Source organism: Virgibacillus litoralis (assembly GCF_017873675.1).
GTDB classification, from domain to species: domain Bacteria; phylum Bacillota; class Bacilli; order Bacillales; family Amphibacillaceae; genus Lentibacillus; species Lentibacillus litoralis.
The window spans coordinates 1-44393 of sequence record NZ_JAGGKK010000025.1; the positions used below are offsets into that span (position 1 = coordinate 1).

A 44393-nucleotide genomic window follows, 5' to 3' on the forward strand; every position below is an offset into this window, starting at 1 on the left:
TAATATCGGAAAATTCAATCATCTATCTCAGACATTGAAATTAATTATTTGACTAAGCTATAGTTTTTTTATGCAACGCTAGTGATAATTTCCTATACAATTAAAAAACCTCTTTGCGCAAGGTCGCAAAGAGGTAAACGTGTAGTTACGATTAAACACACGTGTTCTCAGGGCAACCTTTTAAATCTCGCTGGATTTAGTTAAAGGTCTCATTATTCACTTTTCGTAGATACTTACTTCGTCATGGTTATCTGCTTCAAGTAAATTTACTACAATAATCTCTTTTTCTGATGTTGGTATATTCTTACCAACATAATCAGCACGAATAGGTAATTCCCTATGCCCTCGGTCAATTAATACACCTAACTGGATTTGTGAAGGCCTGCCTATATCCATTACGGCATCCATTGCTGCCCTCACTGTTCTGCCTGTAAATAACACATCATCAATTAGTATTACTTTTTTTCCATTAAAGTCTACGTTAATATTGGTTTCCTTCAATTCAGGATCATGGTTCGTTGTTGCTTTTTCTAAATCATCACGATACAACGTTATATCCAACTCGCCAATTGGAACATTAATTCCCTCGATTTGATTTATCTTTTCCTGTAATCGTTTCGCAATGGGAATTCCTCTTGTTTTAATCCCTACTAAAAGTAAATTTTCCCCACCTTTATTTTTTTCAACAATTTCATGGGCGATTCTAGTTAGCGCTCTGTTCATTGCTGACTGATCCAGTACTTCCGTTTTTTTGTTCACTGCTGCACCTCTTTCTGCTTTCGATAACTTGGCCTAACACCAAACCTTAGTTGCACTTATGCGTAAAAAAGGTTTTATATCTTCTTAGCGCTAAAAAATCCCTTTTCTCCATAAGGAAAAAAGGGATTTAGATATACGTATCTCTACATACTTAATACGTTCCGCTTCCTTCTTCGCCTCACTGGACTCTGTTAAAGGATCTTTTATTCATTTGCTTAATTATTACAAACCAGCTTCAATCTGTCAATACATTTTCTCCATTTGTGACAATAATTCCTTGAAATACGCTGGTGCTTCCTCCTCAAAGAATAGCCAATCATTTGTTCTCGGATGCTTAAAACCCAGCGATTTAGCATGCAATACCTGTCCATTTGTCTCCAATGTTTTCCTCCGTCCATATTTAGGATCACCAACGATTGGGAAATCTATATATTTCATGTGTACACGTATTTGATGAGTACGGCCTGTTTCAAGCTGGCATTCTACATGTGTGAAATTTTCAAATCGTCGTATAACCCGAAAATGGGTTACTGCTGGTTTACCAGAATCTACAATACCCATTTTCTGCCGGTCATTTTTGTCTCTGCCAATTGGGGCATCGATTAACCCTGTTTCATGTTCAATAACACCATGAACAACTGCTTCGTACTTTCGTTCAATATCTTTTGAGGCCATCTGTTCTGACAGATTTGTATGAGCGAGATCGCTCTTAGCAACCACTAGAAGTCCACTGGTGTCTTTATCAATCCGGTGGACAATGCCTGGCCGTTCTACACCATTAATCCCAGATAAATCGTCACAGTGATAAAGTAACGCATTTACCAATGTGCCATTTTGGTGGCCAGCGGATGGGTGGACTACCATTCCTTTGGGTTTATTAACAACAAGTAAGTCACTATCCTCATAAACTATCCGTAGTGGTATGTTTTCAGCTTTTATGTTTAATGATTCTGGTTCAGGAATTGTCCAGCTAATCTCATCCGCAGTTTGACATTTATAGTTGGGTTTTATAATTTCTCCATTTACTAATACATGTTCATTTGTAATCCATGATTGGACCTGTGAACGGGACTCGCTAACCAAATTCGATAACAGTTTATCTATTCTTATTTTGTTTTCAGTTTCTAATACGGTATGTTGGTTTAAAGTCATTTTTGATTTATTCCTTTCTTCTTTTCATCGATGAATGTTGCAATAAGCACAAGAATTACACCGACTACTAAGGTCGAATCAGCTATATTAAATATCGGATAATCATATCCAACCAGGTTGAAGTCAAAAAAGTCGACAACTTCCTTTCGAAAAAGGCGGTCGATAAAGTTACCAATTGCTCCACCTAAAATAAAACTTAAGGAAATAGCTAGTAACTTACTATCCTTTGCATATTTTTCCATATAATAAACAACACCGATAATTACAATTACAGTGACGATATAGAAAAAAATCATTTGCCCTTGCAATATTCCCCATGCTGCACCACTATTTCGATGTGATGTTAGATAGAAAAAATTCTCAATCACAGTTATTTGTTCCCCAATTTCCATTTTTTTTGTAATGACCCACTTTGATAGTTGATCAACGGCTATAATAACAAGTGCAATTATGTAATATAAAAACATTTCATTTCCCCCAATTTCATTTAGAAAACTTAGCATATCACCAAGCCTTAATGACGAGCGCCTTAACTACTTATGCAGTAAGAAAGTATTAATACTTTCTTATCTAAAAACAAACTATTCCTTTTGCATTTTACCATAGATAAAGCAAAAGCGCCTCTTCCTTGAAAAAATTCAAAAGGAACAGGCGCTCTTATAATCAATTATGCACTGTAGTGTTCTTCCACAATATCTGCACATCGTGTACATAACTCTGGGTGATCTTTATCTTCACCAACAGTTTCTGAAGCAGTCCAGCAACGTTCGCATTTCTCTCCGGGATGCTTTTCAACTGCAATATCTACATAACGATATTCAGATGCATCAGTTGAATTCTCTGCAACAACAGCTTCGGAAACAATAAACAGTTGATGAATATTAGGTATTTTCTCTAATACTTCTTTGGTTTTAGCATCTTTTGGAACCAAGGTAATTCTAGCTTCCAGTGACTTACCAATAATCTTTTCATTTCGAGCCTCTTCTAATGCTTTGAGGACATCATCACGAACTCTCATGAAGTGATCCCATTTATCCTGGGAATTTTCAAAGTTAGTAATTTTTCTTGGTTCTGGAATATCCGTAAGTTGAACGCTTTCTTCTTCTACTCCAGGAATATACTCCCATACTTCATCTGTTGTATGTGGAATAATTGGCGTCAGTAATTTAACAAGTGTAGTTAAGATTTCATAGTATCCTGTTTGAATACTTCTCCGACGCTTATTATCTTGTGCCTCGATATAGAGGACATCTTTTGCGAAATCCAAATAAAACGAGCTTAAATCAACGGCACAGAAATTATGAATTTGTGAAAAAATTGGTGAATACTCAAATTTTTCATAGTTTGCACGAACATTTGAGACTAAGGTCTGCAAACGATGAACCATATAGCGATCCACTTCTTCCATTTCGCTTTCAGGTACAGCATCCTTTGCTGGATCAAAGTCTGACAGATTCGCCAGTATAAAGCGAATCGTATTTCTGATTTTACGATAAGCTTCAGAGATTTGTTTTAAGATTTCCTGTGAAATTCTAACATCTGCTTGATAATCAACTGATGATACCCATAAACGCAAGATATCAGCACCTAACTGTTTTTGAACCTTAGATGGAACCATAACATTGCCTAATGATTTACTCATCTTACGTCCGTTTCCATCCAGCACAAATCCATGACTGATAATATTTTCATATGGCGCCTTACCTGTTACCGCAACAGAAGTTGATAGTGACGAGTTAAACCAGCCACGATATTGGTCACTGCCCTCCAGATAAACATCTGCTGGACGACGGTGATCCTCCCGCCCTACAAGGACTGCTTCATGAGATGAGCCTGAATCGAACCATACATCCATAATATCAGTTTCCTTGGTAAACTTACCGTTTGGACTATGTTCTGAAGTGTAGCCTTCAGGTAATAGTTCTTTAGCTTCCCACTCAAACCATACATTCGAACCATGTTCAGCAAATACCTGTGAAACATGTTCAATCGTTTCATCGGTAATAATTGGTGTGTTATCCTCCCCATAAAATACGGGAATTGGAACACCCCATGTACGTTGACGTGAAATACACCAATCCTCACGGTCACGAACCATGTTATGAAGACGTGTTTCCCCCCATGACGGATACCAATTAATCCGATTAATCTCATCCAAAATATTTTGGCGGAAATCTTTTATGGATGCAAACCATTGTGAGGTAGCACGGAAGATTGTTGGCTTTTTCGTACGCCAATCATGCGGGTATGAATGCGTGATAAATGTAAGCTTCAATAACGCACCAACCTCTTCAAGCTTTTCTGTAATCGGCTTATTCGCCTGATCATAAAACATTCCCTCAAATCCAGGGGCTTCATCGGTGAACACACCTTTATTATCAACGGGAGACAAAGCATCTAGTCCGTAAGACCTCGAGATATAAAAGTCGTCTTCACCATGGCCTGGAGCTGTGTGAACACAACCGGTACCTGCATCTGTTGTAACATGTTCACCAAGCATGACAAGTGAATCACGTTCATAAAATGGATGCTTTGTTACAACTTTATCTGCTTTCTGGCCTTTAAATGTTTTAACTACCTGTGGGTTTTCCCATTCCAGTTCTTCAGTTACAGTTTCTACTAAATCGGAAGCAACTACGTATTTTTCATTATTAACAGCAACAACGGAATACTCAAGATCTGGATGTAAACTAATTCCAAGATTCGCTGGAATAGTCCAGGGCGTAGTAGTCCAAATGATGAATTTATCTCCAGTATCAAGTACGCCTTTTCCATCTGTTACATCAAATGAGACATAAATGGATGGGGAACGTTTATCATGATATTCTATTTCTGCTTCAGCTAATGCTGATTCAGATGATGGAGACCAATACACGGGTTTAAGTCCTTTATAAATATATCCTTTTTTCGCCATTTCACCAAAAACCCTAATTTGTGCTGCCTCATAATCTTTGGTAAGCGTAATATATGGGTTATCCCAATCACCTCGTACACCTAGTTGTTTAAACTGTGTACGTTGACTATCGAGTTGCCCCATTGCGTATTCGGCACATTTTTGTCTGAAATCGGCAATGCTCATTTCCTTACGCTTAATTTTTTTCTTTTTTGTTAATGCTGTTTCAATTGGGAGTCCATGTGTATCCCAGCCAGGAACGTATGGAGCATGATATCCAGTCATTGATTTATAGCGCGTAATAAAATCCTTTAAAATTTTATTAAGTGCGTGACCGATATGCAAATCACCATTTGCGTATGGAGGACCATCATGCAAAATAAACGACGGACGTCCTTCTGTTCTTTTTTGTACTTTTTCGTATAGTTTTTTATCATCCCACGCTTTTTGGCGCTCTGGTTCTTTATTCGGCAAATTTCCGCGCATTGGGAATTCTGTTTTTGGCATTAGTAATGTATCTTTATACTCCACTTGTTCATCCTCCTATACATTTCAATTAAATTAAAAAAAGCCCTCAAACATCCCCAAAAGGGACGAGAAGACTCGCGGTACCACCCTTATAAATTTAAAATAATTACATATTTTAAATTCACTCGATATTCGTAACGTGAACAGACGCCCATTTCTACTTTAAATGTATTCAAAATGGGTACTCAAGAGTGATTTTCTGAAGTATTACTGTATCAGGCTCCCACCAGTTCCCGACTCGCTAAACAGTAATTACATTCATACTGTCTCTATCATCGTAGTTTTCAATCGCATATAACATTTGTGTATAATGAATTATATGTAAAATTCCATAAAACGTCAAGGCTTATGATTCTTTATCTGCAGCAGCCTCAAGCTCTCCGCCAAACTCTGCATCGAACAATTCTTCCCAGTCATCTGTACCTATCATCTCTAACTGAGCTTCAACAAGCATTTTTAAACGGGTACGGAATACTTTAGCTTGTTTTTTTAACTCTTCAACATCCATTGATATACGGCGGGATTTATTTAGGGCTTCATTAATAATGCGATCAGCGTTTTTCTCAGCTTCTTTAATAATTAATTTGGACTCTTTAGTAGCGTTCCCTTTAACTTCTTCCGCTGTTTCCTGAGCAACCAAAATGGACTTGTTCAAGGTTGTCTCAATATTGGTAAAATGACCAAGTTTTTCATTCAGCTGTTCAACTTTTTCTGTTAAATCTTTTTTCTCACGAATTGCCATTTCATAATCCTTTATTACCTGATCCAGAAATTCGTTGACCTCATCTTCATCATATCCACGAAAACTTCTTGTAAACTCTTTATTGTGAATATCTAATGGTGTTAATGACACGTAGGCCACCTCCTTAAAAATTTTAACCCAATTATATATTAAAATAAATAAATTCCTATATTACGTCTTTATTCGACATAAAATAAAATTATCCTTCAAATAATCGAAATTAATTTAAAATAGCAGTAGTAATTCTGTGTTTATCTTTTTTGGTAAGCCCATTAATGCTAATAAGCTTACTTCTGCCTTTACCTCTTAAAGAAAGCATATCCCCTTCAGCAAGCAAAAACTTTCCATCGTCAACTACTCTAAAATTAACTTTCACATAACGCTTAGCAATGTACTCAGAAGCATCTTTTCTGGAAATATTGTAAATCGCTTTTAGTACTGCATCTAATCTCAATGCTGATACTGTCTGGTCTGATTCTATCCACTCTGTTTCTTTTTTAATAATTGATATCAACGGCTTTTCTTCAAGCTTAATCTTTGTCTTCTTAATCGCTGTAAGATTTGCAAATACATATGCAGCTATTTCTTCTGCCACCACAATTTGTATTGTTCCATTCTCAACGAGTATATCTCCGAGTTTTTTTCGCTTAATGCCTAAAGATAAAAATGCCCCCATGACATCTCCGTGTGTTATAGTGACAAATTTTTCATGATAAGTTGCTTGCATTAGTATGAGCTGAAATGATTCATCGGTCACTTCTTCATAGAATGGCGCAATAATAACACGCTTTCGCTCTGTGAATTCACTGCCACCATTCTGATAAATCTTTAATTCTTCATGGCTCGTCCCAATTAACATAGCTACAATTTGTTGCTCCCTAGGATCAAGAAAATCGGTTACCTTGTACTGAAATGTTTTCTCAACTTGATCTATCCAAGACAATACCTTATCTATAAATGGGTGTTCTTCTTTTCTGAAATGCTGGTAAATATCCACTTTTAACTACCTTAAAACCAACCCATTAGCATATTGAACAATACAGGTAACCCATATGCTCGTGCGAAGAACAATACAAAGATTCCTACGATTGGTGATAAATCAATCATTCCAAGTGGTGGGATAATCTTCCGAAATGGTTCCAGATACGGTTCACAAATCTTTGTCAAAAAACTGCCAAATGCAGATTCCCGAGCTCCTGGAAACCATGACATAAAAATATAAATAATTAACGCATAACTATAAATCTCAAGTGCATAAAATAATACCATATAAATTGATTCCATTAACGCCTACCATCCTTTTTCAAATTCGTCATCCTCAACAAATGATTCTGTAATTGTTCCCGACACATCTACATTCTCAGGAGTACATAGAAATGTTTGTGCACCTAATTTTTGTATATCACCACTAACGGCATACACTGTTCCACTTAAGAAATCAACAATACGTTTTGCCTGCTCATGATCAACACGTTGTAAATTGATAACTACTGCTCGTCTGTTGACAACATTGTCTGCTATTTCCTGTGCTTCATTATAATTTCGTGGCTCAGACAATACTACTTTAGATGACGGTTGTTGCATACTAGCCAGGTTAACTACATTTTGATTTTTTCGTTTTTGATTACCGGCAGCATCTGGAACATTCTCTTCTGATTGTTCCTCAAAGTATTCGTACTCGTCATCCATTGTAAAAAAAGTCTTAATCTTATTCTTCATACTCATCATTTCACCCCGCTATTTGAAAGATCCAACTAATTTTGAACCAATTCGAATATGTGTTGCCCCTTCTTCAATGGCAAGCTGATAATCATTACTCATACCCATTGACAGATAGTTACAAGGGGCATGAGCAAGTTGCTCACTCCTGACTTCATCCCTCAATGAAGCAAGTTTTCTAAAAATGTCACGTAAAAGTTCTTTATTTTCCATATGTGGAGCCATTGTCATTAGACCTACTATCCTAATATTCTCAAAAGCTGCCAACGAAGAAATAAATGAAAGGACATTTTCAGGACCAAGACCGTGTTTTGATTCTTCACCACTAACATTTACTTGAACAAAACAGTCCATTGGGGTTGTCGCGCGTTTGTTAATTTCCTTCGCAAGCGACTTGCGATCCAGTGAATGAATCGCATCCACTTTATCAATTATTTCTTTTACTTTTCTAGATTGTAATGTTCCGATAAAGTGCCAAGAGGCTTGATCTTGTATGTAATTATATTTTTCCAGAAAACCTTCCAGCCGATTTTCGCCAAGATTTTTAATTCCAGCGTTAATCGTTTCTTCTGTTCGCTCTATTGTAACATATTTCGTGACGCCAATAATGGTTATTTCGTTGGGATTTCGATTACTTTTCTCGCATGCTTGTCTAATATTGTTGTTTATTTCATTCAGATTTGCTACTACTTCCATTATTACCATTGCTCCTCCCAAGTATAATCATGTTGCATAGCCAATATACCCTAGCATTCTACCTGTTTTACCATGATCACGTCGATGTGAGAAAAATAATTCATTATCACTGAATGTGCAATATTCTGTGACCTCTATATTATGACGAAGAACCCCTTGTTGTAAAAGGATTTCGACATTTAATTGCTTTAAATCCAATAAATAGCGATTATTTTCTTTTTGAATGACAGTTTTTCCAGTATAATTATCTGGAATTTGTGCGATAACATTTTCATCAACCTCATAAACCTCTTGAGATATACATGGTCCTATTGTAACTAGAAGAGTATCTGTGTTTACTCCAACTGATTTAAACGTATCAACCATTTTTTCACTTATACCATGGACTGTTCCTTTCCATCCTGCATGGGCTATACCTATATAATCTGTTTCTGGATCATAAAAATATAATGGGGCACAATCAGCAAAAAAAGCTGTGCACAGTATATCAGCTCGATTTGTAACAATACCATCAATGTTAGGTAGTGAAGACTGATAAGATATTGCGCCTTTTCCTCTATCCTCTTCCTTAACAATGTGTATATTTGTCTGATGTGTTTGCTCCCCGGATACCCATGATTCTAACGGTATGTTTATATCCTCAGCTAAGATCTGTCTATTCGATAAGACATCTCCTTGGTTATCAGGAACATGCAAACCAAGGTTTAACGTATTAAACGGAGACTGGCTCTTTCCACCCTTTCGAGTTGTAAAGCCAGCTTTTAAATTTTTATTCAATCTTTGCCATTTATCAATTTGCAAATAGACTGCTTCATTATGCTGGAAGGGATCAGCCATATCAATACCTCCTCAGTATAGTATGTTAAAACTATCTTATCATAATTTCTCCATCATTCGATAAGCTTTTGTTCTGGATAGAGGGTTGGAGTATTTACGTCTCTTATTAGGATAACGTCTGAGCCAATAGTTTCAATGTTATACCATGGTATTACCATCTCTCCAGGCTTCCCAAATAAACCTGCTTTTTTATCCTTCACAATAATAATTAATGCTGTGATTTTACCGTTGTCTCCATTTATTTCTAAGTCCGAAATATGCCCAAGCCTTCTGCCATCATTAATGACGATAACCTCTTTTATTTGAAGATCGGTTAACTTTATCATCATGACTCACCTACCTTAATAATGATATATATGCAAAGAATTTGCAAAAAAAACTTTAATATAGTGCAAAATTAAAATTCCTTCTTTTATTATTACAATCGAACCTCATTAAGAGAAAGTGGCAGAACAAAAGCGCAAGCGCCTGTTCAGTGCCGTATGGACTGCGCTCAGCGCTGCGGGTGGGTCGACGTTGCCGCTCAAAGCGGCGGTCTTAGTCGATCTTCCTTTTCCCTGAGATAAAGGATACACGAAGAGCGTAAGCTGCCCCACAGGACGTGGGGTAGTTCGACGTTGCCACAGGATGTGGTGGTTTTAGTCGAACATCTTTTATTTCTTATCGTAGACACGGGGATGGAAGTCCACTAGGCGCTAGGCGCTGGACGTCGCTGATTCGGAAGTCAAGTAATTTTTATAATTTACTGAAGAATCATAAAAACTTAATTTATCGCCAAGCCTTAATATAGATAAGCCAGTTGCACTTATGCAGTAAGAAAGTATTTGCACTTTCTTAACTGCAAAAAAAAGACACCAAACATAGTTGGCGTCCGATTGTATATATAGGAGTAGCTTTAACAAGGCACAGTCCGTGCCACCTACTGGCGTATTTATAACGTGTCTGTATAGACTGAAGAACCATTTCCGCTTTTCATTAGACTAGCTCCGTTGGCTAGCAACCTGTGACCAATACTACTCCGTATTTTGTCATTCAAACATTTGCTTATTCATTTGGGAAATAGCTGCTTTTTCTAGGCGTGATACTTGTGCCTGTGATATTCCGATTTCATCTGCTACTTCCATTTGTGTTTTCCCTTGGAAAAAACGTTTATTTAAGATCATTTTTTCTCGTTCGTTTAAACGATACATTCCTTCTTTTAACGATAGCTTATCTACCCACATTGAGTCCTTATCCGAATCATCGCTGATCTGATCCATTACATATATTGGATCACCACCATCATTGTAAATTGGTTCGAATAAGGAAACAGGATCTTGTATGGCATCCATCGCAAAAACAATATCTGAATGAGGAATACCCATTTCTTCGGCAATTTCCATAGGAGTTGGCTCTTTTGAAGATTTACTAATTAACTTCTCCCTCACCTGTAATGCTTTATAAGCTATATCGCGTAATGATCTAGAAACTCTAATCGGATTATTATCACGCAAATACCGTCTGATTTCACCAATAATCATGGGAACAGCATACGTGGAAAACCTAACATTATGTCCTAAATCAAAATTATCAATTGATTTCATTAGTCCAATACAACCTACTTGGAATAGATCGTCAACGTACTCTCCGCGATTATTAAATCGCTGAATCACACTTAATACGAGCCGTAAATTTCCATTAACAAGTTCCTCTCTCGCTGATATGTCGCCATCTTGCATTTTCGTGAATAACTTGCGCATTTCGTCATTCTTTAGTACAGGTAACTTAGATGTATCAACACCACAAATCTCAACCTTATGTCTAGTCATTCTGTTCTACCCTCCCGGTTTGGAGATGCTGTTTATGGACAGTATCTCCCCGTAGAGGATTTTTTATGCAAAGTTATTCAGTACAAAAATGGTCTAAAACCACCTAATTTCTTGTCGCAGTATGTCATACCATTTTATTGAATTCTTTTTGTAAACGTCTAATAATTTTTTTCTCTAAACGGGATATGTAAGACTGAGAAATACCTAACATATCCGCGACATCTTTTTGTGTTTTTTCTTCTTGGCCTACTAATCCAAAGCGAAGTTCCATAATTTGTTTCTCTCGCGCATTCAATTGAGATAGGGCATTTTTTAATAAAGATTTATCCACATTTGTTTCTATATCCCTCGTAATTATATCTTCATCTGTGCCTAAGATATCTGATAACCTTAATTCATTACCATCCCAGTCTATGTTAAGTGGTTCATCAAACGAAATTTCAGATTTTAATTTATTATTTCTTCGTAAGTACATTAGTATCTCATTTTCTATACACCTTGATGCATATGTTGCTAACTTGATTTTCTTCTCTGGATTAAAAGTATTTACAGCTTTTATTAAGCCAATTGTTCCTATACTAATCAAATCCTCGATATTTATACCGGTATTTTCAAACTTTCGTGCAATATATACAACTAAACGAAGATTTCGTTCGATTAGCACTGCTCTGGCGGATTTATCACCTTTTGGCAGTAATTCAAGTAATTCTCGTTCTTCATCTTTTGATAATGGTGGAGGCAGTGCTTCACTTCCGCCAATATAATAGATTTCGTCTGTTTTATATCCGAGCTTAAATAAAAATTTGTACCACCATAAACGCATTCGCAATTTCCATAATTTCAAATTAAGACGCTCCTTTTTAGCACATATTTCATAATAATTGGCAGGATTATCCACCTTTACAATTTAAGCAGAATTAGCAGTTGCCATCTTTACAATTTGTGGATGTAATAGACAATGGTACGATTGATCCTTTGTCAGATCAGCAAATTGAATTCCTATCAAAATTTTATGAGTAACAATCTTTTGGTCATTATAAAAAATCACTACATTATCCGGCTTAATAGCCATCATAAAGGATCGATTACCTTCAACACCCTGAAAAGGGATAATATTAATACGGTTTTCCCAATCTTTTGGTAGCTTTTCAAAATCTAACTCATCATGAGCGACCTTCAACATTTCCCATTCAACTGAACTAAACCATTGTTTTAAAAAATGCTCATCACATATAATGACAGGTTTCTTTGTAAAAGGGTCTACAAGCTGGTTACCGCTATCAATATATCCTGTAGTTGATTTACTTGTGTTTTCAATTTGAATAGTTATAGGACAAAGTTGATCATATCGAATCTTCTCTACTGCATGCTTGTCCATACGACCTTTGGTGAATATCCAGACTAATGGGAATCCAATAACGATAAATAACCAGCTAATCGGATCACCGTAGCCACTATTAAAAGTCAGAATACCATTTGCAGACAAACCAACTGGATTTTGAAGTAAAAAGTGAATCCCTATTAATCCACCCCCTATGGCAAATGTCGTAAAGTAAAATAGAAGAAGCAACTTTATCATTCGATAGATCGACCGAAATTTAAAAGCACATAATATAATAATTATCGAATAAATCAGCTTTCCTATTACACTAGTAAAAATTGAATTCGGATAAAAAATAGATAACGGAACCAATAACGAAGCAATAAACGCACCAAAAATAATTCGAACCTTTTGCGTGCTGTCTTTTGCCAGGGCTTGAGTAAGCATTAAAAGCATCAAGTCCAAGAAGAAATTTAATAGCCAGACAGCATCAAGATAAATGGTCACTTCCTTCTTCCTTTCACCTTACTCGAATACCTTATTTAGAAGTATAGTTTGTTTAGCTAGCGAAGTCTGTCACTTCTTGTATGCAAAAATGTGCTAATTTTAACTACTTATCGGAGAATTTGTCGTCTTAATGAGAGGCAAAGGCGCAAGCGTCTGTTCAGCGCCATATGGACTATGCTCAGCGTTACGGGTAGGTCGATATTGCAGCTCGAACATAATTCATCTCATATCGTAAGGCGGTTAATTGGTTTCACTAATCGATGACCGTTGAAAACGCTACGTTTTACGCAATTGACAGCGCTGAAATATTATAATTTCCTACACATCAAAAAAAGCAACCAGATAATGTCTGATTGCTTTTTGAAATATGTTTTTATATTTATCGGTTGCGATTACGATTTCTTAAGAATGTAGGAATATCCAATTCGTCATCCTGCGAATTAGAACGACTTTGCTGATTCTGCCCTCTTTCTCTAGGCATTTCATCAGTAGATTTGGATGCAGCATGCTGATTATGATTAATAACCGGGCGATCTTTAGGCTGTTTATTTACTTTTTGGTTCTCATCAAAACCAGTAGCAATTACAGTTACTATAATCTCATCTTTTAAGTTTTCATTAATAACTGACCCGAAGATAACATTCACTTCGTCATCTGCAGCCGAGGTTACTAAATCTGCCGCTTCCTGAACTTCATACAAACTTAAATTTGAACCACCTGTAATATTCATAAGAATACCATGTGCTCCATCAATAGAGGTTTCCAGTAATGGCGAAGAGATAGCTTTTTTAGCTGCTTCAGGTGCACGGTTTTCTCCAGTGGCAACACCAATCCCCATTAACGCAGACCCTTTATCAAACATGATCGTTTTCACGTCAGCAAAGTCAACATTAATCAATCCTGGTTTTGCAATTAAATCAGATATACCTTGTACACCTTGTCGCAATACATTATCAGCTTCACGGAATGCTTCTAGCATTGGTGTATTCTTATCAACAATTTCCAATAATCGATCGTTCGGAATAACAATTAGAGTATCTACACTGCTTTTAAGAGAATCAATTCCAGTTACTGCTTGTGTAGATCTCCTTTTTCCTTCAAATGTAAAAGGACGGGTTACAACACCAACCGTTAATGCACCAAGTTCTTTTGCGATTTGTGCAATTACTGGTGCAGCACCAGTTCCAGTGCCTCCACCCATACCGGCTGTAACAAATATCATATCAGCACCTTGCAATACTTCTTCTAACTGTTCTTTATTTTCTTCAGCGGCTTTTTTACCAACCTCGGGATTTGCACCTGCACCAAGTCCGCGAGTCAGTTTTCCGCCAATTTGTAATTTAGTTTCTGCCATTGATAGATTTAAAGCTTGTGCGTCTGTATTAACGGCAATAAACTCAACACCTTCAACTCCATGTTCAATCATGCGGTTAACAGCGTTGCTTCCACCACCACCGACACCAATAACTTTAATTGTTGCTAGCTGATCCATATTCGTATCAAACTCTAACATATTTCCGTTCCTCCTAATATGCAAAATTACAAGAGTTCTAGAAGCTAATTTATATTCTAGGGATCTAGTATCGAAAAACATAGCTAGAGGCAAGATGGTAACCACCTTTAAAATGCCCCTCCTAGTGTTTAGTCAAAAAAATACTTAAACAAATTAGCCATTCCAGATTCTTTTTTCTTTGTTTTTGTTGTTGTTTCATCCGTTTTTGTTGATTTTTTTGTACGTTTTGGTTTAGGTTCATCCTGATTTACTACTACAGACGGATATAGTTCTTTTCCTTGTATTTTCGCATTACGATAGGCAAATTGCAAGATTCCTACTCCAGCAGTAAACTGTGGCTCTCTTACACCTATGTAATCAGGGATAGCCATACGTACATTTGACTGGAAAATATCTTGTGCAAGTTCTAGAACACCTGGCATCTTCATTGTACCACCTGTCAGCACATAACCTCCAGGTAATTGTTGGTATCCCATACGTCTGATTTCGCGTTCTGCATAAGCATATATCTCTGCCAATCTTGCTTCTATTATATCAGCAATTTGCAACTGGTTATGGGTTTGTGTATTATTACTGCCAATAATAGATGCCTCAAACGTTTCTTCTTCTTTTGCATCATCAAAAAAAGCATGTCCATAATTTAATTTAATATCTTCCGCTTCTTCCGTCGAAGTTCTTAACCCAATGGATAAATCCTTGGTAATGTTGTCACCGCCAAGTGGAACTACACTGGTAGATACCAAGTGTTCATTTTCAAATATCGAAACTGTCGAACAGCCTCCACCAACATCAATAAGTGTAACACCAAGGTTTTTCTCATCTTTTGATAAAGCTACCGTTCCAGCCGATAGTGGTTGTAAACAAATATCTGAAACCTGTAAATTAGCACGTTCCACACATTTTAAAATATTATGTAAAACTGTTTTGGAACAAGTAATAATTGTTCCCTCCATTTCCAGTCTTACGCCAATCATTCCTCTTGGATCTGTTATCTCATCTAAACCATCGACAACGAATTGTTTAGGAATAACATCGATTATCTCGCGTTCTGGTGGAATTGAAATAACTTGAGCACCATCGATTACGCGTGAGATATCCTCATCACCAATCTCCCGGTTTTCACTTTGAACTGCTACAACTCCATGACATGGCTGCAATTGTATGTGATTCCCGTTAATACCTACAACTACACTATCAATTTGCATTCCAACCATTCGTTCCGCTTGTTCAACGGCATTTCGTATGGAATTTACGGTTTGATCAATATCAACTATTGCACCTTTTTTCATGCCATTCGATTTTGCTGTACCAACCCCAATGATATTAAGGGAGTCATTTAATACTTCTCCAATTATTACTTTGATTTTTGATGTACCTATGTCAAGACTCACTAGTACTTCACTGTTGTTCAAAGAAAGGCACCTCCTGATTCAGAAGCATCTGATTCAATCATTTTTTCATCAGATGATTTCTCTTATTCCATTTTCTATTATTTGCAGTTAAGAATTTATAACTACTATTTCTTACTGCATAAATGCAACTATCGCTCTTACCATTAAAGCATACACTCCACAGCATAAGGGGGCTAAGAAAAGCAAAGTACGCTTTCATAAGAAATCCCTTTAACGGTAAGCCAAATTTCTAATTACACTATAATCTACTATTTTAAAGGAATATAACTAAAAAGAAAATATATATTAGTTAATTCAACAAAAAAGCTACTAAATCCTTCTATTTTATCGAGTTTTTATACTATTTTTTTCCAACTACCTTTCAATCAAATAAAAGTTTCAAACAATTGAGGTTCTTTATTGCTAAGCATTTTTGTAGCCACTCCATAGAATTCGTTAAAGATATTGAAAATGTGACTTTCTTGTTAAGAAGTTTTAGTCACTATTTTAATTAATTAACCCTCAGTTTCATTCTGGATTTCCTCATCTTCTGTTTCATCGTTAAACGATTCAAAATATGCACCTACACCGATATGAATAATCCCTTTACTTTCTGGTTTTAGCTGGGAAACGATCGATGGATATACATCCATCTTATCTGCAAAATTCCTAATTGTTCCATCAACCACATAGCCATCATTCATATAAAGCAAGATCTTATTTTGGTTATCGTCACTTGGTTTCCAATGTATTTCTGAGATTAAATTTAATATGCTCTCAGGTAGTTTTTTCAATTCCGCAGTCATACTATCCAAATATGCCTCTTCACTAAAGCCAAGAATTAATGGTGCATCCCCGTTAGCTAATTTCTGCTTCATTTCAGTTAAAACCCTACCATTACCCAATATTGGGTAAAAACTGCCTTCTCTTTTAATATAGCCAACCTGATCGTACTCTTTTAGTTGAATTTCAATTGTCCAAGGTAGCTGTCGATTCACCTCTACGGATTTCACTACCGGGTTTTCACTAATTGCTTGTACTACTTTTGCTTCATTAATCATCCATATATTCGTATCTTTGGAGATATTGCTTTGTTGAATAACTTCCTGATCATCAGCAAATGAATTTCCTGATACTTCAATTGTTTTCACATGACTTAATGGTGATTGAAGGTATACAATTATGGAGATTAAAAAGAAAAAAATAGAAAGATAAAATATGAGACGGCGGTTTGCCTTCTTTTTACGTTCCTGTTTCAACATTGGAATGCGATCCTCAATTGAAACTACATTCTTTTTTTTCCCCATTTCTATTTCTTCCTTTGTCAGAAAATTTTAATTAATTGAAAAGAGCGAAACGGCACTATAAAATGCCGTTTCTCTTTTGTTACATGAATTATATCACATAATAGATTTAAATATGTAGTAAACATTACCTAGATTGAAGTGTTTTCTAACAAAAATTATTATAGTTTGGAATATTTGCTAATATTTAGCAAAATACCAACAGAACAGAGCGTTAACGTTAATGATGAACCCCCATAGCTAAGAAATGGAAGTGTTATTCCTGTAACTGGGATTAATCCAATAACTACACTTATATTTATCATTACCTGTATCGTTAGCATCGAGACAATTCCAAGTGCAAGAAATCGTCCATAAGCATCTGGTGCTTCAAGTGCAACCTTTACCCCTCGCCAAAATAATAACATGAATAGTCCAATTACAAATGTACCACCTAAAAAGCCCAGTTCCTCACCTAATATTGCAAAGATAAAATCGTTTTGGGGTTCTGGTAAATAGAAATATTTTTGCAGACTCTCACCTAATCCAAGTCCCATTAATCCTCCAGGTCCGACAGCATATAGCGACTGGATTATCTGAAATCCATCCCCTAATGGATCTTCCCACGGATTTAGAAAGGCTGTTATCCGATTGATTCGATATGGCGCAGATATAATTAGTAATAAGAATCCAATAATTCCAAGAACACCCAATCCAAAAAAATGGGATAATCTGGCACCAGCACTGTAAATCATCACCATACATGTAAGTACAAGCACAACCCCCGTTCCAAGATCCGGCTGCAGCATGATTAATCCAAACGCTGTAAAAACTAACAGAAGCGATGGAAAGAAGCCCTTTCTAAAAGAAGTAATATACTTTTGCTGAACAGATAAATAAACGGATAAATATATGATTAGGCCCAACTTCATAAACTCGGAAGGTTGGACACTAAATGCCCCAACGCCAATCCAGCTTTGTGCTCCGCCACGTTCCATACCAATTCCCGGAATTAATACAGCCAACAGTAACAAAAAACACGCGAGCAATATGACTTTACTGTACTTCTTCCAAGTGCCGTATGGAACACTCATAATAAAAAACATGGCAATAAGACCTACACTACAGAAGAGAAGTTGACGTTTTACGTAATAAAATGAATCTGCATATTTGTATTCAGCCCACACAAATGAAGAACTATAAACCATAACGATTCCTATTAAAAGCAACGACAATATGACTGCCAGTAGCGTATAATCTGGTGCATACTGGTTCTTAAAAATTCTCCGTAACAAAAAAACACCCCGTTTCCAGTTTAATCGGAAGGGGCGTTTATAATTTAATTGCGTATTGAATAGAAACAAGCCCCTACATTAATGTATGCACAGCTTGTATAAACATGTCTCCTCTTTCTTCAAAAGTGCGATATTGGTCCCAGCTCGCACATGCAGGGGACAACAATATGACATCATCACGCTCAGAAATACTGTAAGCTTGTTTAACAGCCTGATCCATATCATTAGCTGTTAAAACGACTTCTATTCCAGCATCACTGGCGGTTCTTCTGAGTTTTTCTTTTGTTTCACCAAACAGAATGACTCCTTTAACGTTATTCAAATATGGTATTAGATCATCAAATTCATTTCCCCGATCAAGTCCACCGGCTAACAAGATTGTTGGTTGCTTAAATGAGGAAAGGGCCTTCTGTGAAGCAAGTATATTTGTTGCTTTCGAATCATTATAAAATAGCCGACCATCTATGTTTTCGACAAATTGAAGCCGATGTTTAACACTGGAAAAATTAATTAGAACTTCCCGTATTCCTTCATTACTTGCACCACTTAACTTTGCTGCACTTATTGCAGCCAGAATATTTTCAAGGTTGTGCGCACCTACTAATACAATATCACTTTTATCAATAATTCTTTCACTCTTAAAATAGATGCTAGTTTCGTCGACCCAAGCACCCTCATTGAGCTGTTTTTTCAAAGAGAATGGTATCTTTATTGAATTTGCTGAGAGAACTGCTTCTGATACTACTGGATCATCAGCATTATAAATTAAATAGTCATCAGCAGACTGATTGGCAAATACATTACATTTTGCTTCTTTATAATTATCAAAAGTCTTGTGATAATCAAGGTGAGCTTCAAAGATATTTAATAAAACTGCTATCTTTGGTTTGAAAGTTTTTACTCCCATCAATTGAAACGATGACAACTCCAATACCATCTTTTCATCTTTTCCTAGCGATTTTGCAACATCTGTTGCTACATATCCAATGTTTCCTGCGATTTTAGCAGACTGATTGCTTTTTACCAGCATTTCAGTTGTTAAAGTCGTAGTTGTAGTTTTTCCGTTAGATCCGGTTATACCAATAATCGAGCTTTCCACTAAATTACCGGCAATCTCAATTTCAGTGATAATTGGTATGTCTCTCTTTTTTGCCTCAACTAATATCGGGTTTTCATATGGAATCCCCGGATTCTTAACAACAATTTCAATACTATCCAAAACACAAAGAGGATGGGAACCTGTAATCACTTCTGCCCCCATCGACTTCAATTCATGAACAGCATCATCGTTTTCGTTTGCTTTTTTATCATTTACACGAACACTTTTCCCACTTTGTAATAATAGCTTGGCAGCAGCAGTGCCGCTCTTTGCTAAACCTAATACAAGTACCTGAGAATAAGGAAAATTATCTAATGCCTTCAAACTATCCACACCTCAATATATATGCCTAGAGCTGCAAAAATAAGTCCTACTAGCCAGAATGTTGTTACAACGCGCCACTCTGACCAGCCAAGTAATTCATAATGATGATGCAGTGGACTCATTTTAAATACCCTTTTACCTGTTGTCTTAAACGATATAACCTGAATAATTACCGAAAGTGTTTCAATTACGAAAACACCACCAATAATCACTAGAATTATTTCAAGTTTTGTTAAAATAGCTATCGCAGCAATGGAGCCGCCTAATGCCAGAGAACCGGTGTCACCCATAAATACTTTAGCAGGATGAGCATTAAATACTAAAAACCCTAATAAGGCTCCAACTACAGCCAGCGAGAAGATTGTCACCTCAGATTGAGGGAATCCATACCATGCTAAAATGCCAAAGGCACCAAACGCAATTGCGGCTGTTCCTGCTAGCAACCCATCCAGTCCATCAGTTAAGTTAACAGCGTTAGATGCACCTACAAGCATAAATATAATAAGTAACGCATATCCCCAGCCTAGTTCCCATTGAATTGCTGTACCTGGTATATGGATGTAAGTCGCAAAACCGTTATATTGTATAATAAAATAAAATACAAGTGCGATAACAAGTTGTCCAAGCATTTTTTGTTTGGACGTCAATCCTAGATTTCGCTTCATTGCTACTTTAATAAAGTCATCTAAAAATCCTAAAAAGCCGTAACCCACTAGCACAAAAATAAGCAGCCACAATTCATACCCAATTGAGCCTGAGCTGAATTTACTTACCATAATAATCGAAGTAGCGGTCACACTAATAACAATCATTATACCGCCCATTGTCGGTGTTCCTGTTTTTTTAATATGTGATTGCGGACCTTCATCCCTAATACTTTGACCAAACTTCAGACGCCGTAAAAACGGAATAAAAAATGGTGATAGAAGGACGGTAATTAGGAAAGCTATTGCTATTGTCATCATTAATACATATATATTCATTGTTTCTCCTCCTCTTGCAACAACCGTCCATGCTAATTATGATGGATCTGTAAGTTTTTCAACGAATAATTCAAATTGCATACCTCTTGAAGCTTTAAACAATATCAGCGTATCCTTTGTCAAATAGTCCTCCAAGGCGTTCAATAAATCTGTTTTCGATGTAAAATGGCTGCAACTTATATCTGAATTTCTTTTGTTTACAGTGGATGAAATTTCTTCTGATTCTTCACCAAACGTAAATAAAGCATCTACTGAGTTATCAATACTTTCTGCAATTGATTGATGGAACAATTTAGACTCATTTCCAAGTTCAAAAATATCCCCTAGCACAAGAACTTTTTGCTTGAATCCTTTCATTTGTTTCACAACGTTTATTGCTGCTTTCATGGAAGTAGGCGAGGCATTGTATGCATCATTTATTATAGAGGCATCATTTTTACCTTTAAGCAGTTCAAATCGCATTGATGTTCGTTCCAGCTCTGTTAATCCCTTTACTACCTTAGATTTTGGTATTTTAAGGTGCTCAGCAATTGCAATAGCGAATGCTGCGTTCAAAGCATGGTGATTACCAAGTAAAGGAACCGAATACTCATATCCATCTGAAAGCTGAAATTGTGTGTGGTTATAAGTTAACTTTATTTTCTCCACTACTACTTCATTGTCGGCATCAAATCCACATGTTATTACATTATCCCGCTTATGCATTTCCTCTAATAACGGTTCATCACCGTCAACAATAAGAAAACCGTCATGTTTCATTCCGCTAATAATTTCTAGCTTAGCTTTGGCAATATCCGCTCTTGATCCCAAGTACTCAATATGTGACTCGCCAATATTTGTTATAACTGCAATATCAGGTTTTGCTATGTTCGATAGCGTTTCTATTTCACCATATTGATTCATACCCATTTCAACGATAAGTACTTCGGTCCCAGGTTCCATTGAAAGAATCGTTAATGGCAGACCAATATGATTATTAAGATTACCTTTTGTTTGCTCTGTAATAAATGTTGTTTTTAAAACTGATGCTACAATATCCTTAGTCGTAGTCTTACCATTCGATCCCGTTATTCCAATTACAATAGGATTAATCTTATCTCGATAGAAACCAGCTAGTTCCTGAAATGCCTTTAATGTATCTTCCACAAAAAACACAGGGAAATCAGTCGGTAAAAAGCTTGGAAGCTGTTTTTCTTTTTGCCACAATGTTGCAACAGCACCTTGGTCGAATGCTTGTTTTATATAGTCATGACCGTCAAAGTTTTCACCAATTATAGGAATAAATAATGATTTATGCGTTTTTTTACGACTGTCTGTTGCTACCTCGCCAATTTCAATCCGATCAGCTGCAGCACCTTTATAATCGCCAAAAATGGATGTAAGCCATTCTGTGGTAAATAACATTATCATTTCTCCTTTATTTGAATTGCTTCTTTCGCAACTTCCCGATCATCAAAATCGTATCTTATATTACCAATTTCTTGATATGTTTCATGGCCTTTTCCGGCGATTAAAATAATATCATCCTCTTCCGCTAGACTTACTGCATGAAAAATGGCGTCACGCCTATCTTCTATTACCTCGAAATGGCTTTCTTCAATCCCTTCAATCATATCATCCAAAATAGACTTAGGATCTTCTGTACGTGGGTTATCTGATGTAAAGAAAACTTTATCAGCATATTCCAATGCAATTGATGCCATCATTGGACGTTTAGTCTTATCACGGTCTCCGCCACAACCGACGACAACGTACACTTTTTGTTTCGCAAAGCCATTAATTGTTTGTAACACATTTTCCAAAGAGTCAGGTGTATGTGCATAATCTACAATTGCAGCGAAATTCTGTTTACCATCTACTGGTTCGAACCGACCGCTAACACCTTTGATATCACTAAGTGCATCTTTAATGTTGTGCAATGGTATGTTTGCAGAAATTGCCGCTGCACTTGCCGCAAGCATGTTATAGACATTAAACATACCAATTAACTGACTATTAACTTGTATGGATCCTACTGGGGTATTCATTGTAAAGGATGTATTCGTAACTTCGAGATTAATATCAACCGCCATTACTTGTGCATCATTAACACAACCATATGTTATGACGTGCTGAGCTGTACTTCTTTTTAGCACACCATTGTTTGGATCATCCTCATTAATTACTGCATATTTCTTCTGTTCATCATTATAGGTATTCCCTAATTGGGCAAACAAAAGACTTTTTGCATGCATGTAATCCTCCATGTTTTTATGATAATCTAAATGATCTTGTGATAAGTTTGTAAACACTGCAATGTCAAACTCGCAGCCATATACGCGCCCCATATCTAACGCATGTGATGATACTTCCATAATTGCTTTATCCACGTTTACATCAGCCATCTGCCTGAAAGTCTTCTGCAAAAACAATGCATCTGGTGTTGTATTGCTAACAGGATAGGAATCCGGACCGATTTTCATTTGAATTGTTCCGATTACACCTGTTTTCAAGTCATAATGATTAAAAATGGATTCCAGCAGATAAGTTACTGTCGTTTTACCATTAGTACCAGTTACGCCGACTAATGGCAATTTTTTAGTTGGAAAGTTATAAAACTTTGCTGCTATCACTGCTAATGCTCTGGACGAATCGGCCACAAGTATTGCTGGCACTGATGTGTCTACACTCTTTTCAGCTAAAATAGCCTTTGCCCCATTATCAACAGCCTGACTTATAAAATCGTGTCCATCAACCGTAAAACCATTTATACAAATGAATAGACTACCTTCAGTAACTTTTCGGGAATCGACTTCTATATTATTGATTTCCACATTTTCAATTGAAGCAGTAGTTTCATAAAATGGTAAGACGGAAAGAATTTCTAATAATTTCATCTAAATACATCCTCGTTTTAGTAATGTCTCACATATGTATTCTAGAAAGCCTCAATTTTTAAGAGGGTACAATGACCCTCTTATTTAAAATCTTAAGCAGTTAAGAAATTATTAATACTTTCTTACTGCATAAGTACAACTAAGGATTTCGTCATTATGACCTAACGATAAGCCAAATGTTAACATTTATTATTCCTTGTTCATTATAGCAAATATTTACCGTATTCACGATTAATTTTTATCAGATAGGTAAATTCTTATCTTTTCACCTTGCTCTACTTTCGTTCCCGGACTTGGTGCCTGGTCGATAATATAATCACCAGAACCACTCGTCTCAATAGATAAATTAGTCATGTATTGGGTTAACTTGCTTTTTTTCAGTCCTACTAAATCCGGTACTTCGACTTTTGGCTGTTCTGGCCACATGTACTCTTTATCAAGTCCATCATCTCTTGGCTCTACTCCCATCGCACGCAAGCTGTCGCCAATAATAGTTCCTACAACTGGTGCAGTAACAACTCCACCAAACTGGACAGTATTTTTAGGATTATCTACTGCAACATATACAACGATTTCAGGGTCATCAGCAGGAGCAAATCCAATAAAAGATACAACATAATTGTTCTTCAAGTATCTTCCTTCAGGTCCAACTTTTTGGGCAGTCCCCGTTTTACCGCCAACACGGTAACCATCAACATAAGCTGGACGTCCGGTTCCTTGAGCCACAACACTTTCCAATGCCTGACGAATTTTTTTAGAAGTTGCTTCTGAAATAATATTTTCTTTCAGCTTTGGCTCAACTTTTCCGACTACCTTATTCGTTTGGGGATCTATCCATTCTTTTGCAATATAAGGTTCATATAATTTACCGCCATTTACTGCCGCTGCAACTGCCATCACTTGCTGAATTGGTGTTACAGAGACACCTTGTCCAAATGAAGTAGTAGCAAGTTCTACAGGACCAACATTTTCAGGTTTGAACAGTATTCCATTTCCTTCACCTTGAAGGTCAATTCCAGTTTTCTTTCCAAAGCCAAAATCCTTAATATAACTAAACAGCTTTTCTTCACCTAAATTCATCCCTAAATTAACAAAACCCGGATTGCATGAATTTTGAACAACTTCCAGATATGTTTGCTTGCCATGGCCTCCGCTCTTCCAGCAATGCAGCTCCGTTCCACTTACAGAGATATCTCCATCATCATGGAAATGGTCTTTTTCCAAATCGACGGCACCCTCTTCAAGTGCTGCTGCAAGTGTAATAATCTTGAATGTTGAACCAGGCTCATATGTGCTCCAAATTGGTAGATTCCGGTTGTAAATTTCCGAATCAACGTCCTGATAATTCTCTGGATTAAAATTAGGACGCGAAGTCATCCCTAAAACTCCACCAGTTTTGGGATTAACTGCGATAGCAAGAGCTCCGTCCGGATTATATTTTGATACAGCCAAATCAAGCTCACGTTCTATGATTGTTTGAACTTTTGAATTAATTGTTGTTTTTAAATTTAATCCATCTTCCGGTGCCTTATATTCATCGGCAATTTGTTCAAGCTTCTTTCCCTTGGCATCTGAATAGAAAGATAGACTGCCTTCTTCACCATCGAGCTTATCATTATAGTACATTTCCAACCCCATTAATCCTTGGTTATCAATACCTGCAAATCCTAATACATGCGATAAGTAATTTCCATACGGGTAGTGTCGTTTTGAATCCTTAGCAAGGTAAACACCATCTAAATTAAGCGTACGAAATGTTTTCTCCTGCTCTTCTGAAATCTTTCTTCCCTCAGGATGCACACGTGTATAGACGGACTTCCTGGTTACATATTCATACGCCTTTTCCTCTGAGATATTTAATATATTTGCTATCTTGGCGGCAGTTTCCTGGGGATTCTTAATTTGTTTTGGAACGACAATAACAGAGGGGGCAGAGACATTCTCAGCCAATATCTCACCATTTCGGTCCAATATATTACCCCGCTCAGGTTCAAAGGTAATGTCCCTGCTCCAGGACTCCGTTGCCAGGTCCATGAGTTCGTCACCAATAACAAATTGAACATATCCCAAGCGAACATCAATTATTGCAAAAAATAACAATCCAAAAAGAAAAACAGTAACTATTCTTTTTCTTACAGTCACGGCAGATACACGTTTCATTCTCCATCCCCTTTTCATAGGTAGGCTTGTATCCACTATATGAATGAAAAAAAATGAATAGAACACTGTTTATGTTAGAAAAAGCTTAGGTGCCCGCATGACGAAGTCTAATTCTTAAGACTAGAAAAGGCTTATTTTATTACTGGTCACTTGAATCTTCTGTCTGTTCTTCGGTTTGTTCTTCATTCGATTCATTATCCTCGTTTTTAGATTTAGGCGGCTTTAATTCGACTCCTAAATAATCATCCTTTTTAAGAGCAGCACCTTTTTTAATGCTTTGACTATTGACATAGCCGTTGCCTAGGATTTCTATATCTAGTTGAAGTAAATTCGCTAATTGTAATACATCTCTTGTCGACCATCCGATTATACTAGGCATTGTTGGTTTGTCAGTAATCAGCATAATACGATCATTCGGAAGCAGCTCGTCACCTTCTGCAGCACTCGCTTTTACAATCGTATCCCCTGAACCAATTACAGTTATATTTAAACCTTTAGCTTCTAAGGATTCTATCGCAGCTGCTTTACTCATACCTTTTAATTCTGGAACCTTGACAGATTGAACTGGTTTGGATTGGTCTTTGTCAGGATTAATATTCATGTAATGTAAACTATTTTGCATCACATTTTTAAATATAAATGAAACAGGTGTTGAACCAGGAGTATTGCCCTCTAATTCTGGTTTTTTAACCGAAACATACATCATTAATTCTGGGTCATCTTTGGGCGCCATACCTAAAAATGAGAAGATATAATTACCATGCCCGGTTAAGTAACCGCCTGCTTCAGATTCATATACTTGGGCTGTTCCTGTTTTACCTGCTACTGAATAATCCTCCAGTTTGTAGGGGCTACCTGTTCCAGGTTCTGATGAAACTACAGATTCCATCAGATCTAGCACTTGCTCAGATGTTTTCTCTGAAATAGGGGTTCCAACTACTTCTGGTGACTTTTTCTCTATTGTTTTTCCTGTAGTTGAATTTACTATTTTTGAAATAACATATGGCTTGAGCATCTTACCATCATTAGCAATTGCTGTCGCAGCCTTCATCTGCTGAATCGGTGTTACAGTACTAGCTTGACCAAAACCTGTAGCCATTTTATCACGTGGATAATTATACACAAGGTTTCCTGCAACTTCATGTGGCAAATCAATACCCGTCTTCTGATCAAAATCAAAAGCATTAAGGTAATCCAAGTATTTCTCTGTGCCTATTTCTTCCCAGACTAATTTTGCTGCAGCAACATTCGATGAGCGTGCAAATCCTTCATCATATGTTATTGAACCCCAGTTACTGCTCCAATCATGAATAGGAGCTATATTATCACTAATCTGGTAGCTGCTGGATTCTAACCACTGATCACCATTGTAGACTCCTTCTTGAATAGCAGAAGCCCATGTGAATATCTTCATTGTCGAACCTGGTTCAAACGGTGCAGAAATCACATCATTGTACCAATTATCCACATTTGGATTATTCGGATTATAGCTTGGACGATTACCCATAGCCAATACTTCACCTGTCTTAGGATTCATGACAACAGCGGTAATTCGCTCGGGCTTATATTCTTTATCAACTTGGGACATAACGTCTTCAAGTAATGTTTGAACTTTTTGATCAATAGTTAAATAAACATCCTCTCCATCTTCAGGCTGCTTAATAACTTCATTTGGATCTAGTAATTTCTTATTAAAATTATCACGTTGGTAAGAAATATGTCCGGCCTCTCCACTCAGCAAATCATCCATCTCATTTTCAATGCCGGTTACTCCATTGATTTTTCCATCGTTTTTACGAGCAAACCCAATAATGTTAGATGCAAACATACCATTAGGATAAAATCTAACCGCCTCTTTTTGAAAAGTAATACCTGGCAGATCCAGCTTCTCGATTTTTTCTTTTGTTTGCTGGGACAATTCTTTACCAACATTCCCGAACTCTACTTGAAATTGATCTTTATTAATACCTTTTTCCAGTCGTTCTAGTAAATATCCTTGTTCAGTATTTAATAAAGGAGCCAGCATTTCCGCAGTTTCTTCCGGATTTTTAACATGCAGTGGCTCCTCTGAATTTTGCGTATATGATTCCTCAACAATTGCTTGAATACGGAATGTAGGCCGATCATAAGCTAGTGTCATCCCGTTTTTGTCAAAGATTTTACCCCGCTCCGCATCCAGGGTGTAGGATGCAGTTCGTTTTTCCTTGGCCCATTCATCCAGTGAAACATTATTAATTTCAGCGGTAGCCTGAATGTATAAAAACCTGCCTGCTATAAGTAAAAATACACCGACAAAAATAAGAATCAGAATGCTAGACATGAAATGGGTTGTTTTATTTTTTTTCATAACATATCACATCACCTTGCTTAGTTGTTAAACGCAGTTGCTTGTTTCACTTCTGCATCTTGAATTTTTAAGCCGTTTTCCTTAGCAATTCTTGTGATGCGTTCAGGTCTGCTTAATTGTTTTTTTTCATAGACTAATCCTTCGTTTTCAATTTGTTGTTTTTGTACGGTTTGCTCTAGAGATTGTAATTCTCTGTTTAAAGTATCCGTTGAAGAAGAAAAAGAAACAATATAAATACACGCTATAATTAAACAAAATCCAATTACTGAATACAAAATCTTTTCGCCTTTTGTGATCCAGCCTTTCTTATGTACCTTAACTGCAATTTGTTTGTCTTGTTTAGGTGCATGTGATGTATAAGATTGTTCCCAACTCCGAGCATGGCTTGCACTCATGATTTTTTCCACCCTTCTTCATATGTAAAATCTTCATTCCATTCATTTACTTTCTCAGCAATCCGTAATTTAGCAGATTTTGACCTGCGATTTAAATCCAATTCACCAGTACTTGCTAAAATTGGCTTTCTATTAATTAGTTTAAATGGTGCCTGATGACCTTCAGGTATTATTGGAAGATTCCTTGGCACTTCCTTAGCTGTACTCCATTTCTTGAACGCTTGCTTACATAGTCTATCTTCCAGTGAGTGAAATGTAATAACAACCACTCTTCCATTAACCTTAACGACCCTTGCAGCCTGGTGTAAGGCATCATTAAACGCTTCTAACTCATCGTTTACTGCTATTCGTAATGCTTGAAAAATACGTTTCGCCGGATGTCCTCCCTTTCTTCGTGCAGGCGCGGGAATACCATCTTTTATTATTTCTACCAGCTGATGCGTTGTTTCAATTGATTGTTCTTTTCTGAACGCTTCGATTTTCCTCGCTATTTGTTTGGAAAATTTCTCTTCGCCATATTTAAAAAAAATCTTTACCAGGTCGTTGTATGGCCATGAATTAACAATTACATGTGCATCAAGAGCCTGCTCCTGGTTCATCCGCATATCCAGTTTTGCATCATGCTGATAACTGAAACCTCTGTCACCACGATCTAATTGTGGAGATGAAACACCAAGATCAAAAAGAACTCCATCAATATTGTCAATATGATGATTGGATAATTCTTCTTTTAATTTTCTAAAGTTGGCATGAATAAATGTAACTCGATCATGATAGTGGTGCAATCTTGATTTAGCTGCTTCAAGTGCATCCAAATCCTGGTCAAAGGCGACCAATAAACCATTTTTTCCAAGGCGGGCAGCAATTTGTTCAGAATGACCACCGCCACCAACCGTACAATCAATATATGTACCATCAGGCTTAATAGCCATACCATCCAAGGCTTCTTCTTTTAGTACACTGTAATGATCAAACATTGTCACACCTACTTCTAGAAAACTTGATTTAACGTCAAGTTGAAATTTCTTTATAAACTGAATCAATTTCATAAATACTTGTAATAAACATTTACCGAAAGCGTCCGGAAATCATCAAGACTAGCACATTCACAATTAGTTTGGATTCACAGTTTTATTTGTTGGTTATGAAAGTTAAATATCAAAATCCATAAGGTTTTCGGCAATCTCACCAAATGATTCTTCGGAGTCATTAAAATAATCTTCCCAGTTTTCATTTGACCAGAACTCAATTCGGTTAGATACACCAATTACAACGCACTCTTTATCCAGCACAGCATAATTTCGTAGTGGCTGGGGAATATTTATCCTTCCCTGTTTATCCACTTCACATTCAACTGCTCCAGAGAAAAAGAACCTTGTAAAAGCTCGTGCATCTTTTTTAGTTAGGGGGAGCTTCTTTAGCTTTTCTTCAAGTAACTTCCATTCGTCCATTGGATAGGCAAACAAACATTTATCGAGTCCACGGGTAACAACAAAGTTGTCGCCAAGCCCTTCGCGGAACTTAGCAGGAACAATTATTCGACCTTTTGTATCAATGTTGTGTTGAAATTCGCCCATGAACATAAAGCTATCCCCACTTTCATATTTCATATGTTACCACATTCCTCCACTATTCACCACTCAATTCCCAACTTTTTTATCTATATTTTTAAAATAGGTCTTTTGTTCTACATTATCACCTTGATTATTGCTCGGTTTCTGAGGATAAGACAAAAACAAAAAACGTTGAGACATCAGTATATCTCAACGTTTTATAGTATTTCATTCAATGTTAAACACAAAAATCCCCCACCATTTTATAATGGGTGGAGGATAGTGGGTGAATTTTTATTATATATAGATTAAGTGGTGTTCCTGTTCAAAGGAACATGATTCCTTTGCCAACTGTTTTATAAAATATGGTCCATAATCATTAATCAACGGTAACGGATTCCACGTGCGTTCCTGAAGTCCCTGATTTGGTCGTAAAGCTATTTGAATTTGATCGTATTCAATCAATTCTTTTTTATATTTCTCCTCTAGTGCTTTAATAATCCGATCTTCAAGATATTCAATATCACATTGCAAATAATACAGATTTTTATCAGCTAACTCACCAAGGTCTGAGCGTGTATCTTTAGCAATTTTTCGTAAAGGGCTATGAGCTTTGTCAACTGCTTGTTTAATTTCGGAAGCGACCTGTTTTACTGGCGGATCGCTTTGTGATGCCAGCCAGTTTCCCTTTATCTCTTCTACTCCGTGATTAACAGCATCTTCTTCATCTATTGCATATTTACTTATTGCTTTTTCCACATTACGGTCGATAAATGTAAATGATAATCGTGGTAGCACTGGCGGCATTTTAATACCAACAGCCTTAAATGCTGGTTTTAATATAGACCAATACCCTACTTCGCCTGGACCTCCAATAAATGCCAATGTCGGAAACAATAACTCCTGCATGATTGGTCTTGTAACCACATTATTACTCAATAATTCCGGATTATTTCTGGCAACATTAATCATTTCATGGTCAGTCAGCAATACTTCATTCTGTTTTCCTTCCCAATCCCCATTCTCATTTCGCACAAGCAAAATTCGCTCATTATTACGATGATAAAAAAGGTGTGCATCAGTAGGTTCAACATCCAAAGACACAGAATAACGCTTTTGTTTAATTTGCTGCAATGCCTCGTACACACCTGTACTGATTTCAGTCTGATTTTCAATCAATGTTAGAAAATGATCTCGTTCAAGTCTACGCATTTTCGGGTTACCAGAGTCAACTAGCACAACACCTTCTTCATCAAATAATTGATAAATGACACGTGCAAAAAAGTCCACATATGTACAAGAATTCTCTAAACAGTCTTTTATTGTCTGATAGAGCTTTTTCGTGTACTGTGTTTCATCCATTTGTTCAAATAATCGATTCATCCACTGGTTTGCATAGGTTTCATCAATCGAAATATCAGAAACGGATTGTTTATCCAAGACTCGCTGCAGCAATTTGTATTTTTTCATGGAGGCTGTTTCTGGTAAGAAAATATGATTAATTTCATCAAAATCATGGTCTTCACCTGCAATCCAAAAAACAGGAATTACCGATTTTTGAAGCTTAAATTCTTGTTGTTTAGCAAACTGTATAATCGAAATAATCTTGTTTATCGTATACATGGGCCCCGTCAATAATCCCGCTTGCTGTCCTCCAATAACCACAACACTATCATCATTTTTCAGACGTTCAATATTTAAGTATGTAGATTCAGGAGCATTCCATTGCTGGTTAATTTCGAAAAGTGTTTCGGTAAGCTGCTCACGATCAAAATTTCTGTTTTGCAACGCTTGCAGTCTACTTTGATAGGAAGCATCCGAATATGGGTTATATTCAAAATGTTTCGTGATACTTTCTCTATTATTGCGATAATCATCTATTAGTGCATTTTGGTTCTGTAGTTTAATTGGATCGATCCGCATAGATCACATGCTCCTTTTAACGTAATGAAATATATCCAATATGTATTGTACATAAAACTGTCGCTAATTTCATTTAATCTGTTTTAGCCCATCCATTTAATTAGGATATTTTCTAACAGTTAGTTGTTATTTAGGAAAATGAATGCTCGTCAACAGTGAAAATATTCAGGACTGAAGAGACGATGCAAAACTGTATTCTTGAGTATATGCCGCCTTGGTACTAAAGTGTTGCTTTACAAAATGTATAAACTGCAATCTTTACTATAAAGTCCTTAAAATGAAAAAATACGCAAATAAATACCAGCAAAAACCAAACAAAAATAGAGTATTAAAAACAATAAAAAACAAATTCGCCAAAACAACTTAAACGCTTTACTGAATAAAACTTCTGTATAAATTTTCCAATGAGCAATTATGATGATCGTATAGATACCTATTAATATAACCAGAACGATACCAAAAAATGATATACCAAAGACTTCTTTTACTAAAGTATTGACGGCTATTATGTATAGTATGGTTGTCCAGTTGACAGCAATATGAAACGCTTTCCATTTATGATTATATATTTTCAAGGAGATGTAATAAACAATCCATGTAGCTATTACAGGAACTGTTATGATAAATCCGATAAAATAAATGATAAAATCCAACATTCCTATTCCTTAATCTCCTTCTGCTTTTCCATAGCCTTTATACTAGTATAAATAAATGTTGTATACGGAATAGGATGGTTGCTTTGGTTTATTAAGTAACCACATATTGCTTCAATTTCCGTTTTTCTATTTTCTTGCAGATCTTTCAGCATTGATGAAATGTTGTTTTCTGTTTTTTCTGCAACTTCCTGCACTCGTTGCCATTGTTGATTAAAGTCTAATCCCAAAACCAGTGATGCTTCACGACATAACTCATAAGCTATACTATGAATATATACGTTCTTAAATATATCACCGTTTTTCATGTTGAATAACGATGTTAATGGATTTATTACGGCATTAATAATCAATTTTCCCTGCAGTAGACTCTCCCAGTCTGAGGAGCCACTAAATGGAAACTGACGTTGGTATAAGTTGTTTATAATGGATTCAAGCTCATCTTTGACACCTGAAAATACCGCAAGCTTAATAACGCCTTTCCCAGTATGTGCAACGCTATGGTCGTTCTTTCGCAGAGCCCCGTGTTCAACCACTCCGACTAGTACCGTCTGAGTCATTTTTCGCAGCAAATCAATATGTCCCATGCCATTTTGTAGAAAGATAATGGTGGATTCTATATTTGTCTGATTAATAAATGGAATAACTTGCGAAACATGATGCTGTTTTACACAGACAATTAAATAATTTTCTCTATGCATCTCACTAATTAGAAGTGACTTAACTTGTATTGATTTATTTGATTCTGGCGAAAAAATCCCATTTTTATTCAGCGATTGTTTTTGTTGCTCTCGCCTAACATAAATAGTCACTTTATGTTTAACTGCTAAATGACTTCCAAGTAGCAGACCAGTAGATCCTCCACCTATAATTCCAATATCCATATTTGCATTCGCCCTTCTGAAATTTTCCTTATACGTCACTTTTACCTGACTTTTTGAACATTCTCTTTATTTAATTGTAGCAGAATATACACCATTATGTACTTGAAGTATAATTTCCTATTAATTTACAGTATAATAGAACTAAGATTATAAGTATCAGTCATTTCAATCTGAATTTTTTTATATTATAATAAAATTAAATGGAAAAAACCAAATACTTCTGATTTAAGGGGGAAGATGTCATGAACCAAATTAAAGTTGAGAAGCTTTTAATTAATTATAAGACACTAGAAAAGTTTAAGCGATTCAAGGAGTATGGCAACCAGGAACTATCTATGCTGGAAGACTTGCAAAATAATATTGTCGAAAACGACAGCGAATCACCTTTTTATGGGATCTATCTTGGGAATAACTTAATAGCAAGAATGAGCCTTTACAAGGTTACCGCTAAATATGATGCATATTTTGAACCGCCCCAGGATTACTTGGAGCTTTGGAAACTCGAGGTATTACCAGACTATAGAGGACAGGAATATGGTAAAGCCTTAGTCGATTTTGCGAAGAGCTATCAGTTACCCATAAAAACAAACCCACGAATTAATTCGCATGGTTTCTGGGAGAAGATGGGTTTTCAAAAAGCAAAATATGACATGGAACGTGACCTTGGTGAAAATCCACTGATTTGGATGCCTGAAGGCGTAAAAGAAAAAGAAAACTAAAATAAAATAAAGACATGAATGATAAAGATAAATCATTCATGTCTTTTTACGCTCCAGCTTCTCTTCAGAATTAGCCACGGCTAGTTTATACATTCTGTTCACTTGTCATGTTATTACATTTTATTTTCCTTCACCCAATTCCACAGGTTCCCCATTTCTCTCCACGCTTCTTCATAACGCTTTAATTGTTCTTTAAGTATCTCATTTTCTTTCTTCAAATTATTTACTGCCTCTTTCTCTTCTTGTTGAGACAATTGACTTTCACTAGTAAAATTAGTCCTCATTTTCTCCAACAGCAAAATCGCAGTATTAATTGGATCATCCTCTTGCATGGTTCTTGTTTCTGTATAATTCCATGATTTCTGTCGTCCGCCTTGTTTACGTTCTTCTTTAGCAAAATCAATAGCGTCCTGGTATTGCTTCCGAATTGAAGCATTCCAGCGAAAGCCACATGCCGCTGACGTTCGTGATAGCTGTTTTGCAACTTCTTTAAACGCTTCAAGCTGGGTTTTTCCTTCTCTAATATAGCGAAGAACAGTTTCTGCTAATATTATATCTTCATCTTGCGTCCATGCATCTTGACGTGTTGCATTCATAACATCCCTCCTTACACATTTGCTATCAATGTATGCAAAAAGTAGGAGTGATAGAATAAATTTTACTATTTTTGTGAATAGTTTGTATTATTATCGTGATATGAATTGTTGAACAGCGTCCTTGTGTTCCTGTGATTCCCACAATTTAGCGCAATTTCTAACCTCGTCATCCATTAATGCAGAAAAGCCTAATATAGATAGCTTCTTCCTATATTGCATTTTTAATATATTCATTTGATCGAACGACTTCGATAAATAAGGATTTAATAGTTTTTGATGATCAGTCCATAATTCATCTGAAGCAATTTTATGTAGCCAACCTTGTTTTAGTAAATAAGATGCATTATATACTTCTCCTTCCATAAGCCACTGATATGCAAAGCTTGGGTGAACTTTTTCATATAAAAGTGCTCCACCGCCCCAGCCAGGCGTTATCCCTAACTTAGTTTGCACAAAACCAAACTTAGTGTTCTCTCTTGCAATTCTGAAGTCACAAGCAGTTGCGATTTCACATCCACCACCTAACGCATCCCCGTTTAATAAACATATAGTTGGAACCGGAAAGGAGACAATATCATAAAGTACTTCTTTCATTGGATACAACGTTGAAAAAGCTTCATCTGTACTTAGTTCTCCATGAAGATTATGCAAATCTCCACCCGCACAAAACATCTTAGTTCCCGCACCTGTGATTACTAAGAATTTAAGCGAAGATTGCTTCGCAGATTCCAGTACATTCTTAAGCTCATTAACCATTTCATTTGATACAGCATTCCGTTTCTTGGGACGATGTAACTGTATTACAGCGTAACCATCATCTTCATAAGTATTATATTGAATTGTTTCCATTATGGAATCCCCTCTTTTATCACTTATTCCTACTCATCATAGTATAACTTGTATTCCATATAAAAACAGATCACTAAGCAGTGATCTGTTAATTATAGGCTATTAGTACAATTTAATTATTAACTACTTCTTTTCCATCATAATGTCCACATGATTTACATACATGATGTGACTTGGTTAGTTCACCACAATTTGAACATTCTACCATGCCAGTTACGTGTAGCTTTTTATGAGTACGACGTTGATTTTTAACCTTTTTAGATGTTTTTCTTTTTGGTACTGCCATGACTTACACCTCCTTCAAATACGAAAGCAAAAATCAGAATTTATATTCTTATTCCTCTTTCTCGTTATCTTCAAGTAATGACTCCAGTTTTTTTAAACGTGGATCAATCTTCTTTTCAGTTTTTTCCTCTGAAACAAATTCCCAATCATTTCCTTTAACAGGAGCATGTCTTTTGGCTTCTTCATCATCCGAAAACACACGATAAGGAACCTCTAGTAAGATATTTTCCTTGATATATGGGGTTAAGTCAAGTACTTCCCCATCAATAGGATGAATTTCATCTTCTGATTCTTCTCCATCGTAATAGGTTGATTCAGAAAAAATCTCAGTTGCCTTTATTTCAAAAGGATATGGAACATCGACTAATGTACGGGCACATGGTAAAATCATCTTTCCACTTATCGTAAATGAAAAAACAATTTCGTTTCCCTGGTCGAATGCTGTACCATATACATGAGCAGAATCAATTTCACGTATATCATTATTCATTGCTTCCAACTCGGAAACATTAACCCAATCATCGAATGCAAAGGGTTCATTATAGGCATTATTCTTAATTTGACCTAATGTAAATTTCATTATTATCACCTCAAGGCAACAAGAGTTATTTTAAAATGAAAATGAACTTTTGTCAACATGTTTTCTTTACAGAATAAAATTTGTTTAGAAGGCTTGGCTTATTACAAAGCTTTGATAGGTACAATCCTAATTGCACTAATTCAGCTAAGAAAGTAATGATACTATCTAAATTTCCTTCAAAAAATTATATATATTTAGTGTTCCCTTTCCTATTTCTGATAATCATATTTATGAACAATGCGTCAGGATAAGTTTTTTGATACAATTAATACCAACTCACACAGAGGGGATGAACGTATGGAAGCTTGTGGTTTAATCGTCGAATATAACCCGTTTCATAATGGGCATGTATATCATATTCAGGAAGCAAAAAGAGTCTCTAAAGCCGATTGCATAATTGCTGTTATGAGCGGATCATTTTTACAACGCGGAGAACCCGCAATTATTGATAAATTCCACCGGACAAACGCAGCATTATCAGCTGGAATTGACATAGTATTGGAGTTACCCTATCCATACGCTGTTCAAAGCAGTGATATGTTTTCCAAAGGTTCAGTACATACATTAAATGAGATTGGTGTGTCCAGTATCTGTTTCGGCAGTGAATCTGGTGACATATCCCATTTTACTAAGAGCTACAAAGTCTATAATGAGAATAAGGCCATTTTCAAGGAGACTCTTAAAAGCTGTTTAAATCAGGGTCTATCTTTTCCAGAGGCAAGCAGGAAAGCATATGAGAAGATAGGGTTAACTACTTCGGAGATAGATTTATCGCAGCCAAACAATATACTTGGTTTTAGCTACGTTAAAGCGATACTTGATAATGATCTACCTATTGACCCCTTAACGATAACACGAACGAAAAGTGGTTATCATGACAAAAAAATAACGGGGGCTGTTGCATCCGCCACAGGTATTCGTAACAAACTTTTTACAGACCAGGTTATCTCAGCAGAAATTCAGGAAACCATGCCAGCAGAGACCGTAAGTCAGCTCCAACTATATAAACATGAAGCAACTACCTGGCATAATTGGGAACATTATTTTCAACTTGTTCATTACCGTGTTTTAACAATGTCACTAAATGAGCTTGCCGGAATTCATGGTGTTGATGAGGGGCTGGAACATCGTATTAAAAGAACTGCTAATGATGTCACTTCGTTAGACGAATGGATCGAGAAAATTAAAACAAAACGATATACATGGACACGATTGCAACGAATATTTGCTCATATATTAACAAATACAACCAAAGCAGATATGCAAGCTGCAAAAAGCTCTTCATCTGTTCCGTATGTCCGTATTTTAGGAATGACAGAAATTGGACAATCTTATTTAAATAGGCATAAAAAGAATATGGAAGTGCCTCTAGTTGCGAATTTGAGTCGTAATACAGATCCTATGCTATCCATGGAGGAAAAAGCCTCAAGGGCCTATTATAGTATACTTCCAGCTAAAAAGAAACGAGACTTTCATAAGCAAGAACTTCAGCCACCAATTTTAAAGTTTCCTAAACAATAAAAAAACCTGTTTTATGCTCAGTAAGCATAAAACAGGTTTTTATTATTTCGATTCTATGTTTTGTAAATAATTCAATGCATCATCGAAGGTATCGACTGGAACAATTTTCATATCGGTGTCAATTTCTTCTGCAGTCTTCTTTGCTACTTCATAGTTTGATCCTTTCGCTCCATTATCGTTAGGAGCGAAAAAGATATCACAGTTTTCCTGATCAGCTGCAATTACTTTTTTATCAATTCCGCCAATACGTAAAACATTCCCATTGTAGTCCACTTCACCGGTTCCGGCAATTTGATTGCCTTTTGTTAAATCATTTTCGGTCAGTTGATCGTAAATTTCCAAGGAGAACATTAATCCTGCGCTTGGCCCGCCAATACTACCACTCGAAAAGTTAACTTTTGGATCAACTTTCACGCTACGATCAGTAACAAGTCTTATCCCAATGCCAACTTTATTATCCGCCTCTTTAAATTTCTCAAGTTGAACTTCTTTTGTCAATTGCTTTTCATCACGTTCAACTTCTAACTTAATCGTATCTCCTGCTTGTTTATTCTCCACGTAATTTATTAAATCCTTAGATTCCTTAATCTCATTCCCGTCAATTCCAGTGATACGGTCGCCCGATTCTAATTTTCCATCTGCTGGCATACCGCTGACAACCGCAACTACATATACTCCTTCATAATTAATTGTAATATCCTCATCAGCCGCTTTATAGGCAACTACCGTTGATGCCTCTTGTGAGCTTTCCATCATTTGGAGCTGTGCATGAAAGTACTCATTCTCTGAAACACCTTCTGGCCTTACTTCGCTAAGGGGGTAGATCTCATGATTGGGCAAAACCTTTGCCCACAAATATTGGACTGGGGTCGCTTGCCCGCCTCGGACCGTAACAAGATGCATGTCACCCTTACTATCATATCCACCTTCGACATTGACAATTGGATTAAGTGCATCAGCACCTCCCGGCTTATATACATAATATGGGAGTTGATATGTTGAAAGGAAAAATGCTATTGCTATTACAACTATTAAATAAATTATATGCTTTTTTGTAAAGTTCACCATAAAACCCCTTCCATCTTTCCAATTACATCATTTTTTCTTAAGGTGATAAAAAGTGTATGGCATAAAACCATGATGTATGTGCGTATATTGATATAGACTCGTACAAATTCATTCTTTAACATGCTAATTAATTTAATATATCAAGCTAGAATCATTCTACTACTATCGAAAAAAGAAGTACAGAGCTAGCTCATACTCTAGGGGGCTTTATGTTGACACAAAAAGTCAAAACAATACTGCTATCTGGGATTACTGTTTTTATTGCATTTTGCCTAATTAAATATCCAGACCAATCATTTGAGGCTAGTATAAGGGGCTTAAAAATGTGGTGGGAAATTGTGTTTCCTTCACTACTACCCTTTTTTATAACCGCCGAATTATTAATTGGCTTCGGCGTTGTAAGATTTATTGGAATATTATTTGAACCTATAATGCGACCCTTATTTAATGTTCCCGGTGCCGGAAGCTTTGCTTGGGCGATGGGAATGGCTAGTGGCTATCCCACTGGTGCTAAAATATCGACACGACTACGAGAGGAACGTCAGCTAACACAAATCGAAGCTGAACGACTCGTTTCATTTACAAACGCTTCAAGTCCTCTCTTTATATTCGGAGCAGTGTCAGTTGGTTTTTTCTACGACGTTAAACTGGGAATATTACTTGCTTCCGCACATTACATTGGTAACGCACTAGTCGGTATATGCATGCGGTTTTACGGTAGAGAAAAGGAAAAGAGTGTGGTGAAATCAAAAAAACATAAAGTTTCTATCGTTTATGCATTCAGGGAAATGCACCGTGCCAGAATGAATGACCCACGTCCATTTGGACAAATAGTTGGGGATGCAGTTTTAACTTCGATTCAAACATTAGTAATGGTTGGTGGCTTTATCATCTTTTTTTCCGTTTTAACAAAACTGATGTTTATCATAGGATTTTCACCAGCAATCTCTACCATTTTTGAATATATCTTACAATTATTTATGCTGCCAGTAGATTTATCCTTACCATTATTTTCCGGGTTATTCGAGATAACACAAGGAGCAAGAGCGATATCCCAAACAGAGACAGGCAGTTTATTAGCTAAAATTATTGTAGTAAGCTTTATATTAGGGTTTAATGGATTTTCTATTCAAGCACAAGTCGCAAGTATTATAGCACCTACGGATATCCGTTTTTCGCCATATTTTTTCGCTCGTATTCTGCATGGAGTATTTGCAAGCATTCTAACGGTTATTTTGTATAAGCCATTATATTTGAATCGAACCTCTTTTGACTTTAAGGGGGTTCCTGTTTCAAATGGGATTCCACATGATTCATGGCTGGCAATACTATATGACTTAAAAGAGCTTGGGCCAATAATAACCATTACATTTTTACTGATTGCTTTCATTATTTTAAGCAATCGGTTAAGAAAAACATAAAAAAGATGTTGATCATCTCACTTATCAACATCTTTTTATACTAGCTATACTTTTTCTTTAATGCTTTTTCTACTGCTTCAGGAACGAGATCAGATACATTGGCCTTGTATTTGGCCACTTCTTTTACAATACTTGAACTTAAAAACGAATATTGATTATTTGTCATCATAAATAGTGTTTCAACTCTTTCATTAAGCTTTCTGTTCATAGATGTAATTTGCATTTCATATTCAAAATCACTAACCGCCCTCAATCCGCGTAATACCACTTGTGCTTTTTGCTGCATGGCATAATCAATTAACAATTCATTTGATTCATCAACCGTAACATTAGGTAAATGCTTTGTGGATTCCTCTAACAGGGCTACTCTTTCCTCGACTGTAAACAATGGAGCTTTAGATTGGTTATTAAAGACGACAATTATAACGTTATCAAAAACACTTGCACCTCGTTCTATAATATCCAAATGCCCATATGTAACTGGATCAAAGCTGCCTGGACATATTGCTAATCTGCTCAATGAAAAACTCTCCCTTCTATTCCTTTTTATAGATTGTAACGCCTATTGTACCACCATAATTATCTTGTTTTACTATGGAAAAACGATCCCTGTCATCTGGTAATTCTTCCGCTGTATCATGTTCACAATATATCATTCCATTTTTATTCAATAGTTGAAGTTTATCAATTTCATCCAACAATTTCCCATAGTTTACTTTCCTATATGGCGGATCTAGTAAAATCAAATCAAATTGCAGGTCTCTTTTTGAAGCAGCATTCAGGGCACGAAATGCTTCTGTTCTAAACACTTCAACCTTATCATCCAATTTTAATGTCCTAACATTTTCATAAATAGTATGTATTGCTTTAGGATGTTTATCAACAAATATCCCTTTTTCCATTCCTCTGCTCAACGCTTCAATTCCTAATGATCCACTCCCAGCATACAGATCAAGAACCATACCATGTTCAAACAATGGCCCTAAAATTTGAAATATAGCCTCTTTTACTTTATCTGTAGTAGGTCTGGTAGTATTACCTGGCACCGCTTTCAATTGTCTACCCTTATGTACACCTGCTACTACTCGCATGTAACCACCTCAATAAATCATAATAATCCTAACAAAACAAAAGAGCAAGTTTATAATCTAATTAACTATTAGAAAACTTGGCTTTTCGCCAAGCCTTAATGGCGGAAGCCTTAGTTGCACTTATGCAGTAAGAAAGGATTTATACTTTCTTAACTGCTTAGAAAACTTGGCATTCGCCAAGCCTTAATGGCGGAAGCCTTAGTTGCACTTATGCAGTAAGAAAGGATTTATACTTTCTTAACTGCTTAGAAAACTTGGCATTCGCCAAGCCTTTGGGCGAATTGCCTTAGTTGCACTTATGCAGTAAGAAAGTAGTTATACTTTCTTATCTGCTAAAAAAATAAAAGTGAGTGTATATAATTTATTACCATGTACATAATAGCATAGTGAGACAGCTAAGATTGCTTGGTTGTTTCAAAACTCGGAGAAGACTTACACTTCCCCATAAGTTCTTCCTCCGGTTTCTCCTCTCCCTTTGCCTTTTTGTTTTCTAACAAGAAAACAAAGGGACCTGCAGAAAATATCTGCAGGTTTTTCTTTTTGCAATTAAAAAAGTATAAATACTTGCTTACTGCATTAGTACAACTAAGGATCATCTATATTAAGGCTTGCACTTATAAGTATAAGGAAGCAATATACGCTTTCACAAAAATCCCTTAACGAAATATCAATTTTTCTAATAATATTTTTGACAAAACTAAACCTTTGCGGTCAAGTTATGTATCACCGCAAAGGTTAAATTCCCATTTTATAGTCATACTGTTTAGCCTTATCAGGTTTAGCGTTCTCATAATCTGTTCGTACAAATGGTTTATAAGAACGATCGATTTTTGACACGAAAGAAAGCTTTAGCAGCTTAGTCACTATAGTTTCCAATTCAGCTTGGTCTACATAAATTACCGCGTACTTTAACTTCCTTGAAGTGTATATTAAGTGCCCATATCGCTTTATTTGTTTTATGTTTTTCATGTGCTGAAACCAAACAATTAACCCTTGACGTTTCGTTATCATCGGATATCCTCGCTAACATTATGTTTGCAAATAAGTGTATCAGAATATAATAAATACATCAATATTCACTAGGATGCTTTACATCCACAACCACTGCTTCCACTTCCGCAACCACAGCCGCCATCACTTAATGCAGCTCCATCTTTCGGTGCCTTAATATCATCGCTTACACTTAAAGCAATATACTCACTTACCTCATCGAGTAACTTTTGCAAGTTACGTTCAGCAATCTTAAATGCTGCAACTTTGTCATTCATATCCATTTCACGTTTTGTAGAGCGTACTTCTTTCATAATTTGATTATAGTCAGGATGATACCTTCCAAAACGTTGAACGTCTTCATAATGACCTTTTGTATCTTTAAACGCCTTTATAAGCCGTTGTGCTTCATCATCATTTCTTACATTTTTAAGGGAATCTTCGTAGGCTTCCATTACATCTGACTTTTGAATCATGTCACTGACTATATCAGAATGGTCAAGTATATCTACATATTCCATTGTACCAATCATTTTTTCACCTCCACCTTAATCTTATCATGTAATTCCCTTAATGAAAACGTAATTTATTTAATCCTTCATAGCCCCTGCAAATTGAATTAGCATATTGACCATTTTCACCTGATTCCCGAATTTCTCAACTTGTTGAGGTAATGTTTTTCCATAATACTTTTTTGATTCTTTTTCAAGTTCCTTGACTCTTGAAGGATCTCTTGAAAGATATCGATACCAAGCAGGATTATAACGCACAAAATTAGCTAGCTTTGGATTTTGTTGCAAGTATTGATGTGTTGATGTCTGCATCGTACCACCTCTAGTCCCTCCCCCAATTAAATGGATTATTTGGTTTCCTGAACTGTTGCGGAGGGGTTTTTGTTGTCTGAAATTGCCCTAATACATCTTGAATTGTTGTAATGGTATTACTTAATTGGTGTACTTGTTTTTGTACCTTATCTATATCAACATTTTCCGATAGTTTCATTAACTGGCCGAACAATTCTCCTTTTCCTTCTTTTGACTTGCCTTTAACCTCTTCATTCTTGTAATTGTCCCAAACCGGATCATCTTCACCAAGCAATGCCCACTTCTCATAATACTCCTGCCAGCCTCTCCCGCTTTTACGAACTTCTTCAATAAGCTTTGGATGCTTATTCATGAACACTTTAAACTCCCTAACACTAGGGTGAAGCTTATCATCACTCACTGTTTTTCACCTCATCATAGTTATCTGTTACTAATTATTTTATGTAATTTAATTAAACACTGTGCGTAAATAAAGGCACAATACTTCTCGATTTAAAATCTAAAATAAGAATTAAAGAACAAATTCATACTTTTACGTCGGAACTGGACGTAGCATATTCGGAAGTCTATTATCCGCAGACTTAAGTTAACAAGAACAAAAGCGCAAGCGCCTGTTCAGCGCCGTATGGACTGCGCTAAGCGCTGCGGGTGGGTCGACGTTGCCGCGCAAAGCGGCGGTCTTAGTCGATCCTCCTTTTCCCTGAGATAAAGGAACACGAAGAGCGTAAGCTGCCCCACAGGACGTGGGGTAGTTCGACGTTGCCACAGGATGTGGTGGTTTTAGTCGAACATCCTTTATTTCTTATCG

Annotated in this window: 44 protein-coding genes and 1 other annotated feature; of the genes, 3 read left to right on the forward strand and 41 right to left on the reverse strand. The window is 36.4% G+C overall.

Annotated elements, in window-relative coordinates:
- Positions 1 to 216: 216 nt before the first annotated feature.
- The 30 genes from pyrR to J2Z82_RS17425 all read right to left on the reverse strand — a co-directional run bounded on the left by pyrR (position 217) and on the right by J2Z82_RS17425 (position 33641).
- On the reverse strand, positions 217 to 759 hold the full coding sequence (gene pyrR / locus J2Z82_RS17280) for a bifunctional pyr operon transcriptional regulator/uracil phosphoribosyltransferase PyrR (RefSeq protein WP_209482061.1): 543 nt from the start codon (positions 757 to 759) through the stop codon (positions 217 to 219).
- Positions 760 to 1002: 243 nt separating this feature from the next.
- On the reverse strand, positions 1003 to 1911 hold the full coding sequence (locus J2Z82_RS17285) for an RluA family pseudouridine synthase (RefSeq protein WP_209482062.1): 909 nt from the start codon (positions 1909 to 1911) through the stop codon (positions 1003 to 1005).
- Positions 1908 to 2378, reverse strand: a complete 471-nt coding sequence (gene lspA / locus J2Z82_RS17290; protein WP_209482063.1) for a signal peptidase II — start codon at positions 2376 to 2378, stop codon at positions 1908 to 1910. Before lspA ends, J2Z82_RS17285 begins: the two co-directional genes overlap by 4 nt.
- Before the next feature lie 200 nt (positions 2379 to 2578).
- A complete protein-coding gene (ileS, locus tag J2Z82_RS17295; protein ID WP_209482064.1) occupies positions 2579 to 5335 on the reverse strand; it encodes an isoleucine--tRNA ligase in 2757 nt (918 codons plus the stop codon).
- A gap of 55 nt (positions 5336 to 5390) precedes the next feature.
- Positions 5391 to 5617 (reverse strand) — a binding site (T-box leader).
- A 61-nt stretch (positions 5618 to 5678) separates the two neighbouring features.
- Positions 5679 to 6185: a DivIVA domain-containing protein gene (locus J2Z82_RS17300; protein WP_092493023.1), complete on the reverse strand. Its 507-nt coding sequence runs from the start codon at positions 6183 to 6185 to the stop codon at positions 5679 to 5681.
- A 109-nt stretch (positions 6186 to 6294) separates the two neighbouring features.
- The gene (locus J2Z82_RS17305) at positions 6295 to 7071 is read right to left on the reverse strand and encodes a YlmH family RNA-binding protein (protein ID WP_209482065.1); all 777 of its coding nucleotides are present in this window, start codon (positions 7069 to 7071) and stop codon (positions 6295 to 6297) included.
- 11 nt (positions 7072 to 7082) lie between these two features.
- On the reverse strand, positions 7083 to 7358 hold the full coding sequence (locus J2Z82_RS17310; protein WP_092493025.1) for a YggT family protein: 276 nt from the start codon (positions 7356 to 7358) through the stop codon (positions 7083 to 7085).
- Positions 7359 to 7364: 6 nt separating this feature from the next.
- Complete coding sequence (locus J2Z82_RS17315; RefSeq protein ID WP_209482066.1) at positions 7365 to 7799, reverse strand: cell division protein SepF; 435 nt, start codon at positions 7797 to 7799, stop codon at positions 7365 to 7367.
- A gap of 12 nt (positions 7800 to 7811) precedes the next feature.
- Positions 7812 to 8489, reverse strand: a complete 678-nt coding sequence (locus J2Z82_RS17320; protein ID WP_209482067.1) for a YggS family pyridoxal phosphate-dependent enzyme — start codon at positions 8487 to 8489, stop codon at positions 7812 to 7814.
- 27 nt (positions 8490 to 8516) lie between these two features.
- Positions 8517 to 9326 (reverse strand): peptidoglycan editing factor PgeF, encoded by an 810-nt coding sequence (gene pgeF, locus J2Z82_RS17325; protein ID WP_209482068.1) that lies wholly within the window; start codon positions 9324 to 9326, stop codon positions 8517 to 8519.
- A 53-nt stretch (positions 9327 to 9379) separates the two neighbouring features.
- On the reverse strand, positions 9380 to 9655 hold the full coding sequence (locus J2Z82_RS17330) for a YlmC/YmxH family sporulation protein (RefSeq protein ID WP_342453663.1): 276 nt from the start codon (positions 9653 to 9655) through the stop codon (positions 9380 to 9382).
- 699 nt (positions 9656 to 10354) lie between these two features.
- Positions 10355 to 11134: an RNA polymerase sporulation sigma factor SigG gene (gene sigG / locus J2Z82_RS17335; protein WP_209482069.1), complete on the reverse strand. Its 780-nt coding sequence runs from the start codon at positions 11132 to 11134 to the stop codon at positions 10355 to 10357.
- Positions 11135 to 11258: 124 nt separating this feature from the next.
- Positions 11259 to 11978 (reverse strand): RNA polymerase sporulation sigma factor SigE, encoded by a 720-nt coding sequence (gene sigE, locus J2Z82_RS17340; RefSeq protein ID WP_209482070.1) that lies wholly within the window; start codon positions 11976 to 11978, stop codon positions 11259 to 11261.
- A 63-nt stretch (positions 11979 to 12041) separates the two neighbouring features.
- Positions 12042 to 12962, reverse strand: a complete 921-nt coding sequence (gene spoIIGA, locus J2Z82_RS17345; RefSeq protein WP_209482071.1) for a sigma-E processing peptidase SpoIIGA — start codon at positions 12960 to 12962, stop codon at positions 12042 to 12044.
- Positions 12963 to 13341: 379 nt separating this feature from the next.
- Positions 13342 to 14475: a cell division protein FtsZ gene (gene ftsZ, locus J2Z82_RS17350; RefSeq protein ID WP_209482072.1), complete on the reverse strand. Its 1134-nt coding sequence runs from the start codon at positions 14473 to 14475 to the stop codon at positions 13342 to 13344.
- A 128-nt stretch (positions 14476 to 14603) separates the two neighbouring features.
- Positions 14604 to 15887 (reverse strand): cell division protein FtsA, encoded by a 1284-nt coding sequence (gene ftsA, locus J2Z82_RS17355; RefSeq protein WP_209482073.1) that lies wholly within the window; start codon positions 15885 to 15887, stop codon positions 14604 to 14606.
- A gap of 494 nt (positions 15888 to 16381) precedes the next feature.
- Entirely contained in the window at positions 16382 to 17173 is a 792-nt protein-coding gene (locus J2Z82_RS17360) for a cell division protein FtsQ/DivIB (protein WP_209482074.1), read from the reverse strand.
- A 158-nt stretch (positions 17174 to 17331) separates the two neighbouring features.
- Positions 17332 to 18444, reverse strand: a complete 1113-nt coding sequence (gene spoVE / locus J2Z82_RS17365; RefSeq protein ID WP_245251778.1) for a stage V sporulation protein E — start codon at positions 18442 to 18444, stop codon at positions 17332 to 17334.
- 73 nt (positions 18445 to 18517) lie between these two features.
- Entirely contained in the window at positions 18518 to 19867 is a 1350-nt protein-coding gene (gene murD / locus J2Z82_RS17370) for a UDP-N-acetylmuramoyl-L-alanine--D-glutamate ligase (RefSeq protein ID WP_209482075.1), read from the reverse strand.
- Positions 19864 to 20850 (reverse strand): phospho-N-acetylmuramoyl-pentapeptide-transferase, encoded by a 987-nt coding sequence (gene mraY / locus J2Z82_RS17375; protein ID WP_209482076.1) that lies wholly within the window; start codon positions 20848 to 20850, stop codon positions 19864 to 19866. Before mraY ends, murD begins: the two co-directional genes overlap by 4 nt.
- A gap of 36 nt (positions 20851 to 20886) precedes the next feature.
- A complete protein-coding gene (locus tag J2Z82_RS17380) occupies positions 20887 to 22254 on the reverse strand; it encodes a UDP-N-acetylmuramoyl-tripeptide--D-alanyl-D-alanine ligase (RefSeq protein WP_209482077.1) in 1368 nt (455 codons plus the stop codon).
- A gap of 2 nt (positions 22255 to 22256) precedes the next feature.
- Positions 22257 to 23726 carry a UDP-N-acetylmuramoyl-L-alanyl-D-glutamate--2,6-diaminopimelate ligase gene (locus J2Z82_RS17385; RefSeq protein ID WP_209482078.1) on the reverse strand — a complete coding sequence of 490 codons (1470 nt, stop codon included), beginning with the start codon at positions 23724 to 23726 and terminating at the stop codon, positions 22257 to 22259.
- Positions 23727 to 23957: 231 nt separating this feature from the next.
- Positions 23958 to 25886 carry a stage V sporulation protein D gene (locus tag J2Z82_RS17390; RefSeq protein ID WP_209482079.1) on the reverse strand — a complete coding sequence of 643 codons (1929 nt, stop codon included), beginning with the start codon at positions 25884 to 25886 and terminating at the stop codon, positions 23958 to 23960.
- Positions 25887 to 26025: 139 nt separating this feature from the next.
- The gene (locus J2Z82_RS17395) at positions 26026 to 28233 is read right to left on the reverse strand and encodes a penicillin-binding protein (protein WP_209482080.1); all 2208 of its coding nucleotides are present in this window, start codon (positions 28231 to 28233) and stop codon (positions 26026 to 26028) included.
- Positions 28234 to 28253: 20 nt separating this feature from the next.
- Positions 28254 to 28628 (reverse strand): cell division protein FtsL, encoded by a 375-nt coding sequence (gene ftsL / locus J2Z82_RS17400; protein WP_209482081.1) that lies wholly within the window; start codon positions 28626 to 28628, stop codon positions 28254 to 28256.
- Positions 28625 to 29605 carry a 16S rRNA (cytosine(1402)-N(4))-methyltransferase RsmH gene (gene rsmH, locus J2Z82_RS17405; protein ID WP_209482082.1) on the reverse strand — a complete coding sequence of 327 codons (981 nt, stop codon included), beginning with the start codon at positions 29603 to 29605 and terminating at the stop codon, positions 28625 to 28627. The genes ftsL and rsmH overlap by 4 nt, the downstream gene beginning before the upstream one ends.
- A 174-nt stretch (positions 29606 to 29779) precedes the next feature.
- Entirely contained in the window at positions 29780 to 30211 is a 432-nt protein-coding gene (mraZ, locus tag J2Z82_RS17410; protein WP_209482098.1) for a division/cell wall cluster transcriptional repressor MraZ, read from the reverse strand.
- 267 nt (positions 30212 to 30478) lie between these two features.
- Positions 30479 to 32104 carry a bacillithiol biosynthesis cysteine-adding enzyme BshC gene (gene bshC, locus J2Z82_RS17415; RefSeq protein ID WP_209482083.1) on the reverse strand — a complete coding sequence of 542 codons (1626 nt, stop codon included), beginning with the start codon at positions 32102 to 32104 and terminating at the stop codon, positions 30479 to 30481.
- A 272-nt stretch (positions 32105 to 32376) separates the two neighbouring features.
- Positions 32377 to 32760 (reverse strand): DUF3397 domain-containing protein, encoded by a 384-nt coding sequence (locus J2Z82_RS19795; protein ID WP_209482084.1) that lies wholly within the window; start codon positions 32758 to 32760, stop codon positions 32377 to 32379.
- A gap of 2 nt (positions 32761 to 32762) precedes the next feature.
- Complete coding sequence (locus J2Z82_RS17425; RefSeq protein WP_209482085.1) at positions 32763 to 33641, reverse strand: 2-dehydropantoate 2-reductase; 879 nt, start codon at positions 33639 to 33641, stop codon at positions 32763 to 32765.
- A 242-nt stretch (positions 33642 to 33883) separates the two neighbouring features.
- Here J2Z82_RS17425 and J2Z82_RS17430 point away from each other — a divergent pair, with 242 nt between their 5' ends.
- The gene (locus J2Z82_RS17430; RefSeq protein ID WP_209482086.1) at positions 33884 to 34360 is read left to right on the forward strand and encodes an N-acetyltransferase; all 477 of its coding nucleotides are present in this window, start codon (positions 33884 to 33886) and stop codon (positions 34358 to 34360) included.
- 113 nt (positions 34361 to 34473) lie between these two features.
- On the opposite strand, the gene J2Z82_RS17435 is transcribed toward J2Z82_RS17430, so the two are convergent.
- The 4 genes from J2Z82_RS17435 to J2Z82_RS17450 form a co-directional block, all read right to left on the reverse strand.
- Positions 34474 to 34956 carry an RsfA family transcriptional regulator gene (locus J2Z82_RS17435; protein WP_209482087.1) on the reverse strand — a complete coding sequence of 161 codons (483 nt, stop codon included), beginning with the start codon at positions 34954 to 34956 and terminating at the stop codon, positions 34474 to 34476.
- 90 nt (positions 34957 to 35046) lie between these two features.
- The gene (locus J2Z82_RS17440; protein ID WP_209482088.1) at positions 35047 to 35805 is read right to left on the reverse strand and encodes an enoyl-CoA hydratase/isomerase family protein; all 759 of its coding nucleotides are present in this window, start codon (positions 35803 to 35805) and stop codon (positions 35047 to 35049) included.
- A gap of 112 nt (positions 35806 to 35917) precedes the next feature.
- A complete protein-coding gene (gene rpmF / locus J2Z82_RS17445; protein ID WP_092493049.1) occupies positions 35918 to 36091 on the reverse strand; it encodes a 50S ribosomal protein L32 in 174 nt (57 codons plus the stop codon).
- Between the two features lie 48 nt (positions 36092 to 36139).
- Complete coding sequence (locus J2Z82_RS17450) at positions 36140 to 36670, reverse strand: YceD family protein (protein WP_209482089.1); 531 nt, start codon at positions 36668 to 36670, stop codon at positions 36140 to 36142.
- 297 nt (positions 36671 to 36967) lie between these two features.
- Between J2Z82_RS17450 and J2Z82_RS17455 the strand changes: the two genes are divergently transcribed.
- Entirely contained in the window at positions 36968 to 38191 is a 1224-nt protein-coding gene (locus J2Z82_RS17455) for a nucleotidyltransferase (RefSeq protein WP_209482090.1), read from the forward strand.
- A gap of 42 nt (positions 38192 to 38233) precedes the next feature.
- On the opposite strand, the gene J2Z82_RS17460 is transcribed toward J2Z82_RS17455, so the two are convergent.
- A complete protein-coding gene (locus J2Z82_RS17460) occupies positions 38234 to 39256 on the reverse strand; it encodes a SepM family pheromone-processing serine protease (RefSeq protein WP_209482099.1) in 1023 nt (340 codons plus the stop codon).
- A gap of 215 nt (positions 39257 to 39471) precedes the next feature.
- Here J2Z82_RS17460 and ylbJ point away from each other — a divergent pair, with 215 nt between their 5' ends.
- A complete protein-coding gene (ylbJ, locus tag J2Z82_RS17465) occupies positions 39472 to 40680 on the forward strand; it encodes a sporulation integral membrane protein YlbJ (protein ID WP_209482091.1) in 1209 nt (402 codons plus the stop codon).
- Positions 40681 to 40720: 40 nt separating this feature from the next.
- Here ylbJ and coaD read toward each other — a convergent pair whose 3' ends face one another.
- From coaD to ylbD, 6 genes are all read right to left on the reverse strand, one after another.
- Positions 40721 to 41200, reverse strand: a complete 480-nt coding sequence (coaD, locus tag J2Z82_RS17470; protein WP_209482092.1) for a pantetheine-phosphate adenylyltransferase — start codon at positions 41198 to 41200, stop codon at positions 40721 to 40723.
- Between the two features lie 16 nt (positions 41201 to 41216).
- The gene (gene rsmD, locus J2Z82_RS17475; protein WP_209482093.1) at positions 41217 to 41771 is read right to left on the reverse strand and encodes a 16S rRNA (guanine(966)-N(2))-methyltransferase RsmD; all 555 of its coding nucleotides are present in this window, start codon (positions 41769 to 41771) and stop codon (positions 41217 to 41219) included.
- 735 nt (positions 41772 to 42506) lie between these two features.
- Entirely contained in the window at positions 42507 to 42782 is a 276-nt protein-coding gene (locus tag J2Z82_RS17480; RefSeq protein ID WP_209482094.1) for a YlbG family protein, read from the reverse strand.
- A gap of 68 nt (positions 42783 to 42850) precedes the next feature.
- Positions 42851 to 43294, reverse strand: coding sequence for a YlbF/YmcA family competence regulator (locus tag J2Z82_RS17485; RefSeq protein ID WP_092493057.1), 444 nt, complete (start codon positions 43292 to 43294; stop codon positions 42851 to 42853).
- Positions 43295 to 43351: 57 nt separating this feature from the next.
- The gene (locus J2Z82_RS17490) at positions 43352 to 43585 is read right to left on the reverse strand and encodes a YlbE-like family protein (RefSeq protein ID WP_209482095.1); all 234 of its coding nucleotides are present in this window, start codon (positions 43583 to 43585) and stop codon (positions 43352 to 43354) included.
- Between the two features lie 10 nt (positions 43586 to 43595).
- Positions 43596 to 43985, reverse strand: a complete 390-nt coding sequence (gene ylbD, locus J2Z82_RS17495; RefSeq protein ID WP_342453664.1) for a YlbD family protein — start codon at positions 43983 to 43985, stop codon at positions 43596 to 43598.
- Positions 43986 to 44393: the final 408 nt, after the last annotated feature.

Bases quoted from the DNA above. Each gene is read 5' to 3' on its own strand.
- sigG (WP_209482069.1), bottom strand. From the start codon at position 11,134: ATGACTAGACATAAGGTTGAGATTTGTGGTGTTGATACATCTAAGTTA.
- J2Z82_RS17285 (WP_209482062.1), bottom strand. From the start codon at position 1,911: ATGACTTTAAACCAACATACCGTATTAGAAACTGAAAACAAAATAAGA.
- J2Z82_RS17490 (WP_209482095.1), bottom strand. From the start codon at position 43,585: ATGCAGACATCAACACATCAATACTTGCAACAAAATCCAAAGCTAGCT.
- mraY (WP_209482076.1), bottom strand. From the start codon at position 20,850: ATGAATATATATGTATTAATGATGACAATAGCAATAGCTTTCCTAATT.
- J2Z82_RS19795 (WP_209482084.1), bottom strand. From the start codon at position 32,760: ATGTTGGATTTTATCATTTATTTTATCGGATTTATCATAACAGTTCCT.
- J2Z82_RS17440 (WP_209482088.1), bottom strand. From the start codon at position 35,805: ATGGAAACAATTCAATATAATACTTATGAAGATGATGGTTACGCTGTA.
- J2Z82_RS17425 (WP_209482085.1), bottom strand. From the start codon at position 33,641: ATGGATATTGGAATTATAGGTGGAGGATCTACTGGTCTGCTACTTGGA.
- bshC (WP_209482083.1), bottom strand. From the start codon at position 32,104: ATGCGGATCGATCCAATTAAACTACAGAACCAAAATGCACTAATAGAT.
- J2Z82_RS17320 (WP_209482067.1), bottom strand. From the start codon at position 8,489: ATGGAAGTAGTAGCAAATCTGAATGAAATAAACAACAATATTAGACAA.
- J2Z82_RS17480 (WP_209482094.1), bottom strand. From the start codon at position 42,782: ATGATAACGAAACGTCAAGGGTTAATTGTTTGGTTTCAGCACATGAAA.
- J2Z82_RS17315 (WP_209482066.1), bottom strand. From the start codon at position 7,799: ATGAGTATGAAGAATAAGATTAAGACTTTTTTTACAATGGATGACGAG.
- ftsL (WP_209482081.1), bottom strand. From the start codon at position 28,628: ATGAGTGCAAGCCATGCTCGGAGTTGGGAACAATCTTATACATCACAT.
- J2Z82_RS17310 (WP_092493025.1), bottom strand. From the start codon at position 7,358: ATGGAATCAATTTATATGGTATTATTTTATGCACTTGAGATTTATAGT.
- J2Z82_RS17360 (WP_209482074.1), bottom strand. From the start codon at position 17,173: ATGGGGAAAAAAAAGAATGTAGTTTCAATTGAGGATCGCATTCCAATG.
- J2Z82_RS17430 (WP_209482086.1), top strand. From the start codon at position 33,884: ATGAACCAAATTAAAGTTGAGAAGCTTTTAATTAATTATAAGACACTA.
- J2Z82_RS17450 (WP_209482089.1), bottom strand. From the start codon at position 36,670: ATGAAATTTACATTAGGTCAAATTAAGAATAATGCCTATAATGAACCC.
- J2Z82_RS17330 (WP_342453663.1), bottom strand. From the start codon at position 9,655: ATGATGATAAAGTTAACCGATCTTCAAATAAAAGAGGTTATCGTCATT.
- rsmD (WP_209482093.1), bottom strand. From the start codon at position 41,771: ATGCGAGTAGTAGCAGGTGTACATAAGGGTAGACAATTGAAAGCGGTG.
- J2Z82_RS17395 (WP_209482080.1), bottom strand. From the start codon at position 28,233: ATGAAAAAAAATAAAACAACCCATTTCATGTCTAGCATTCTGATTCTT.
- J2Z82_RS17390 (WP_209482079.1), bottom strand. From the start codon at position 25,886: ATGAAACGTGTATCTGCCGTGACTGTAAGAAAAAGAATAGTTACTGTT.
- rsmH (WP_209482082.1), bottom strand. From the start codon at position 29,605: ATGTTTGATCATTACAGTGTACTAAAAGAAGAAGCCTTGGATGGTATG.
- pgeF (WP_209482068.1), bottom strand. From the start codon at position 9,326: ATGGCTGATCCCTTCCAGCATAATGAAGCAGTCTATTTGCAAATTGAT.
- lspA (WP_209482063.1), bottom strand. From the start codon at position 2,378: ATGTTTTTATATTACATAATTGCACTTGTTATTATAGCCGTTGATCAA.
- J2Z82_RS17380 (WP_209482077.1), bottom strand. From the start codon at position 22,254: ATGTTATTTACCACAGAATGGCTTACATCCATTTTTGGCGATTATAAA.
- ftsZ (WP_209482072.1), bottom strand. From the start codon at position 14,475: ATGTTAGAGTTTGATACGAATATGGATCAGCTAGCAACAATTAAAGTT.
- J2Z82_RS17435 (WP_209482087.1), bottom strand. From the start codon at position 34,956: ATGAATGCAACACGTCAAGATGCATGGACGCAAGATGAAGATATAATA.
- J2Z82_RS17385 (WP_209482078.1), bottom strand. From the start codon at position 23,726: ATGAAATTATTAGAAATTCTTTCCGTCTTACCATTTTATGAAACTACT.
- rpmF (WP_092493049.1), bottom strand. From the start codon at position 36,091: ATGGCAGTACCAAAAAGAAAAACATCTAAAAAGGTTAAAAATCAACGT.
- J2Z82_RS17485 (WP_092493057.1), bottom strand. From the start codon at position 43,294: ATGATTGGTACAATGGAATATGTAGATATACTTGACCATTCTGATATA.
- J2Z82_RS17455 (WP_209482090.1), top strand. From the start codon at position 36,968: ATGGAAGCTTGTGGTTTAATCGTCGAATATAACCCGTTTCATAATGGG.
- mraZ (WP_209482098.1), bottom strand. From the start codon at position 30,211: ATGTTCATGGGCGAATTTCAACACAACATTGATACAAAAGGTCGAATA.